At 38.2% G+C, this 57,671-nt stretch carries 48 protein-coding genes and 2 pseudogenes (1 of these 50 running past the window's edge); 19 read left to right on the top strand and 31 right to left on the bottom strand.

Features of this window, described 5'->3' with window-relative positions:
- The 6 genes and pseudogenes from I6F53_RS08120 to I6F53_RS20840 form a co-directional block, all read left to right on the top strand.
- Positions 1 to 750 carry the 3' end of an electron transfer flavoprotein-ubiquinone oxidoreductase gene (locus tag I6F53_RS08120; RefSeq protein ID WP_197239121.1) on the top strand. Its footprint begins 897 nt before the window's first position, so 750 of the gene's 1,647 nt are visible here — the last part of the coding sequence; its start codon lies off the left edge, out of view; its stop codon occupies positions 748 to 750.
- 133 nt (positions 751 to 883) lie between these two features.
- Positions 884 to 1,348 (top strand): acyl-CoA thioesterase, encoded by a 465-nt coding sequence (locus I6F53_RS08115; RefSeq protein WP_058550106.1) that lies wholly within the window; start codon positions 884 to 886, stop codon positions 1,346 to 1,348.
- 267 nt (positions 1,349 to 1,615) lie between these two features.
- Positions 1,616 to 2,185, top strand: coding sequence for an outer membrane beta-barrel protein (locus tag I6F53_RS08110; RefSeq protein ID WP_166419611.1), 570 nt, complete (start codon positions 1,616 to 1,618; stop codon positions 2,183 to 2,185).
- A gap of 203 nt (positions 2,186 to 2,388) precedes the next feature.
- Complete coding sequence (gene tsaA, locus I6F53_RS08105; protein WP_165728686.1) at positions 2,389 to 3,093, top strand: tRNA (N6-threonylcarbamoyladenosine(37)-N6)-methyltransferase TrmO; 705 nt, start codon at positions 2,389 to 2,391, stop codon at positions 3,091 to 3,093.
- 89 nt (positions 3,094 to 3,182) lie between these two features.
- On the top strand, positions 3,183 to 4,907 hold the full coding sequence (locus I6F53_RS08100) for a proline--tRNA ligase (protein WP_166419612.1): 1,725 nt from the start codon (positions 3,183 to 3,185) through the stop codon (positions 4,905 to 4,907).
- A gap of 162 nt (positions 4,908 to 5,069) precedes the next feature.
- Positions 5,070 to 6,063: pseudogene (locus I6F53_RS20840) on the top strand (UDP-2,3-diacylglucosamine diphosphatase); the annotation flags it as partial.
- A 45-nt stretch (positions 6,064 to 6,108) separates the two neighbouring features.
- Here I6F53_RS20840 and I6F53_RS08085 read toward each other — a convergent pair.
- From I6F53_RS08085 to I6F53_RS08070, 4 genes are all read right to left on the bottom strand, one after another.
- Positions 6,109 to 9,120 carry an ATP-binding protein gene (locus I6F53_RS08085; RefSeq protein WP_442960583.1) on the bottom strand — a complete coding sequence of 1,004 codons (3,012 nt, stop codon included), beginning with the start codon at positions 9,118 to 9,120 and terminating at the stop codon, positions 6,109 to 6,111.
- 322 nt (positions 9,121 to 9,442) lie between these two features.
- Complete coding sequence (locus I6F53_RS08080) at positions 9,443 to 10,651, bottom strand: ABC transporter permease (RefSeq protein WP_165727903.1); 1,209 nt, start codon at positions 10,649 to 10,651, stop codon at positions 9,443 to 9,445.
- A complete protein-coding gene (locus I6F53_RS08075) occupies positions 10,644 to 11,432 on the bottom strand; it encodes an ABC transporter ATP-binding protein (RefSeq protein WP_166419614.1) in 789 nt (262 codons plus the stop codon). Before I6F53_RS08075 ends, I6F53_RS08080 begins: the two co-directional genes overlap by 8 nt.
- Positions 11,429 to 12,241, bottom strand: coding sequence for a DUF3025 domain-containing protein (locus I6F53_RS08070; RefSeq protein WP_197239119.1), 813 nt, complete (start codon positions 12,239 to 12,241; stop codon positions 11,429 to 11,431). The genes I6F53_RS08075 and I6F53_RS08070 overlap by 4 nt, the downstream gene beginning before the upstream one ends.
- A 113-nt stretch (positions 12,242 to 12,354) precedes the next feature.
- On the opposite strand from I6F53_RS08070, the gene I6F53_RS08065 reads away from it, so the two are divergent.
- Together I6F53_RS08065 and I6F53_RS08060 are read left to right on the top strand one after the other, a co-directional pair.
- Complete coding sequence (locus I6F53_RS08065) at positions 12,355 to 13,980, top strand: M28 family metallopeptidase (RefSeq protein ID WP_197239118.1); 1,626 nt, start codon at positions 12,355 to 12,357, stop codon at positions 13,978 to 13,980.
- Positions 13,981 to 14,140: 160 nt separating this feature from the next.
- Positions 14,141 to 15,316, top strand: coding sequence for a putative manganese transporter (locus tag I6F53_RS08060; protein WP_166419617.1), 1,176 nt, complete (start codon positions 14,141 to 14,143; stop codon positions 15,314 to 15,316).
- 70 nt (positions 15,317 to 15,386) lie between these two features.
- Here the strand turns inward: I6F53_RS08060 and I6F53_RS08055 are convergent, their stop codons facing one another.
- From I6F53_RS08055 to seqA, 7 genes are all read right to left on the bottom strand, one after another.
- Entirely contained in the window at positions 15,387 to 15,755 is a 369-nt protein-coding gene (locus I6F53_RS08055; RefSeq protein ID WP_166419618.1) for a DUF805 domain-containing protein, read from the bottom strand.
- 149 nt (positions 15,756 to 15,904) lie between these two features.
- Complete coding sequence (locus I6F53_RS08050; protein WP_197239117.1) at positions 15,905 to 17,488, bottom strand: dihydrolipoyllysine-residue acetyltransferase; 1,584 nt, start codon at positions 17,486 to 17,488, stop codon at positions 15,905 to 15,907.
- A gap of 8 nt (positions 17,489 to 17,496) precedes the next feature.
- Entirely contained in the window at positions 17,497 to 18,474 is a 978-nt protein-coding gene (locus I6F53_RS08045; RefSeq protein WP_197239116.1) for an alpha-ketoacid dehydrogenase subunit beta, read from the bottom strand.
- Positions 18,474 to 19,688 carry a thiamine pyrophosphate-dependent dehydrogenase E1 component subunit alpha gene (locus tag I6F53_RS08040; RefSeq protein WP_166419621.1) on the bottom strand — a complete coding sequence of 405 codons (1,215 nt, stop codon included), beginning with the start codon at positions 19,686 to 19,688 and terminating at the stop codon, positions 18,474 to 18,476. Before I6F53_RS08040 ends, I6F53_RS08045 begins: the two co-directional genes overlap by 1 nt.
- A 264-nt stretch (positions 19,689 to 19,952) precedes the next feature.
- Positions 19,953 to 21,005, bottom strand: coding sequence for a succinylglutamate desuccinylase (gene astE, locus I6F53_RS08035; RefSeq protein WP_197239115.1), 1,053 nt, complete (start codon positions 21,003 to 21,005; stop codon positions 19,953 to 19,955).
- A 122-nt stretch (positions 21,006 to 21,127) separates the two neighbouring features.
- Positions 21,128 to 22,765, bottom strand: a complete 1,638-nt coding sequence (gene pgm / locus I6F53_RS08030) for a phosphoglucomutase (alpha-D-glucose-1,6-bisphosphate-dependent) (protein WP_197239114.1) — start codon at positions 22,763 to 22,765, stop codon at positions 21,128 to 21,130.
- Between the two features lie 9 nt (positions 22,766 to 22,774).
- Positions 22,775 to 23,371, bottom strand: coding sequence for a replication initiation negative regulator SeqA (seqA, locus tag I6F53_RS08025; RefSeq protein WP_197239113.1), 597 nt, complete (start codon positions 23,369 to 23,371; stop codon positions 22,775 to 22,777).
- Between the two features lie 219 nt (positions 23,372 to 23,590).
- On the opposite strand from seqA, the gene I6F53_RS08020 reads away from it, so the two are divergent.
- The 5 genes from I6F53_RS08020 to fur all read left to right on the top strand — a co-directional run bounded on the left by I6F53_RS08020 (position 23,591) and on the right by fur (position 26,128).
- Positions 23,591 to 24,358 carry an alpha/beta fold hydrolase gene (locus tag I6F53_RS08020; protein ID WP_197239112.1) on the top strand — a complete coding sequence of 256 codons (768 nt, stop codon included), beginning with the start codon at positions 23,591 to 23,593 and terminating at the stop codon, positions 24,356 to 24,358.
- Positions 24,359 to 24,453: 95 nt separating this feature from the next.
- On the top strand, positions 24,454 to 24,675 hold the full coding sequence (locus I6F53_RS08015) for a DUF2788 domain-containing protein (RefSeq protein ID WP_002962930.1): 222 nt from the start codon (positions 24,454 to 24,456) through the stop codon (positions 24,673 to 24,675).
- 2 nt (positions 24,676 to 24,677) lie between these two features.
- The gene (gene ybfE, locus I6F53_RS08010) at positions 24,678 to 24,956 is read left to right on the top strand and encodes a LexA regulated protein (protein WP_002962928.1); all 279 of its coding nucleotides are present in this window, start codon (positions 24,678 to 24,680) and stop codon (positions 24,954 to 24,956) included.
- A gap of 14 nt (positions 24,957 to 24,970) precedes the next feature.
- A complete protein-coding gene (gene fldA, locus I6F53_RS08005; protein ID WP_007586856.1) occupies positions 24,971 to 25,498 on the top strand; it encodes a flavodoxin FldA in 528 nt (175 codons plus the stop codon).
- Positions 25,499 to 25,684: 186 nt separating this feature from the next.
- Positions 25,685 to 26,128: a ferric iron uptake transcriptional regulator gene (fur, locus tag I6F53_RS08000; protein WP_166419623.1), complete on the top strand. Its 444-nt coding sequence runs from the start codon at positions 25,685 to 25,687 to the stop codon at positions 26,126 to 26,128.
- A 109-nt stretch (positions 26,129 to 26,237) separates the two neighbouring features.
- On the opposite strand, the gene glnS is transcribed toward fur, so the two are convergent.
- A complete protein-coding gene (glnS, locus tag I6F53_RS07995; protein WP_197178152.1) occupies positions 26,238 to 27,896 on the bottom strand; it encodes a glutamine--tRNA ligase in 1,659 nt (552 codons plus the stop codon).
- Between the two features lie 218 nt (positions 27,897 to 28,114).
- Here glnS and I6F53_RS07990 point away from each other — a divergent pair, with 218 nt between their 5' ends.
- Positions 28,115 to 29,185: a DUF3083 family protein gene (locus I6F53_RS07990; protein WP_197239111.1), complete on the top strand. Its 1,071-nt coding sequence runs from the start codon at positions 28,115 to 28,117 to the stop codon at positions 29,183 to 29,185.
- Between the two features lie 61 nt (positions 29,186 to 29,246).
- On the opposite strand, the gene sucD is transcribed toward I6F53_RS07990, so the two are convergent.
- From sucD to sdhC, 8 genes are all read right to left on the bottom strand, one after another.
- The gene (gene sucD / locus I6F53_RS07985; protein WP_007586864.1) at positions 29,247 to 30,119 is read right to left on the bottom strand and encodes a succinate--CoA ligase subunit alpha; all 873 of its coding nucleotides are present in this window, start codon (positions 30,117 to 30,119) and stop codon (positions 29,247 to 29,249) included.
- Complete coding sequence (gene sucC / locus I6F53_RS07980; protein ID WP_007586870.1) at positions 30,119 to 31,285, bottom strand: ADP-forming succinate--CoA ligase subunit beta; 1,167 nt, start codon at positions 31,283 to 31,285, stop codon at positions 30,119 to 30,121. Before sucC ends, sucD begins: the two co-directional genes overlap by 1 nt.
- Before the next feature lie 177 nt (positions 31,286 to 31,462).
- Positions 31,463 to 32,980 carry a 2-oxoglutarate dehydrogenase complex dihydrolipoyllysine-residue succinyltransferase gene (gene odhB / locus I6F53_RS07975; RefSeq protein WP_165727884.1) on the bottom strand — a complete coding sequence of 506 codons (1,518 nt, stop codon included), beginning with the start codon at positions 32,978 to 32,980 and terminating at the stop codon, positions 31,463 to 31,465.
- A 3-nt stretch (positions 32,981 to 32,983) separates the two neighbouring features.
- Positions 32,984 to 35,803: a 2-oxoglutarate dehydrogenase E1 component gene (sucA, locus tag I6F53_RS07970; RefSeq protein ID WP_197239110.1), complete on the bottom strand. Its 2,820-nt coding sequence runs from the start codon at positions 35,801 to 35,803 to the stop codon at positions 32,984 to 32,986.
- 91 nt (positions 35,804 to 35,894) lie between these two features.
- The gene (locus I6F53_RS07965; RefSeq protein ID WP_002961804.1) at positions 35,895 to 36,611 is read right to left on the bottom strand and encodes a succinate dehydrogenase iron-sulfur subunit; all 717 of its coding nucleotides are present in this window, start codon (positions 36,609 to 36,611) and stop codon (positions 35,895 to 35,897) included.
- Between the two features lie 10 nt (positions 36,612 to 36,621).
- Positions 36,622 to 38,394, bottom strand: coding sequence for a succinate dehydrogenase flavoprotein subunit (sdhA, locus tag I6F53_RS07960; protein ID WP_166419628.1), 1,773 nt, complete (start codon positions 38,392 to 38,394; stop codon positions 36,622 to 36,624).
- The gene (sdhD, locus tag I6F53_RS07955; protein WP_197239109.1) at positions 38,395 to 38,742 is read right to left on the bottom strand and encodes a succinate dehydrogenase, hydrophobic membrane anchor protein; all 348 of its coding nucleotides are present in this window, start codon (positions 38,740 to 38,742) and stop codon (positions 38,395 to 38,397) included.
- Positions 38,733 to 39,110 carry a succinate dehydrogenase, cytochrome b556 subunit gene (gene sdhC / locus I6F53_RS07950; protein WP_166419657.1) on the bottom strand — a complete coding sequence of 126 codons (378 nt, stop codon included), beginning with the start codon at positions 39,108 to 39,110 and terminating at the stop codon, positions 38,733 to 38,735. Before sdhC ends, sdhD begins: the two co-directional genes overlap by 10 nt.
- A gap of 420 nt (positions 39,111 to 39,530) precedes the next feature.
- Between sdhC and I6F53_RS07945 the strand changes: the two genes are divergently transcribed.
- The 3 genes from I6F53_RS07945 (at position 39,531) to I6F53_RS07935 (ending at position 42,609) form a co-directional block, all read left to right on the top strand.
- The gene (locus tag I6F53_RS07945) at positions 39,531 to 40,817 is read left to right on the top strand and encodes a citrate synthase (RefSeq protein WP_166419630.1); all 1,287 of its coding nucleotides are present in this window, start codon (positions 39,531 to 39,533) and stop codon (positions 40,815 to 40,817) included.
- Positions 40,818 to 40,932: 115 nt separating this feature from the next.
- A complete protein-coding gene (locus I6F53_RS07940; RefSeq protein WP_197178149.1) occupies positions 40,933 to 42,159 on the top strand; it encodes an aminotransferase class V-fold PLP-dependent enzyme in 1,227 nt (408 codons plus the stop codon).
- Positions 42,160 to 42,192: 33 nt separating this feature from the next.
- Positions 42,193 to 42,609 (top strand): SufE family protein, encoded by a 417-nt coding sequence (locus I6F53_RS07935; protein ID WP_197178148.1) that lies wholly within the window; start codon positions 42,193 to 42,195, stop codon positions 42,607 to 42,609.
- A gap of 193 nt (positions 42,610 to 42,802) precedes the next feature.
- Here I6F53_RS07935 and tcdA read toward each other — a convergent pair whose 3' ends face one another.
- The 7 genes from tcdA to I6F53_RS07900 are packed head-to-tail and all read right to left on the bottom strand — an operon-like array spanning position 42,803 to position 50,264.
- Positions 42,803 to 43,600, bottom strand: coding sequence for a tRNA cyclic N6-threonylcarbamoyladenosine(37) synthase TcdA (gene tcdA / locus I6F53_RS07930; protein WP_197178147.1), 798 nt, complete (start codon positions 43,598 to 43,600; stop codon positions 42,803 to 42,805).
- Positions 43,601 to 44,281, bottom strand: coding sequence for a TIGR01621 family pseudouridine synthase (locus I6F53_RS07925; protein ID WP_197178146.1), 681 nt, complete (start codon positions 44,279 to 44,281; stop codon positions 43,601 to 43,603). It lies immediately after the preceding gene.
- Entirely contained in the window at positions 44,278 to 45,039 is a 762-nt protein-coding gene (kdsB, locus tag I6F53_RS07920; RefSeq protein ID WP_166419635.1) for a 3-deoxy-manno-octulosonate cytidylyltransferase, read from the bottom strand. Before kdsB ends, I6F53_RS07925 begins: the two co-directional genes overlap by 4 nt.
- Entirely contained in the window at positions 45,027 to 45,224 is a 198-nt protein-coding gene (locus I6F53_RS07915; RefSeq protein ID WP_024599582.1) for a Trm112 family protein, read from the bottom strand. The genes kdsB and I6F53_RS07915 overlap by 13 nt, the downstream gene beginning before the upstream one ends.
- The gene (gene lpxK / locus I6F53_RS07910; RefSeq protein ID WP_197178145.1) at positions 45,214 to 46,194 is read right to left on the bottom strand and encodes a tetraacyldisaccharide 4'-kinase; all 981 of its coding nucleotides are present in this window, start codon (positions 46,192 to 46,194) and stop codon (positions 45,214 to 45,216) included. The genes I6F53_RS07915 and lpxK overlap by 11 nt, the downstream gene beginning before the upstream one ends.
- Positions 46,191 to 47,936: a lipid A export permease/ATP-binding protein MsbA gene (gene msbA / locus I6F53_RS07905; RefSeq protein ID WP_197178144.1), complete on the bottom strand. Its 1,746-nt coding sequence runs from the start codon at positions 47,934 to 47,936 to the stop codon at positions 46,191 to 46,193. The genes lpxK and msbA overlap by 4 nt, the downstream gene beginning before the upstream one ends.
- 60 nt (positions 47,937 to 47,996) lie before the next feature.
- Positions 47,997 to 50,264 (bottom strand): DNA internalization-related competence protein ComEC/Rec2, encoded by a 2,268-nt coding sequence (locus I6F53_RS07900; RefSeq protein WP_197239108.1) that lies wholly within the window; start codon positions 50,262 to 50,264, stop codon positions 47,997 to 47,999.
- Between I6F53_RS07900 and I6F53_RS07895 the strand changes: the two genes are divergently transcribed.
- Entirely contained in the window at positions 50,244 to 50,750 is a 507-nt protein-coding gene (locus I6F53_RS07895) for a DUF2062 domain-containing protein (protein WP_166376839.1), read from the top strand. The genes I6F53_RS07900 and I6F53_RS07895 overlap by 21 nt on opposite strands.
- A 120-nt stretch (positions 50,751 to 50,870) precedes the next feature.
- Here the strand turns inward: I6F53_RS07895 and I6F53_RS07890 are convergent, their stop codons facing one another.
- Genes I6F53_RS07890 through rlmKL form a run of 4 tightly spaced genes read right to left on the bottom strand, consistent with a single transcriptional unit; the run spans position 50,871 to position 56,906 of the window.
- Positions 50,871 to 52,616: a DUF3466 family protein gene (locus tag I6F53_RS07890; protein WP_197239107.1), complete on the bottom strand. Its 1,746-nt coding sequence runs from the start codon at positions 52,614 to 52,616 to the stop codon at positions 50,871 to 50,873.
- Between the two features lie 11 nt (positions 52,617 to 52,627).
- Positions 52,628 to 54,541 (bottom strand): ATP-binding cassette ATPase Uup, encoded by a 1,914-nt coding sequence (uup, locus tag I6F53_RS07885; protein ID WP_197239106.1) that lies wholly within the window; start codon positions 54,539 to 54,541, stop codon positions 52,628 to 52,630.
- Positions 54,542 to 54,556: 15 nt separating this feature from the next.
- Entirely contained in the window at positions 54,557 to 54,796 is a 240-nt protein-coding gene (locus I6F53_RS07880) for a glutaredoxin family protein (protein WP_166419642.1), read from the bottom strand.
- Positions 54,789 to 56,906, bottom strand: a complete 2,118-nt coding sequence (gene rlmKL, locus I6F53_RS07875; RefSeq protein WP_197239105.1) for a bifunctional 23S rRNA (guanine(2069)-N(7))-methyltransferase RlmK/23S rRNA (guanine(2445)-N(2))-methyltransferase RlmL — start codon at positions 56,904 to 56,906, stop codon at positions 54,789 to 54,791. Before rlmKL ends, I6F53_RS07880 begins: the two co-directional genes overlap by 8 nt.
- Before the next feature lie 368 nt (positions 56,907 to 57,274).
- Between rlmKL and I6F53_RS07870 the strand changes: the two are divergent.
- Positions 57,275 to 57,671 (top strand): annotated as a pseudogene (locus tag I6F53_RS07870) (IS4 family transposase); the annotation flags it as partial.

The following is a 57,671-nucleotide window of genomic DNA, read 5'->3' as shown; positions in this document are numbered from 1 at the left end:
TACGGTGCACGTGCAATAGCCAAAGGCGGCTTACATTCATTACCAAAAATGCATTTTGCTGGTGGCTTAATAGTGGGTTGTGATGCAGGCACACTTAATTTTGCAAAAATTAAAGGTAATCATACCGCAATGAAATCGGGAATGATTGCCGCTGACGTTATTTTTGAAGCGCTGCAAAGTGAGTTAGCAAATACCGATTTAGCTAATTACCAAAAAGCCTTTGAGCAATCGTGGGCATATAAAGAGTTATATCAATCTCGTAACTTTGGCCCTGCAATGCACAAGCTGGGTAAGTTTGTAGGCGGAGCATACAACACGCTAGATCAAAACATTTTTAATGGCGGTTTACCGTTTACATTTAAAGATAATACGCCCGATCACTCTACCCTTGTTGATGCTAACGCCGCTGACAAAATAACGTACCCAAAGCCAGATGGACAATTAAGCTTTGATAAACTCTCGAGCGTGTTTTTATCAAATACAAATCACGAAGAATCACAGCCGTGCCATTTAAAGCTTAAAGATGCGTCGATACCTATCAACGTAAACTTAGTAAAATTTGATGAGCCTGCACAGCGCTACTGCCCAGCAGGTGTATACGAAGTGCAAGAAGTAGCAGGCAGTAAAGAGTTTGTTATAAACGCTCAAAACTGTGTGCACTGTAAAACCTGCGATATTAAAGACCCTAGTCAAAACATTACATGGGTAACGCCAGAAGGCGCTGGCGGGCCAAACTACCCTAATATGTAGCTAAATTATGCGCAGAGTGGCTAACTAAGCACATTTTTTAAATACAAATTATAAACATATCCTAAATTGCAGGGGCTTCGGCCCCTTTTTTACGTTATGCTTATGATAGTTTTAATAAATGTGAGTGTTAACTATGCCGTCGTCAAAAGTTGTTTTTCGTTTTTTAGCCGAGCCTACCGATGTAAATTTTGGTGGTAAAGTTCATGGTGGAGCCGTCATGAAATGGATTGACCAAGCTGGTTATGCATGTGCTGCTGGTTGGAGTGGTCATTATTGTGTAACGGTTTCGGTAGCGGGTGTTAAATTTAGACGCCCTATTCTCGTAGGTCAAATTGTAGAAGTAGAAGCTAAAATTGCCCATACGGGTAGAAGTAGCATGCAAATATTTATTCAAGTTAGATGTGGCGATCCTAAAACACAAAATATGGTTGAAACAAATCATTGTGTTATTAGTTTTATTGCAATGGATGAAACGGGCTACCCTATAGAAGTGCCTTCGTTTAAAGCTGTAACAGAAGAAGATATTAAATTAGAAAACTACGCTATAAAAATGAAAGAAATAGCAATTGAAACAGAAAACTTGCTTCATAAAGTTTAAATTCCAATTAACACTTTAGAAATGTACCTAATAGGTATGTAAAATACTCATAATGTTTTGTAAAACATGCAACTTTTCTTTGAAAGCAAAATCATCGAAAAGTTCATTTTGTTTGTAAAACAACCTAAATGTCATAATAACTAATACAAAAGTAGCTATTATGGCGTTTTAATACCCTCTTTTCAAATTGGCATGTTCGCTGCAACTAGTTAATTGTCGTTTGATAAATTTAATCAAACATTTAAATTATTTTAAAGGAGCTATTCAATGATTAAAACACTTTCTCTTTCTGCACTTGCTTTAGCAACAATGGGTTTTAACTCTGCAGCACACGCTGACATTTCTGATTTCGATTCTCCACGTATTTATACAGGTATTGGTTACGGTCAATATTCTTTTGAGTTTGAAGATAGCGACAACGACACTGACTTTGACGACGATGCACAAATGCTTAAAGGCTATGTTGGGGCACAATTTAACGAGTACTTGAGCTTAGAGCTTGCTTATCAAGATTTTGATGAAGTAAGTGATATTAGCAGTAAAGCTGAAGTTGATGGCGTATCGCTTGCCGCACGTTTAGGGTACCCAATAACAGAGAGCTTTTCAGTATATGCAAAAGGTGGTTGGCTTGAGTGGGATGCAGATTACACACAAGACTTACCAGTAGGTAGTGTATCAGCCTCTACAGATGGTGGTGATGCTTTTTACGGCGCAGGTATTGAATACGCACTTACAACAAATGTTCAATTTCGTTTAGAGTACGAACGTTATAAACTTGATGACGATATTGACCCAGATATGGATGTAGCATCTGTGTCAGTTCAGTACATGTTTTAATTAATATTCAACGTGTATATAAAAGGTAAGCTTAGGCTTACCTTTTTTGTTTTAGGCTCTTTTTAAATACATCAATATAAATCAATCAGTCTAATAAATAACTTTAAACCGTATGGTCTATAAGCAATAAACTTACTTACATTAATGCCATAAACGCTAAATACGGGTAGAATAGCGCTCTATTTTATTTGTACCCGAGTACTATGAGCGATTACACCATTTCGGCTATTGGCCACATTGAATCTCCTTATAAACAAAAGTTTGCTATACCTAGGCAACCTCGTTTAGTGCCACAAGCTAAAGCTAAGCTTATATTTGCCCCCGATTTTAATCGCGAAGAATTTGTACGCGGGCTCGATGAGTTTACTCATATATGGTTACTATTTCGTTTCCACGAAACAGCAGATAAAGGCTATTCAGCGATGGTACGCCCTCCTCGCTTAGGTGGTAATGAGCGAAAAGGCGTATTTGCAACGCGCGCTACATTTAGACCCAACGCCATTGGTATGAGCGCTGTAAAGCTTGAAGGTATTGAGTATAAAAATGGCCAGCTTAGTTTATTACTCGCTGGTATTGATTTACTTGATGGCACACCGATTATTGATATAAAACCGTATTTGCCGTACTCAGACTCTATGCCTGATGCCAGCGCTGGTTTTGCCGATACTCGTCCAGAAACCGAGATGACGGTTGAATTTAGCCCTCAAGCAATCGAGTTTATTAATGCACAAACCCAGTACCCAGACTTACAAGATTTTATAGCCAATGTATTAAAGCAAGATCCTCGCCCCGCATACAAAAAACAAAAAGAAGGTGAGCAAAGCTATGGGATGACTTTGTACAACTTTAATATTCGTTGGCAGGTTAATGACTCGCATAACGTAGTAACAAACATAGAAAAAAACTAAATAACTCACTTAGCGCTTTAGTGTAAAAGCATCCGCTGGTAAACTTAAGCTCTATTAAAAGAATATAATTACTCTATTTCGGAAAAAAAATGCGTACAAGCCAATATATACTCGCAACACTTAAAGAAACGCCATCAGATGCTGAAATCGTATCGCATCAGTTAATGCTTAGAGCCGGTATGATCCGTCGCGTCGCTTCGGGTTTATACACTTGGTTACCCTCTGGTTTACGCGTGCTACGTAAAGTAGAAAACATTGTACGTGAAGAAATGGACAAAGCTGGCGCCATTGAAATGCTAATGCCTGTAATTCAACCTGCTGATTTGTGGGAAGAGTCTGGCCGTTGGAATGAATTTGGTCCTGAGCTTATGCGCTTTACAGACCGCCATAACCGTACGTTTGCACTTGGCCCAACACACGAAGAAGTAATAACTGATTTCGTACGTAAAGAAATAAGCAGCTACAAGCAGCTACCCGTTACTTTATACCAAGTACAAACTAAAGTACGCGACGAACGTCGCCCTCGCTTTGGTGTTATGCGCGCCCGTGAATTTACAATGAAAGATGCCTACTCTTTTCACTTGAGTGAAGAATGTTTAGATGCAACTTATCAAGCAATGCACAAAGCATACTGTAATATTTTTGAGCGCTTAGGCCTTGATTACCGCCCTGTACTTGCAGATACAGGCTCTATTGGTGGTAGCTTGTCTCATGAGTTTCATGTACTTGCTGAATCGGGCGAAGATGCCATTGCATTTAGTGATGGCAGCGATTACGCCGCTAATATTGAAAAAGCAGAAGCGCTGGCACCAAGCGAGCCGCGCCCTGAAGCATCAAAAGAGCTTAAAGCGTTTCCTACTCCTGACGCTAAAACTATTAACGAACTTAAAAAACACTATGGTGTTAAACCACATCGCGGAGTTAAAACGTTAATTGTTTATGGTACGCCTGATGAAAACGAAGTACGTGGTTTAGTAGCCTTAGTACTGCGTGGCGATCACGAATTAAACGAGTTAAAAGCTGAAAAGCACCCATTAGTAGACTCTCCGCTTGAAATGGCAACAGAGGCAGATATTGTTGCTGCTATTGGTGCAAAACCAGGCTCATTAGGACCTGTTGGTCTTTCAATGCCTATTATTGTTGATAGAACAGCTAACATACTTGCTGATTTTGTTGCCGGTGCTAATAAAGACGACGAGCATTACAGCGGTATTAACTGGGATCGTGACGTAACTGATTACGACGTTGCTGATATTCGTAATATTGTTGAAGGCGATATGAGCCCATGTGGCCAAGGCGTTTTGCAAATTAAACGCGGTATTGAAGTGGGTCATATTTTTCAACTTGGCACTAAATACTCAGAAGCCATGAAAGCGGGTGTATTAAACGAAGGTGGTAAAAACCAAACCATGACGATGGGTTGTTACGGTATTGGTGTTTCACGTATTGTTGCTGCTGCTATTGAGCAGAACAACGATCAATACGGGATCATTTGGCCGAAATCAATCGCGCCATTCGACTTAGCAATTGTTCCTATGAACATGCACAAATCACATCGTATTCCTGATATTGCAAATAACCTTTACCAAGGTTTAAAAGACGCAGGTCTTGATGTGTTATTTGATGATCGTAAAGAGCGCCCTGGTGTTATGTTTAACGACATGGAGCTAATTGGTGTGCCATTTACACTGGTAATTGGTGAGCGTAACCTTGACGAAAACAAAGTTGAGCTTAAAAACCGCCGTACAGGTGAAAAGCTAATGATTGATATCGATACAGCAATTGATGCAATTAAAGCAGCTGTTAAAGGTTAAGCTAAAAATACTTATAAGTAATTTTAAAACCGCTTTTTAAAGGCGGTTTTTTTATATCTAAATTTTACATGTGTCATTTAGCTTTAGTATTACTGTCGTATGATTGTCATTTTCATTCCCTAAAGTATCTAATTATTACACTCGATAGTTTAGGGAATGAGAATGAGTAATGGCGCAAATACTGAGGAGCAACACTACCCTACTATTTGGATATCGGATGTTCATTTAGGTTACAAAGACTGTAAAGCCGATTACTTACTCGATTTTTTAAACTCAGTAGAATCTGACACTCTTTATTTAGTGGGTGACATTATTGATTTATGGTCAATGAAACGACAGTTTTATTGACCCCCTTCGCATTATCAAGTATTAAACTCTATACAAAAAAAAGCAGCTAACGGGACACGCGTTATTTATATTCCCGGTAATCATGACGAAACATTTAGAAACTATATAATACCAACCTGCATAAATCTCTGATCAATTTAACGAATTAAATTGCACTTATAACGTCGTTAAAAATTTTTTATTCAGAACAACTAGATACAAAAATTTTTGCCTAGTTTTAGCGTAATTTTCTTAACGTTAAATAGACCTCATATATAAGCAGATTGGTATAAATCAAACATTATTTGGTATTGAAATCCACCAGCAGTTTATTCACACCACTAAAGCTAATAAACGTTTTTTACTCGTACATGGCGATGACTTTGATTCTGCAACGCGCTACAACAAATTGATTAGTATAGCGGGTGATGCAGGGTACGACTTACTCTTGTTTTTAAATCGCTGGACCAATCATATACGTAAAATGTTTGGAGGTAATTACTACTCGCTCGCATCATTGATAAAAGCTCGCGTACACAAAGCACGTGAAGCGATTAAAGCTTTCGAAGATGCCGCAATTCATGAAGCTAAAAAACAAAACGTAGACGGTATTATTTGTGGACACATTCATCATCCCAAAATAAAAGTAGATGACGGAATTATGTATTGTAACGATGGGGACTGGATTGAGAGCTGTACGGCGCTGGTAGAGCAGCAAGATGGAAAAATTGAATTACTGCACTGCTCAGATACACAAACCGTACTCGATAGCGCCGACATAACAAAGTTAAATATATCAACTGATACTAAACCAAAAAAATCAGCTACATAAGCAGCTGATTCTCATTTTATGGTGTTTAACTTTGCCAAGTGATTAACTTAGCCAGGTGATTAACTTATCTTTTAGCGTTACTGGCTTGATTGGTTTAGTAATATAGTCGTTCATGCCTGCAGTTAAACAGCGCTCTCTATCACCTTCCATCGCACTTGCTGTCATCGCAATAATAGGTATGTAAGTGTAGTCTACCCCGGCCTTAGCATTTCTTATTTCACTTGTTGTATCGTAGCCATTTAAATTAGGCATTTGGCAATCCATTAAAATAACATCAAAAGCTTGCTCTGTGTTTTCTCTCAGTGCTTCTAATGCTTCTACACCGTCTGATGCACAGGTGATTTTTACTTTAGTGCGTTTTAAAATTGCCTTAGCTACTTCAATGTTTATCATATTATCGTCTACTAGTAATATATGATAAGCAGATAAATCAGGCTCTACTTGCTCTTCTGTTATGCCTTTAGGTGGCGCTATAATGCAGTCATTACTAGCACCAAATAAGCTGGCTAATTTATAGCTAAATTGATCTTGGGTAAGCGGTTTATTTAAAATATGACTACCTTCCGGTAACACCATTTTTGTTGGTTTGTCGGTCACCATGTCGCGTAAAATTAAGACGTACTTTTTATTAAACTGTTTACAGTGATCAATTAACGCATCAATTTGAGGGTGCTCATCATCAATTAACAATAAGTCAGCTTCAAACTCTTTATGCTCACTAAAGTAATCAAGCCTAACTATATTCTCAGCATTTACTTTACAGGTAAGTAGTAATAAATCGCATACGTTTTTATAAACGTTATCGCGCGCTATTAACGCCGCTACGTTAATGCTAGTAGCAAGCTCAATACCAGTATTTAGTTTTTTCTCTTGTGCTACGTGTAGCTCAACCGTTGCGGTAAACGTACTACCAGCGCCCTTTTCACTTATAACAGTAATATTACCACCCATTAGCTGAGCAAGTTTTTTACATATAGATAAGCCCAAGCCCGTACCACCAAAGTGGCGGGTTGTACTTGAGTCTTCTTGTGTAAACACTTCAAATAGTTTGTCTATGTTCTCTGGCGCTATACCAATACCCGTATCTTTTATTGTAAAGCTCATTAGTAGCTTTGAGTCGGTAATGTACTTAGAGCCAACAGTTAAACTCACTTCACCTCGGTGGGTAAATTTAAATGCATTATTAACTAAATTAATTAAAATTTGTTTAAGGCGATGGCTATCACCAATAACCATTCTGTCTATTACATCCTTAGTATCTAAAAATACTTCAAGACCTTTGCGCTGGCCCTGTAACGCTAAAGAGCTAATCATATCGCTACATACTGTAACAACATCAAATGTATGATTATCAATATCGAGCTTACCCGCTTCTATTTTAGAAAAATCGAGAATATCGTTAATCAGATTCATCAATGAGTTAGCACTGCTGTTGGCTAGCTTTAAGTAATGATATTGTTGTTCACTTAAACCATCTTCTTTGAGCATTTCAAGCATACCCAAAACGCCATTCATCGGTGTGCGTATTTCGTGAGATATATTTGCTACAAAATCACTTTTTGCTTGGCTAGCTGCTAATGCTTGGTCAATTGCGCGCTCTAACTCAATAGTCCTTTGTGATACTTTTAGCTCTAAAGTGCTATTTAATCCTTCAAGCTCTGATTGAGTATTTTTTAATGAGCTAATATTTCTCAAAATGGCCGCAACTTGGTAACGGTTATTGTAAACATCAAAAATACTGCTTAGCGTAATTGAAAAATATTGTTTGTTGCCATAACCATCTGTGTAGATAGCTTCAAATGGCATTTTTGATCCGTTTGAAATAGTCTCTTCAATACAATTATTGTCAGCGTCATTTAAATTAAACAACGAAACAAAATCAGGACTATTACCAGTAATTGAAGTACTAAAAATCTCTTTAGCTGTATTATTAAAGTGTACAACCTGACCGTTTTGCTCAATTGTAAAAATAGCATCGAGCGAATTTTCAATTACTTTGCTATTTTGCTCTTTTAAAGAATGTATTAGCAATTTACGATTTATAAAGCGTTGGTATAAAAAGGCGATAACTAAAAATATACCAAAAAACATGACCAGCATAACAATAAAGTTTTGACGTCTTTCATTCACTTTTTCAAACAATGTTTCTGAATTGACACTTACAGCAAGATCTAAAGGTAACATGGCAATATCACTATCAAACGAAATACGCTTTTTTAATGTATAAGCAATTGGATAATTACTTACCGGTAAAGTACCTTGCTCTGCCATTGTAGTGTCAGTTGTAAACTCTTCAGCCCACGTTTTAGCTTTATTAAATTCAAAACCAAAGCGTAGTTGAGGGTTTGGATGATATAAAAATTCACCTTCATTGTTCATAAGGTAGATTTGTATTCCTTGAGGAGATTCTACCGTTAAGCTTTTTATTAATTTATCTGCAAAGTAGTTAGTGACTAATATTGCAAATATTTTATTTTTTTCATCAAAAACTGGCTTAGCTACACGAAAAGTACTGATGTAAGGTTCTTGTATTTGTCCATTTTCACGATTGTAGTTAATTGGTGAAATATAAACACTTTTCTTATCAAGCATACTCGCTTTGATTATGTAGTCGCGTTGGCCTTTCTGTTGTAATTGCAGGCCTTGTAAGCGATTAATCTCTCCGAGTTGATTTCTATCAACCCTGACAACCTCTTGACCACCATCTTCGAGCGTAATATAGCGGGCTTGCAATATACTGTCATCAGTTTGCATAAAGCCTGTAAATATACTTGCTAAGCGCTCTTGCCAAATATCAATAGGTGTTCCAAGAATTGGATCAATGAGTTTATTTTCTTTTGCGCGAGTAATACCTTGAATAGGAGGCGTTGCATCTAAAAAGCGGATTGCGGTAACACTATCTTTAAGGTGTTTTTTTAGTGAAAGGCTTTTTGTTTCAAGCTCACGCTTTAACTCTATTTGAGCTGAATGGTAAACATCACTTCTTACTTTTTGATCGAACAGGTATAGAGAAGGCAAAGCTATAAGAACAAATATTATTGTTGCAACTAGCATTAGTCTATTATTTTTTGTCACATTCAAAAAATTATTCCTTTTTAACATTTACCTTCACCATAAATTTTTATTGTTATTAGTATAGAGCATTAAAGTAAAAAATGGACCCTCTAACTAATTAGTTATCGTTATAATTTTTATAATAAAAAGACTAAATCATTAGTTTTTTTAAAGCGAACTTCTTATATGAATTATAAATGAATAAGAGCGATAATATTGCTAGATATAATTTATAAAAGAACTGGTTTCATGATTGATCGGTTTAAAATATAAAAGGTAGCAATTGCTACCTTTTATGAGTTTTTAGGTCACTAAGTATATATTATCTAAATAATACATCTTCTCGATTAAACCATTTAACGCAAAATGCCAGTAGCCCAGCTGCAATGATTGCTGTTGCTAAAAATATTAAGCCTACAAAGGTGTAATCAACTGTCCCTTTTACTATTTCTTTAATTGCTAATGCTACGTTTGTAACAGGAATGAATGCTGTTTTAGCAGTAAGCTCCATATTTGGCATTATTGAAATAATAATAGGGAAAAACACGCCCATGCTAAGTGGGGCCATATAATTTTGTGCTTCTTTAAACGTACGTGCGTAGATAGATATAGCCAAGGCTAAAGCCGAAAATATAGCTGCAACAGGTAATAGCAGTACAAATATCATCAGTAAATCGGTTACCGCTAATGTACTAAATGCCGCTTTAATAAAATCAAGATCAGCAAATGCTAATGCCAGTGCTATCCAACAGCCCATACTTAAGACCGTTATGGTTGTGGAGGCAATGGATGTAGTTAACAAGGTTATAAACTTACCAAGCACGAGCTCTGTACGCGTAATAGGTGTAAGCAGAAGTGTTTCTAGTGTGCCACGTTCTTTTTCGCCTGCGCCTAAATCAATAGCCGGATAAGTTGCTCCCATTAATACCAGTGGAATTAGTAAGTAAGGTAGGAAGCCGCCAATTTTTTCGCCTAGATTTTCACGTTTATCGGCTGTATCTACTTTTATTACTTCAATTGGGTTAAGAATAGATTTTTGAACAGACTCTTCAATACCAAAACTGATTAGCTTTTGAGTTTGCAGCACGTCACTGTATTCTTTTGCGAGCTCTTTAACGCGTTCGAATAAAAAGTTGATAGATTTTGAATCGTTAAACACAACCTGCCACTGGCTTTGTTCACCGCTATCTAAAGTTTGCTCAGCATGGCTTGGTAAATAAATACCCATATCAATATCGCCAGCTATAACGCCTGCTTTAAGCTCTTCAATGTTATTAAAGGTTTTAGCACCTTTATAAAGCTCAAAACTTTTGTGATAAAACACTTTGTCAGTAAATTCTTGTGCGTATTCACCGTTAATAATAGCGTATGTATTTACTTTTTGTTCTGCGTCCATTGCTGCTTGTGAGCTTATAAATGCCATTACGGCAAACAATAATGGAAATATAGCAACAGGTAGCGCTACAACAAACAGTAGCGTTTTTTTATCGCGAAGGAGTTCTCTTAATTCCTTTTTAAATACTTCAAACATCATGTTTCTCCGTTAATATATTCATAAAGGCTTGGTTTAGCTCTTCGCTATTACCTGCTTGTTTAAATTCTTCTACTGTCCCGTCAAAGCAGCTAACGCCTTCGTTAATTACAGCAACTCGGTCACATAAAAGTGCAACTTCATCTAAATGATGGGTAGAAAAAATAACAGGTGTACCTTGCGCCTTTAAGCCTTTAATAAATTGAATAACGGTTTGAGTTGTCATTATATCGAGCCCAGTTGTTGGCTCATCGAGCACCACTACTGCTGGGCGATGTACAACAGCACGCGCTATATTAGCTTTTTGCTTCATACCAGTTGATAGGTTTTCAGCACGTTTATCAATAAACTTATGCATATCAAGCAATGTGAATAGCTCATCACAACGCGATGCAATATCGTTTTTGCTCATACCGTGAAGCTTTGCAAAATATTCTATGTTTTCTTTTACCGTTAAGCGACCATACAAACCGGTTGAACCTGATAAAAAACCGATAGACTTACGCCCTAATAACGGTTTTTTTACAATGTCGTTTCCAGCAATTGTTATTGAACCTTCATCTGGCTTTAATGCGGTTGAAATCATTCTAAGTGTTGTTGTTTTACCTGCGCCATTGGGTCCTAGTAATCCAAGTACCTCACCCTTCGCGCAGCTAAAGCTGACGTCTCTTACTGAGTGAAAATAGTCTTTATCTTCACGAGGATCGATGTCATCTATTTTATTTTTTTTGTGATCTTTAGTTAGCTTAAATTTCTTTTTAAGCCCAGCAACTTCTATCATATTCGTATCCTTCGTTTCGCTCTAAAATAATCTGTATTGTTATAAAAAGAGTCGTCTTTGTTTTCATCATGCCAGCCAGGCACGCCTAATAAAGGCAGTGGTGAAAGCTGTTTGTTATCGGCTAAGCAGTTATCTATTTTAATCATCTCATAAAGGGCTTGGTCTAGGTACTGATATTGCGTTACTAAATCTTTACAAAATATTTCATCTGGTACACAAACAAACAATGCTTTACCCGTTAAACCTATATACGGTTTGGTGAGCATTTCATAATTAGCATGGCCAAACATAAACGCTTTAATGCTTTTTCCCCATTCGCTTTTATGCTCAACAAATGCTGTTTTCCATTGGTGATCGCGAAGCAACTCTTGCCATTTAGTATCGCTTATAGCCAGTACAACACCACACTCATCAAAGAGCGTTAATGCATTACGATGTTTGGTACGCTTTTGCAAACCATGCTCAGCTATATCTTGTACATGTCGCTGGTTTATAAGGGCTTTAGTTTTAGGAAATAAACACCAAATAAAGCCACCAAACAAGTCATGCCAATTTTTGCTTCGTGTAGGTACAACGCCGGTTTCAAAAATAACTTGTTCATAATAACGATCGCCAAAATCTACCTTTGCATCATCTTCAAAAGTAATAGGAATATTATTCGCATTAATAGCGTTTAAAAATGGAGTAAACCACTGCGGCGCAGGCCAATCTGTTAGTTCGTTAACTTTAAACAGCTCACGTAAGTGCGAAAATGCACCGGTTTCTAAACTGCTGATTTGCCACTGCTCGGGGGGAGTAAAACGCTTCATTTAAACCTTTAACAATTTATGCCTATAATTTACGAGAAGTTTACCGCAAAAACTGGTTCTACTTAATAGAAGTTAATATACTAATCACAACTTAAAACAAGAAAAGAGCTGACATGAAACATTATTTCTCTCTCACACTCCTTGCCACTGCTGTTTTAGCAGGCTGTGCAACAACAAGTATTACGCCTACTGATGTAACCAATGGTTATAACAGTATTCAAGCTGATGAACTGGCTAAACATGTAAAAGTACTCGCTTCTGACGAATTTGGTGGCCGTGCTCCTTCATCGCCTGGCGAAAAGCTAACGCTTGATTATTTAACTGCGCAGTTTAAAGCTTTAGGTTTGGCTCCTGGTAATGGCGACAGTTACTTACAAGAAGTGCCATTGGTTTCACTTGAAGCAGATTCGAACATGGTGCTTAGTATTGGTGGTAAAGACTATCAATATAAAAAAGATATGGTTATGGGCAGTAGCCGCATAAGCGCACAAGAAGGCATAGAAAACTCTGAACTTGTATTTGTGGGTTATGGCGTTAATGCACCTGAATACAACTGGAATGACTACGAAGGCTTAGACGTTAAAGGAAAAACAGTGGTAATGCTAGTTAACGATCCGGGCTTTGCAACAAAAGATCCCGCTTTATTTACTGGCGATGCGATGACCTATTATGGTCGTTGGACATACAAATACGAAGAAGCGAGTCGCCAAGGTGCCGCTGGTGCAATTATTATTCATGAAACAGCACCTGCATCTTACCCGTGGTCGGTTGTTGAAAACTCTTGGAGCGGCGAGCAGTTTGGTTTTCAAAAAGAAAACAACAATATGGACCGTGTTGCAGTTGAAGGCTGGGTTACAACTGACGTAGCAAATGAACTTTTTGCTAAAGCCGGTTTAGATTTTGATACTGTGAAAGTAAACGCAGCTAAAGGTGCTTATCACGTTGATATGGGTGACTTAACTGCGTCTGTTAGTATTAAAAACACGATTAAAAAATCAGTGTCGTACAACTTTATTGCTACTTTACCAGGAAGTGAGCAACCAGATGAGCATGTTATTTACTCAGCTCACTGGGATCACTTAGGTACAGATAAAACGCGTAAAGGCGATCAAATTTATAACGGTGCTCACGACAACGCAACTGGCACAGCCGGGCTAATTGAAGTAGCCGAAGCTTTTACTAAATTACCTAAGCATCCTAACCGCTCAATGACCTTTTTAGCGGTAACTGCTGAAGAGCAAGGTTTATTAGGCTCTAAGTACTATGCAGCTAATCCAGTCATTGCAGCTAATAAAACAGTGGCTAACATAAACATGGATAGCTTAAATTTATTAGGCAAAGTAAAAGACATGAATGTGGTTGGTATTGGTAAATCACAAATGGATGAGTTTTTAGAAACTGCGGCTAAAGAGCAAGGCAGAACAATATCTGGCGATCCTAAACCGTCATCTGGTGGCTATTACCGCTCTGATCACTTTGCATTTGCTAACATGGGTATTCCAGCCATGTACGCAGGTGGCGGTACTGTTGCTGCTGATGAAGAAACAGCTAACTACCGTAAACGTATGAGCTTAGTACTTCGCGGTTGTTACCATCAACCATGTGACCGTTACCGCGATGAATGGGATTTATCTGGTGCGGTTCAAGACTTGCAGTTATTTTATAAAGTAGGTTTTGATATTTCTGAGCAAGAGCAATGGCCAACATGGAATGCAAATTCAGAATTTCAACGCAAGTAGCCCTATTTAATCACAGTCTTAAATTCAAGTTTAAAGCGACTTGAGTTTAGCTATCGAAAAACTCAAACAGAGTAATCGATTTAAATAGATGCAAATGATATTGATTATCATTCAATTAAAATATACAGTGTGACCTAGTTAATTTATTAGGTCGCATTGTATGATTTCACTCCCTCACATTGGTTTTATTACTCCTGCCTCAAAACGATTTTTGAGCCAAAATAAACGCTTACTGCTGCCTTTATTTATTTTAACTTGCCTTGCAATACCGCAATTACGCGAAATAACAATGACCGCACTGAGAGATGCCTTTTTTCAGGTGAGTGTATTTGTTGCTGCAACCCTTTTAATTTATTACTACGCTATAGAACACTTACCTCAATTAGAGCTTAGTTATTTAAGCGCAAAATCACCGGTTCTAGAAATAAGCTTTGCCGCTATTTTAGGGGCATTACCAGGCTGTGGTGGTGCAATTATTGTGGTAACTCAATTTACAAAAGGCCAAGCAAGCTTTGGTGCTATTGTTGCCGTATTAACAGCCACAATGGGCGATGCTGCATTTTTATTACTTGCTACGCGCCCTACTGAAGGCTTGTTAATTATGGGAATAGGGTTAGCTGTTGGTACATTTAGTGGTTTACTGCTTAATGCAATTCACAAAAGTGATTTTTTACGCCCTACAGCGCAAGAACAAAAGCACCAAATCAAAATACTCTCAACTAATATTATTAAAATCAGTAAACCTGTGTGGATGATAGCAATTATCCCAAGCCTTATTATTGCCTTTTTAATCGCCTTTAATATTGATTTTAGTCAGTTTGGTAAGTACACAAATACAACTATTAGTATTTTTGGCGCTGTTATGGCTTTATTTATTGTTAGTATTTGGGCACTTTCGTCAAGAGGTGAAAGCTATCAAGAAGTAACGTCAGAAGACGATGCATGTAACCCCACCTCTAAAATAATAAAAGTATTACAAGATACCCATTTTGTAACGGCATGGGTTGTAGCCTCTTTTATGCTATTTGAGATTTTGGTTAACATTGCAGGACTTGATTTAAAAACGTGGTTTGTACATTACGCCTATTTAGCCCCATTAATTGCAGTGCTTATTGGATTTTTACCCGGCTGTGGCCCGCAAATAATTGTTACAACGCTTTATATTCAAGGCATTATTCCCTTTAGTGCTTTAGCAGGAAACGCAATTTCTAACGATGGTGATGCGTTATTTCCAGCAATAGCAATGGCGCCCAAAGCTGCAGTTATAGCTACACTTTATACGTCTATTCCCGCATTAATAGTTGGTTATGGGTTGTATTTTTTTGCTGAAATTTAAAAGAATGAGAAATAAAAAAACAAAAAAGCTCAGCAATTGCTGAGCTTTTAACATGTTAAGTTATTCTTACTTATACAGTAGTTGGTTCTACTGCTAATTCTTTTGGATTTGGACCAAAATCGTTTTCACCCTGATGTGAATCCAATACGTAGAAAACCAGTAATACAATAGCACCAATTAAAGGGATCAATGCTATTAACTGCCACCAGCCTGAACGACCTGTGTCGTGTAAACGTCTAGCTGCGATACTTATCGATGGTATTAACATAGCTAAACTAAATAAAGTAGTAACTATAGGAGCTGTACCTATAACACCATCAACAACTGCGCATACAACGTAAAATATTGCATAAAAAAGTATGAACATCCAAAAGTCTTTACGACGTGTACGACCACTAAAATCTGTATAACGACGCATTGCTTCCATAAAGTATTCCATAAAATTTCCTTAGTGTTATTTTTTATATTCCCTAACGGGGTTAGTCTAATTACTTTTTAGTAACATTTGTATCTTAATTAAAAACAGCGCACATTAAAACAAAAAACCAGCTAAAAGCTGGTTTTTATCACATATTAGCAATTTAGCTATTAACTCATAGCCATCATCATTGCAGATGGGTTTTCTAGATACGATTTCCATAGGTTATTAAAGCGAGCAATAGTGCCGCCATCAATAACGCGATGATCGCCAGACCAACTCACTTGCATAATAGCTTTACTCACAACCTGCCCACTTTCGTCAAAACGCGGTAAATGCTGCAGTTTACCTAGCGCAACAATCGCCACTTCAGGCTTATTAATAATAGGGCTCGCAATAGTGCCACCAATAGCACCAATGTTAGAGATGCTAATTGTCCCACCTTTTAAATCATCGGGTGCAACACGGCCTTCTCGCGCTGAATGAGTTAAGCGGGTTAAATCATTTGCCACATCAACAATGCTTTTACTCTGGCACGATTTAATATTAGGCACTAACAAGCCAATTTTTGAATCAACCGCTATACCGATATTATGATCGTTATAATAGGTAAGCTCTGAGCATTCATCGTTCACTTTAGAATTAAGTACAGGGTACTCTTTCATTGCTAGCGAGAGTGCTTTTACAAAAAATGGCATCATGGTGAGCTTAACGCCTTGTGCTTTGTACTGCTCTTTTAAAGCGCTACGCAAAGCTATAAGCTGTGTTAAGTCTATTTCATCACTAAACGTAAAGTGCGGAATAGTTGAAACCGAAGCTACCATTTGCTTGGCCATGGCCGCTTTAATGCCTTTAATTTGCTCTACTCGTACGCCACCGCTTTGATTCTGTGTTTGGTTTTGTACTGCACTTTGAGAAGCATCGCTATTAAGCGGTGAAGTATCAATAGTATTTGGCACTTCGCCTTTTACAAACTCTTCAATATCTTGCTTGTAAATACGTCCATTTTTACCACTACCTGGTACGCACGTTAAATCAACATCTAGCTCACGTGCTTTACGACGAACCGCAGGTGATGCAACCGCTTTTTGATTGATAACTTTAGCAGCTTGCTGCGTTTTAACAGGGGCAACTTTTTCCGCGACAGCATTAGTTTGAGCCTTTACGACCGCTTGGTTTATATCAACATTTGGTTTTGCTGCACTGCCTGCAATTGTCATTTGAAACAACGGGCTATGTACTTTTGCTATTTCACCTTTCTGGTAATATAATTTTTTTACTGTGCCTGTATATTTTGCCGGAATTTGTACTAATGCTTTGTCGGTCATTACGTCACAAACCGCTTGGTCTTCTTCTATTTCGTCGCCTTCAGCAACTAACCAATCAACAATCTCACACTCAACAATACCTTCACCAATATCCGGTAATATAAAGTCCTCAACTACATCAGCTGCATCATGAGTTTTATTTTCAGCTTGTACTGGCTCTTGCACTACTTCATTGTTAGTGTTTTCACCTGCTACATCCATAGCGAATAAAGGGGCATGTACTTTAGCAATCTCACCTTTTAGATAATATAGCTTTGAAATAACGCCATCATGCACTGCCGGAATTTGTACTAATGCTTTGTCTGTCATAACATCGCAAATTGGCTGATCCTCAGATACGGTATCGCCTTCTTGTACTAGCCATTCAACTACTTCGCATTCAACAATGCCTTCACCAATATCGGGTAATATAAAATCTTTAGCCATGGTAACCCCTAAAAATCCATTGATTGTTTAATTGCAGCCAACACTTTTAGTGCATCTGGCACATATTCTTTTTCAAGTGCTAACGGGTATGGCGTATCTAAGCCACATACACGTAAAATTGGCGACTCTAGATGCAGGAAACACTCTTGTTGTATTGTCGCTGCTATTTCAGCACCAAAGCCGTTAGTTATAGGCGCTTCATGACTCACGATTAAACGGCCGGTTTTAATAACCGATTTAGCAATCGTGTCTACATCCCATGGTAAAATACTACGAAGGTCAATAACTTCACAGCTTATGCCTTGCTCGCTTGCTTGCTTAGCTGCATCTTCAATAATCTCCATTTGAGCACCCCACGCTAAAAGCGTAATATCAGTACCCTCTTGAACTACTTCAGCCGTGCCTAATTCAATGCTGTAATCTTCTTCTGGCACTTCGCCAGTTGATGCGCGATATAATCGCTTAGGCTCAAAAAATATGACCGGATTATCATCTTTAATCGCAGCGCGTAATAACCCTTTTGCTTGATAAGGATTACGCGGTACAACTACTTTCAAACCTGGAGTATGTGCAAAATACGCTTCTGGTGATTGTGAATGGTATAAACCACCGGCAATACCACCGCCATAAGGTGTACGAATAGTTAAGTTACCCACGTTAAACTCATTACCACTGCGATAACGAAATTTAGCGGCTTCATTTACTATTTGATCAAACGCCGGGAAAATATAATCAGCAAATTGAATTTCTGCCAATGCAGGTGCACCAAAAGCAGCTAGGCCATTAGCAAAACCTAAAATACCTTGCTCGGTTAAAGGCGTATTAAAAACACGATGTTTACCGTACTTTTCTTGCAAGCCCGATGTTGCTCTAAACACACCGCCAAAGTAACCAACATCTTCACCAAAAATACAGGCTTGAGGGTGTTCGTTCATTGTAATGTCGAGCGCAGAGTTAATTGCGTGGAGCATGTTCATTTTAGCCATTACTTAATTCTCCCTGCTGTTATTGGGTAGGCATCTGGATGCTGTTTTATATGTTCTTTTAGTTGCTCGTACTGGCGTTGCAATAATGGAATAGGTGTATCGTAAACGTCAGATACCAATTCTTCTAAAGCGGGCTTTGCAACAACTTCAGCACGCTTAAGCGCGGCTAAAATTTCTTCACGAATCGACTCTTTTGCTTTTATATCGTCATCTTCATTTAGCCAGTCTTGCTTAACAAGCCATTTTCTAAACTTATCTATAGGGCAAGTTTGATGATTCGCTTCTTCATCTTTAGAACGATAACCACTTGGATCGTCTGATGTAGAGTGCGCGCCTAAACGATACGCAATCGACTCAATTAATACTGGTTCACCTTGTGTAGAGGCTATTTCGCGTGCTTTTTTAGTAGCAGCATATACAGCAAGTGCATCTGTACCATCAACACGAATTGTTTTAATTCCATAGCCCACGCCACGAGATGCAATACCGTCACCTTTAAATTGCTCATCAGCAGGGGTTGATATTGCATAGCCGTTATTACGTGCAAAAAATATAACCGGCGCTCTGTGAACTGCTGCCATATTTAAACCAGCATGAAAGTCACCTTCAGATGCAGCGCCTTCACCAAAATAACAAATAGTCACGTTATCAATTGTGCTGGCAAGCTCACCTGTTTTAGCGTCGATGTGTTTGATTTTTTGACCATATGCATAACCTGTTGCCTGTGGTATTTGTGTACCTAACGGCGACGAAATAGTCATATAATTTAATGCTTTAGAACCATAGTGAATTGGCATTTGACGACCTTTGCCTAAATCCAATTCGTTTGAAAACATTTGGTTCATAAATTGATCGAGGGTAAAACCACGATAATGAAGAGCGGCTTGTTCGCGATATTGCGCCATAATCATATCGTCTTGATCAAGCGCCGCAGCAGAGGCTGTAACGGCCGCTTCTTCGCCTAAACACTGCATATAAAAACTTACGCGGCCCTGGCGCTGTGCGCCTTGCATACGTTCATCAAGTAAGCGAATAAAACGCATGGTTTCGTATAATTTAAGTGCGGTATGTTTTGAAATATCAGGTGCGTTTGCACTAGGATGAATGTCGCCGTCCTCAGTTAAAATACTAAGGGTTGGAATATTAAGCGCATTACCATCTATAAATTCTAGATCATGATTAATATTCAGCGATACGTTATTGGGATTACTCATAACCTACCTTCTTTTGTTGTCGGAAAAACAGCGCCCCTGTGGATTATTATTATGGGTGATGGTTGCGAATAAACTTTGCAACATCTGCACTGTCTTTAATTAAAGCTGCCAACACTTTACGTTAACGTAAAGTGTTATTCAACAGATCTGTGACGAAAGAAAAGTAAATACTGATTAAAAAACTGGCAAGTTAACGATACGCTTACTTTAATTAATAGTAATCATATAGTTAACTTAAGGTTACCAGTGGTCTGATGAGTGCTATTAGACGAAATTGCTATCTATTTGCATTGGTATAACAGTCAGTAATGCACGTTGCCCTAAAGCGACTTGCGCATTTGGAAAAATAATAGCTTCTCCTTCAACGTCAGCGTAAATCGCTGTATCACCGTCGGTTGCAAGTAGCTCACCCTTCGCAAAGCCCGTAAAGTTCTCGGCATCGTCTGAAAATGGGAAGCTGAAATCGTTCTGCGTTCTGTTAATTGTGCGATGGACAGCAAACAATTCAAAATCGTTTGAATTGAATTTTTGATATTCAACTTCATTTTGACTAATTAATGCAGTTAAGGTTTGCTTTGTTTTTTCAAAGCGAGCCATGTCGTTTTCACCAAATGGCTTAACTTGGCCCAGCTCTACAGTAAACGAATCAGCACCATGTACAAATGATGAGTAATAGCTAAATGTTGTTGCTGGAGATTTCATCATTAATACGGTATTTACACCACAGCTCAATAAAAATTGTAACTGCGATTTTTTCCAAGGCTTACCATGCAAATAGGGATATACAGCAAATTTTTCGTTTTTAGACCCTCTAATTGCAGTATGTAAATCATAATGGCATCGGCTGCTGCCCTGCTCACCACGTTCATAAAAGTCGCTTACATATTGTTCAAGCTTTGCAGCACGGGTACGCTCATTATTCATTGGTACACCTTCAACTGTATGGTGACCGTTAAATAATCTATTTAGGTTTTCTTCTACAAAACGCAGGCCAATATTAATTGATTGTGGATTGCCGTAAATAAACAAAGCGCGCTGTTTAAGTATTAGCTCACCTTTTATAATTTGTTTAATGAGTGAGTCACAAATTTCAATTGGCGCAGTTTCGTTACCGTGTACAGCACTTGAATACACTACGTCTTTTGTTGTTGTAACGGCCGGTTGAAATTCAATAACGCCAGTATCGTGAATAGTAACTCGGGTGCCATTATTTAAAGTAAATTCACCAGCATCTAAATGCCATTCGTTATTACGACTAAGCGTTAAAAAATCGCCAGTTTGTTTTAATTCATTTAAGTAAGATGGATTGGCTGACATACAATAAGCCCTTTAAAAAATAATGTGAGAGTAGACTCTTATGCATATATTTTATAAATACATAAGGTATAAAAACAAAAACGGCTGAATAAATCAGCCGTTTTAAAAATCATTAGATTGAGTTAGCTAATAACTGAATCTACAAGCTTTTTAGCTTCTTTTTCAAGTAGCGCTAAATGCTCTTCACCTTTAAATGATTCAAGGTATATTTTATAAATATCTTCGGTACCTGATGGACGCGCTGCAAACCAGCCATTTTCGGTGACCACTTTTAAACCACCAATAGCGGCATCGTTACCTGGTGCATGAGTCAATTTTTGCAAAATAGGCTCGCCAGCAAGTGTATCTGCTTTAACATCAGAAGCACTCAATGCTTTTAAACGTGATTTTTGACCGCTTGTGGCTGGTGCATCTAGGCGTTTATAAATTGGAGAGCCAAACTCTTGTTCTAATTCTTTATAAAGCGTTGATGGTGTTTTACCTGTTACTGCTAATATTTCTGCAGCGAGTAAACCCATAATAAAGCCATCTTTGTCTGTACACCATACAGAGCCATCAAAACGCAAGAATGCAGCACCTGCGCTTTCTTCGCCACCAAAGGCAAGCTTACCTTTGCTTAAACCTTCAACAAACCATTTAAAGCCTACTGGTACTTCTTTAACTTTACGGTTGTTACGAGCAGCTACTTTATCGATCATTGAGCTAGAAACGAGTGTTTTACCAATTTCTACGCTTGAGTTCCAATCACGATGTTTAAGTAAGTAATCGATTGCCACTGCTAAAAAGTGGTTTGGATTCATTAAACCATCTGGCGTTACAATACCGTGACGATCGTAGTCAGGGTCGTTACCAATAGACACATCAAAATCATCTTTTAGTGCAATAAGGTTCGCCATTGAATAAGGCGATGAACAATCCATACGAATTTTGCCATCTTTATCAAGTGGCATAAAAGCAAAACGAGGATCGACCGCATCATTAACAACGGTTAAATCTAAATTATATTTTTTTGCAATAACTGGCCAAAAATTGATGCCTGAACCACCTAATGGATCAATACCAATTTTAATGCCTGCATCACTAATTGCTTTTAAATTAACGATATTAGCTAAATCATCAATGTATGGCGTCATTAAATCTTCGTAGCGGATAAAACCAGAACGCGATGCTTTAGCAAATGGGAACAACTCAACTTCAACTAAATCTTCTAATAAAAGTTGATTAGCTCTGTCTTCAATCCATTTCGTTACGTCTGTATCAGCAGGTCCGCCATTAGGTGGGTTGTATTTAAAGCCACCATCTTCAGGAGGGTTATGCGAAGGCGTAACAACAATCCCGTCTGCTAATTCATTTGGGTGTAGCTTATTGTGGCTCACTATGGCATGGCTGATAACTGGCGTTGGCGTAAAATCACCGTCTTCTTGCGTTATCACTTGTACTTCGTTAGCAACTAATACTTCAATAGCCGAGTTAAATGCAGCTTCACTCAAAGCGTGTGTGTCTTTACCTAAAAATAACGGACCAAAAATATCATTTTGTTTTCTGTAATCACAAATAGCTTGAGTAATGGCTAAAATATGAGACTCGTTAAATTTAACATCGTAAGAACAACCACGGTGGCCTGATGTACCAAAGGCAACACAATGCTCTGGATTTTGTTCAAGATCAGGTTCGTTTAAGTAATACGCAGATACTAATTTAGGTACGTTAACCAGTGCCGATTGTGGAGCAGTTTTGCCTGCGCCTGAATGAATAGCCATTATATTTCCTTACAGGTAATCGCGAATTTTTTCAGCTTGCTCTGCACTATAACCAAGGCAAAGAGCCACTTCATGAAGCATCATTTTTTTACGTGTAGTATTAGAATTCGTCATAACCCAGTATTCGCTATCAGTTATGTTTTTAGGATTCATGCTACTGCCGCTATTGACCAAGTCTTCTTTACTGGTAGCAAAGTAAACACGATCACGGCCTTTTATGTCTAATACAGCCGAAAAATCAGTTTTATGTGTGCGGTAAAATGCACTTAAAATAAACAAAAAACGTCCAACAACGCCCTTTTGCACTGCCAGCTCTTCTTTATTTAATACATTAAAAACATTATCGCTTTTTTGCTTCACTGGTGCGTGAGCTAAAGGCGTTTGTTTTTTTGAAGTCTCAGCAGCAGATGGCTCTGAGCTTTTTAATGTGGCGGTAGACGTAGTCGCAGTTTGATTGTTTTGAGTTAGTTCTACGTTTGCGGTTTGAATTTTTTCGCCGCTCAGATTTAATAAACGACGTAAAATAGTGGATGCACTTTCACCAATACTTTGAGTATTGCTTGCAATATATTGATATAACTCGTCGTCTATGTCGATTTGTTTCATGTTCTTCCTGTCATTACGGGTCACATTTTTTTCTCCCGTGTGATTATACCCAAACCAATCAAAAATGCGAGTTACAACAAGCACTCCCATAAACATATTAATATTTACCTAATTGTTGTTGATTTAACGCCCAAAAGCCCAATTTAACAAATAGTGACTGTATTTTTTGCTTTTTAGCGCAATGCTCGGCAAACTATGCGAAATTTTTAGGAGGCGGGTATGCAGTTAAATTACAAGCAACAAGGGCAAGGTCCTAATGTTGTTTTGATCCATGGGCTTTTTGGCTCCTTAGAAAACCTAAATGTAATCGCAAAACCACTAAGTGAAAACTTTAATGTGATTAATGTCGATCTGCGCAACCACGGACTTTCACCTCATAGTGATGAAATGAATTACCCGGCAATGGCACAAGACATTGTTGAGTTATTAGCGCATTTAAACATAGATAAAGCACATTTAGTCGGGCATTCAATGGGCGGTAAAGTGGCAATGGAATTAGCACTTACGCATCCTGAACTTGTAAATAAACTTGTTGTACTTGATATTGCACCTGTTAGTTACCCTGCTAGGCACACAAAAATATTACAGGCTCTAAAAGCGGTTTCAGCGCAGTCAATAGATGATAGAAAACAAGCTGATTTAATAATGCAGCCTTATATAGAAGAGCTGGGAGTTCGACAGTTTTTACTTAAGAGCCTTGCTAAAAATGATGAAGGTCATTTTGCATGGCGATTTAACTTAAATGTGCTTGACGAAAAATATTCTACAATCACATCCAATGTTAATGAAAATAATTCTTGTTTGTGCGATACTCTTTTCATTAAAGGTAATGATTCTGACTATATTTTACCTGAGCATCGTATTGCAATTACAGCACGCTTTAAAAACACTAAGGCTAAAATTATACATGGCGCAGGCCATTGGCTTCACGCTCAAAAGCCCCTTGCTGTTAATAAAGCGATAAATGACTTTTTAACTGCGGTTTAAAGCAATTTTAATCGCGTGTTTTTGATTCTGCGCACTAAATATATGTATATTTATATGCTATAGTACGCGCCGTTTAATTTAAAGGTTATACGTTGATGGTCAGTCAGTTAATTAACGAATTTGATACCCTAGGGTTATATTTTGGCTTAGCCGGTATTTTCATATTCATCGGCATGGCAATTAAAGACGTACTAAAAAGTGGTAATGTGCCAAAGTTCGGACAATACATTGTCTGGGGCGTACTCTTTTTAGGTTGTTCGGGCTTTATTGCTAAAGGGCTTATTCAAGTATTTTGGCAAGGCGCAGGTGTAGGTTAGGCATGGCGAAGTCAGAAACAGATAGAACTACACTCGATTTATTTGAATACGAAAAACGCCCAGGCAGACCTAAAACCAATCCCCTTTCACGGGATATGCAGTTAAAGGTAAATAAACGTAATCAAATAAAAAGAGATAAAGCACGTGGTTTAAAACGTGTTGAATTTAAAGTTTCATCGCAGTTATATCAAGCATTAAGTGATATGGCAGATGCACAAAATATTAGCCGCAGTGCGCTGATTGAAACGATTTTACAAGAAAGATTGGCTATTGATACATAAAAGGTTTTAAATCCATGGCAAGTGTAGGCATTTTTTTCGGAAGTGACACAGGTAACACAGAACACGTAGCAAAAATGATCCAAAAAGAATTGGGTAAAAAGCTAGTGGCTGTTCATGATATTGCAAAAAGCTCTAAAGAAGAGATTGCTGAATTTGATTTGATCTTATTCGGTATCCCTACTTGGTACTACGGCGAAGCACAATGTGACTGGGATGACTTTTTTCCAGAACTTGAAGAAGTAGACTTTGAAGGTAAGCTTGTTGCTATTTTTGGTTGTGGAGACCAAGAAGATTACGCTGAGTACTTTTTAGATGCGATGGGCATGATCAACGATATTGTCACTGAACGTGGCGCTATTGTTGTTGGTCATTGGCCGAGCGAAAGCTATGACTTTGAAGCATCTAAAGGCATGGCTGACGATAAGCATTTTGTAGGTTTAGGCATCGACGAAGACCGTCAACCAGAACTAACAGAACAACGCGTTAAAGCATGGTCTGCTCAAGTATATGAAGAGATGTGTTTAAGTGAATTAGCTGACTAATTTACTGCATATATCGCTAGCTGTTTAAATAATTATCAAACAGTTAGCGTTTTAAGCTTTAGTGGCAATATAAATCAATTGTTCTTTGCACTTAAGGCTTAGGCACGTTATCCTGTTTGTTGCTAATGTGTCGTGTACATCTTTGCAAGATGTCTAGTATAACCAAATAAAATTGAGACAGATTTAATGACTGATCATAACTTGGAACTTAAAAAAGCCGGTTTAAAAGTAACTTTACCGCGAATTAAAATATTAGAGATTTTACAATCTCCAGATAACCAACACATCAGCGCTGAAGATGTTTACAAAATTCTTTTGGACCTAGGTGAAGAAATTGGTCTTGCAACGGTATATCGTGTACTTAACCAATTTGATGATGCAGGTATTGTAAGCCGTCATCACTTTGAAGGTGGAAAGTCTGTATTTGAACTTTCTGGAAGCACTCACCACGATCATTTAGTATGTTTGAAATGTGGTAAAGTTGTAGAATTTGAAGATGAAATGATTGAACGCCGTCAATTAGAAATTTCTGAAGCAAATGGTATAACACTGACAAACCATTCTTTATATTTATACGGTGAGTGTAACGATAAAGCAGCGTGTAAAGAATTTAGCGACGCAAACAGCTAATACCGCTTTTAAAAGCAATAAAAAACCTGCTAAGTGCAGGTTTTTTTGTGTCTAAATTACGATAGTATATAGTGAGCCGGTATAAATACAGGCTCATTATTAAACGTAGCTACTGTGTTTTAGACCATGAATCGCGAAGACCCACTGTTTGGTTAAATACAACGTTCTCTGATTTAGAATCACGAGAGAAATAACCTGTACGCTCAAACTGGAAGCCCTGCTCTGCTTGTGAATTAGCAAGCGATGGCTCTAATTTAGCGTTTGATAAAACAACCAGTGACTCAGGATTTAATGTTGTTTCAAACTCATCAGCGGCTGCTGGGTTTGGCACACTAAACAAACGGTCGTATAAACGAACTTCTGCTGTAATAGACTCTGGCGCTGAAACCCAGTGAATTACACCTTTTACTTTACGTCCGTCACTTGGGTTTTTACCGAGTGTTTCTGTATCGTAAGTACAAAAGATAGTTGTTATTTCACCATTTTCATCTTTTTCAACACGCTGTGCTTTAATAACATAAGCACCACGTAAGCGTACTTCTTTATCAAGCACTAAACGTTTAAACTTGTTATTCGCTTCTTCTTTAAAGTCTTCTCGTTCAATGTAAATTTCGCGAGTAAATGGTACATCACGACGACCCATTTCTTCTTTATTTGGGTGGTTAGCCACAGATAAAACCTCAACCTTGTCTGCATCGTAGTTTTCAATAACAACTTTAACAGGATCGAGCACAGCCATTGCGCGTGGTGCATTTTCGTTTAGATCTTCACGGATACACGCTTCTAGCATGCCCATTTCGACCATATTTTCTTGCTTTGTCACACCAATACGTAAGCAAAACTCACGGATTGAGCCCGGTGTATAACCACGACGACGTAGACCTGCAATTGTAGGCATACGTGGGTCATCCCACCCCTCTACATGGTTGTTTACCACTAAGTCGCTTAGCTTGCGCTTAGACATAATTGTGTATTCAAGATTTAAGCGTGAAAACTCAATTTGTTGCGGATGACATTCTAAGCTGATGTTATCAAGTACCCAGTCGTACAAACGGCGATTATCTTGAAACTCAAGTGTACATAATGAGTGCGTAATACCTTCTAGCGCATCAGAAATACAGTGTGTAAAGTCGTACATTGGGTAAATGCACCACTTGTCAGCTGTTTGGTGATGATGGGCAAAACGTACGCGATAAATAATTGGATCGCGAAGCACCATAAATGAGCTTGCCATATCAATTTTAGCACGCAGAACACATTCACCTTCTTTGAATTCACCAGCACGCATTTTTTCAAATAACGCTAGGTTTTCTTCAACTGATGTATCTCTGTAAGGGCTGTTTTTACCTGGCTCTTTTAATGTGCCACGATATTCACGTGCTTGATCGGCTGTTAAAAAACAAACGTACGCTAAGCCTTTTTCAATTAACTCAACAGCGTAGCCATATAAAGTATCAAAATAATTAGAAGAGTACTTTATATCGCCATCCCAGTTAAAACCTAACCACTGTACGTCTTCTTTTATAGAATTAACGTAGTTAATATCTTCTTTTTCTGGGTTTGTATCGTCGAAACGTAGGTTACATAAACCATTGTAATCTTTTGCAATACCAAAATTTAAACAAATTGATTTGGCATGACCAATATGCAAAAAGCCATTTGGTTCAGGTGGGAAACGTGTATGCGTAGTGGCATGTTTTCCACTTGATAAGTCTTCATCAATTCGGGTTCTAATAAAGTTACTTGGGCGATTCTCAGTTTCCGCCATAGGAGTGCAGTCCTCTAAATATTACGTAATAACAAAACTAATGCATTATTACAAAAACATACACTAACATACAGCAATAGATTAAGGTTTATTTTAGATATTGGTTAACTTTAATTCACCTGAACGCTTGTTTATGAATAAAATTTGTTTTAACGCAATATTTAAGTCATCAAAGCCAATTATAGTGGCCTAATAACCTACTTTATAAGGATTAGAAGATGGCTACACTTAATCAACATCGTGTATATATTCCAACCAATGCGCGCGCCAATCACTACTTACTAGCCGAAATAACGCCTGATGAGGCATTTTTTAATAGCTTTAGTAATATTAACTGCTGTTATAAGCGCATTGCTCGTCAGTTATTTGCATATTGCGATGAATATGAACTTTATAATGTGCATTTACTAGCGAACGATAAACTACCCGTTGTGCGTTTTCATGATGAGTCATACCAGCTAGAAACCGATAAGCAAATGCTGTTTTTTTATAATCCTCGTTATCACGAAGCACATAAACTACATTACACACCAGACAAAAAAAGTAAAAAAATACGTTTGTTGTTTTTAGCCACGGGTGACGATTTACGTGCAAATTCGGCCTTGTTCCACAATAAAGTACAAAAAGTATTAAACCTGCTACAAGAACAGTTATTTTTAAATCAACCTCAATTTAAACTTAGAGATCACCAGCATTTAACTTACGATTTATTTGCTAAACATAAAGGTAATAAAGAGAGCTACGGATATAAACTAAGAAGCCTCTACCCTCGTTACCAGTCAAGGCACTGCAATATACCGGGTGACTATGCTGAAATGACTTATGCAACATTTACTATCCCGGTCTCTCGTGCAATCAAAACACAATTTCAAACATTAATGAACAATAACGATTTTGATAAGTTTTATGATTATTTTGCTTATGCATTTATTCGTGCGTGTCAAAATAACAAACTAAACCATGGTGCGATGGTAGCTAATGGTGCTACGCCTATTGTTCGAAATAGTAAAATAGATAAAAGCGAAAGTAATACAGAGTTACAAAAGCTTAGCTTTGATATCGAATCAAAAGATAATCAAATCAAATATTTTTATGAAGCCGATAAATTAGTAGAAACACTTCACTTTGTTATTGTTGCGACGAGCCAGGATAAGCATGAAATGGGGTATGGTCGGTTTATGAACCAAGTAGAAAAAACTATTCACGCATTATCCGATGAGCTTACTATAAATAAACAGCGCCAAGATTTGTCAGTGCGCTTTTTTCAGCATATTAGTTATCCATTCTAAATATTTTTCGCCGATAACAAAAAGGCCCGCATAAGCGGGCCTTTTTAAAAGAAACAAGCGATTACCAGCCTGTTTTCTCTTTAAGTGCTTTACCAATATCAGCAAGTGAACGTACAGTTTTTACGCCCGCAGCTTCTAATGCAGCAAATTTTTCATCAGCAGTACCTTTACCGCCTGCGATGATTGCGCCAGCGTGACCCATACGCTTACCTTCTGGTGCAGTAACACCAGCAATGTAAGATACTACAGGTTTAGTTACGTTAGCTTTGATGTACTCTGCAGCTTCTTCTTCTGCAGTACCACCAATTTCACCAATCATTACGATTGCTTCAGTTTGTGGATCTTTTTCGAACATTTCTAAAACGTCGATAAAGTTAGTACCTGGAATTGGATCACCACCAATACCAACACACGTAGACTGACCAAAACCAGCATCAGTAGTTTGCTTAACTGCTTCGTACGTTAAAGTACCAGAGCGAGAAACAATACCTACTTTACCAGGTTTGTGAATATGACCAGGCATGATACCAATCTTAGTTTGACCAGGAGTAATAACACCTGGGCAGTTAGGACCGATCATACGAGTACCTGTTTGATCTAGTTTGATTTTAACATCAACCATATCAAGTGTAGGGATACCTTCAGTGATACAAACTATTAGCTCGATGCCAGCATCGATAGCTTCTAAGATTGCATCTTTACAGAAAGGAGCTGGTACGTAGATAACTGAAGCAGTTGCGCCAGTTTCTTTTACAGCATCACGAACTGTGTTGAATACAGGAAGACCAAGGTGCGTTTGACCGCCTTTACCTGGGCTAACACCACCAACCATTTGTGTACCATACTCAAGCGCTTGCTCTGAGTGGAAAGTACCTTGGCCACCAGTGAAACCTTGACAGATAACTTTTGTATCTTTATTGATTAATACAGACATTATTTGCCCTCCGCAGCAGCAACAACTTTTTCAGCAGCGTCTGTTAGTGATTCAGCAGCAATGATATCTAGACCAGAGTTCTTAAGAACTTCACGACCTAATTCAGCATTAGTACCTTCTAAACGTACAACTACTGGTACGGTTACGCCAACTTCTTTAACTGCGCCAATGATGCCTTCAGCAATCATGTCACAACGTACGATACCGCCAAAGATGTTTACTAAAACAGCTTTAACATTGTCGTCAGAAAGAATGATTTTGAATGCTTCAGAAACACGTTCTTTAGTCGCGCCGCCACCAACATCCAAGAAGTTAGCCGGTTTGCCGCCGTGTAGGTTTACGATGTCCATAGTACCCATTGCTAGGCCTGCACCGTTAACCATACAACCAACATTACCGTCTAGAGCAACGTAGTTAAGCTCGAAGCTTGCTGCGTGTGCTTCACGAGCATCTTCTTGAGATGGATCGTGGAATTCACGGATTTTAGGTTGACGGTAAAGTGCATTACCATCAATACCGATTTTTCCGTCAAGACAGTGAAGGTTGCCTTCGTCTGTAATTACTAACGGGTTGATTTCAAGTAGTGCGAAATCAAAATCAGTGAACATTTTACCAAGACCCATAAAGATCTTAACAAACTGTTTCATTTGTACTGGGTTAAGACCCAATTTGAAACCTAGTTCACGTGCTTGGTAAGCTTGAGGACCTACTAACGGGTCGATCTCTGCTTTGTGGATAAGCTCTGGTGTTTCTTCAGCAACAGTTTCAATTTCAACGCCGCCTTCAGTAGACGCCATGAAAACTACTTTACGAGATGCACGGTCAACTACTGCACCTAGGTACAATTCGTTAGCAATGTCAGTACAGCTTTCTACTAAAATTTTAGCTACTGGCTGGCCTTTCTCGTCTGTTTGGTAAGTAACTAGGTTTTTACCTAACCAGTTAGCTGCAAACGCTTTTACTTCTTCGATAGTTTTAACTAGCTTTACACCGCCAGCTTTACCACGTCCACCTGCGTGAACCTGAGTTTTAACAACCCACATATCGCCGCCAATTTTTTCAGCAGCTGCAGCAGCTTCTTCAGGTGTATCGCAAGCGTAACCTGTAGAAACTGGTAAACCATATTCGGCAAAAAGTTGTTTTGCCTGATACTCATGCAAATTCATGATGCTTTATCCAATTTTTTATACTAAAAGAGCTGAATATTTTTTCAAATAAACAACTATCCCAAATTGCGCACCTAGTATAGATCCCAAGGCTTAACATGAAAACCCCAGTAAGACCAAAGGCGCAAAAAAAAAGCTGTGAATGTTCATTCACAGCTTACATTTCATACAACTAGATTAAACATCTAGCAATAAGCGAGTTGGATCTTCAAGTAACTCTTTAATAGTCACTAAGAAACCAACAGATTCTTTACCATCAATGATGCGGTGGTCATAAGAAAGTGCTAAATACATCATAGGAAGTATTTCAACTTTACCATTTACTGCCATAGGACGGTCTTGGATTTTATGCATACCCAAAATCGAAGATTGTGGCAAGTTAATGATAGGTGTAGATAGTAATGAACCAAATACACCACCATTAGTAATAGTGAAGTTACCACCCGTCATATCAGCAAGCGTTAGCTTACCATCACGACCTTTAAGTGCTAGTTCACGAATACCTTTTTCGATTTCAGCAACAGATAGCTTGTCACAATCTTTAAGTACTGGAGTAACTAGACCACGTGGAGTAGATACTGCAATGCTGATATCAAAATAGTTGTGGTAAACAATATCGTCACCATCAATTGATGCGTTAACATCTGGGAAACGCTTAAGTGCTTCAGTTACCGCTTTCACGTAGAAAGACATGAAACCTAAACGAATACCATGACGCTTTTCAAACGTTTCTTGATACTGCTTACGAAGGCTCATGATTGGTCCCATGTTCACTTCGTTGAATGTTGTTAACATTGCAGTTGAGTTTTTAGCTTCAAGAAGACGTGTCGCAATCGTTTTACGTAAACGAGTCATAGGAACACGTTTTTGAGTACGATCGCCCATCGGTGCTGCTGGAGCAGAAGCTTCTGCTTTTTTAGCCGCTGGCGCTGGTGCTTTTAAGAAAGTATCAACGTCTTCTTTAGTTACACGACCATTTTTACCCGTGCCTTTAATTTTAGAAGCGTCTAAGCCTTTCTCAGCGATTAAACGACGAACTGATGGAGTTAACACATCTGAACTTTCGCTTGAATCCGCTGCTGGCGCTGCGTCTGCTTTTGCAGCTGGAGCCGCTGGTGCACCGCCTGCTTTAACCGAACCAATTACTTGCTCGCCTAATACAGTATCGCCTTCGCCGTGAATGATATCACCCATGATTCCATCTTCTTGAGCTACTACTTCAAGAACAACTTTATCTGTTTCAATATCTACCAAGTTTTGGTCGCGTGTTACAGCGTCACCTGGTTGTACATGCCATGTAGCAATTGTTGCGTCTGCAACTGATTCTGGAAGTACAGGTACTTTAATATCCACTTCTTTACCTTCTGATGCTGGTGCTGATTGCGCCGCTGGCGCGTCTTCTGATTTAGCGGGTGCTGATTCTTCTTTAGTTGAACCTTCACTTGCTGGCGCTGCATCAGCATCACCAAGTAAACCCATAACTTGATCGCCAAGTACGGTTGCACCTTCTTCTTGTGATATCTCTGTAATTACACCGTCGTGCTGTGCAACAACTTCTAGAACCACTTTATCTGTTTCAATGTCTACTAAGTTTTGATCACGAGTTACTTTGTCGCCAACACTTACATGCCATGTAGCAACGGTAGCATCTGCAACCGACTCAGGAAGAACAGGAACTTTAATTTCTGTGCTCATTGCTTATCCTTTATTTTCTATAGTAAGCGCGTCGGCAACGAGCGCTTGTTGTTCTTTAGTATGTACTGACATGTAACCACACGCTGGTGATGCAGATGCTTTACGTCCTGCATACTTTAATTTAGCACCTTGTGGGATTGCATCAATAAAGTGATGTTGTGAACAGTACCATGCACCTTGGTTTTGTGGCTCTTCTTGACACCATACAAAATCAGTTACATGTTGGTAGCGTTTCATAATTGTTTGCATTTCGTCGTGTGGGAACGGATATAGCTGTTCAACACGTACAATTGCAACATTATCTTGCTCAAGCTTACGACGTTCTTGTAATAGTTCGTAGTAAACTTTACCACTACAAAATACAACACGTTCTACTTTCTCCGGGTTAATATCATCAATTTCATCGATCATATTATGGAAAACACCGTGTGAAAGCTCTTCAAGTGATGAGGTAGCAAGAGGGTGACGAAGTAACGACTTAGGTGTCATTACAATCAGAGGACGACGAAGTGGTCGAACTGATTGACGACGAAGCATAGCGTAAACTTGTGCCGGAGTAGACGGAACACACACTTGCATGTTGTGATCAGCACATAGTTGTAAGAAACGCTCTAAACGCGCTGAACTATGTTCTGGGCCTTGACCTTCGTAGCCGTGCGGTAACAAAATTGTAAGACCACATAAACGGCCCCATTTTTGCTCACCAGAACTTAAGAATTGGTCAAATACAACCTGTGCACCATTGGCAAAATCACCGAACTGCGCTTCCCAAAGTATTAGTGATGTAGGCTCTGCTGTTGCATAACCATACTCAAAAGCAACAACGGCTTCTTCAGATAAAACTGAATCAAATACTTGGAAAGTACCTTGATCTTTACTTAAGTGCTCTAAAGGTGTGTATGTTGCACCATCAGTTTGACTATGAACAACAGCATGGCGATGGAAGAATGTACCACGACCAGAATCTTGTCCAGTTAAACGAATGTCAGTGCCTTCTGTCGCAATTGTTGCATAAGCAAGTGTTTCTGCCATACCCCAATCAAGCGCTTTTTCGCCACTTGCCATTAACTTACGATCATCGTAAATCTTTTTAACACGAGATTGAGCAACATATTGCTCTGGGTAAGTTGCAATTTTTTCACCCAGTTCTTTTAGTCTTTCAACAGAAACACTCGCGTCGTAATCAACATTCCACTCGTGGCCAACATATTTAGCCCAATCTGAAGAATGCGAAGTCTCTGGCTGTATTTCTGAAACAACACAGTTGCCTTCATCTAATGCATTACGGTAATCATCTGCTAGAGCTTTAACTTCTTGTTCAGAAAAAGATCCTTCTGCAATCAGTTGATCAGCGTAAATTAAACGTGGAACTGGGTGTTTTTTAATTTTTTGGTACATTAAAGGCTGTGTAGCATTAGGCTCATCAGCTTCATTGTGACCATGGCGACGGTAACACACTAAATCGATAACTACGTCGCGCTTAAACTGGTTTCTGAAATCAAGTGCAAGTTGTGTAACAAATGCAACCGCTTCAGGATCATCAGAATTAACATGAAATATTGGTGACTGAACCATTTTGGCTATGTCAGTACAATATACAGTTGAGCGAACATCATCTTGTTTAGACGTTGTAAAACCTACTTGGTTATTTACAACAATGCGTATACTACCACCACAGCTAAAGCCATTAGTTTGTGACAAGTTAAATGTTTCTTGTACAACACCTTGGCCAGTAACTGCAGAGTCACCATGAATTGTAATTGGTAGAGCTTTAATACCAGAGCTGTCACCTAAGCGATCTAGGCGAGCACGAACTGAGCCCATAACTACCGGATTTACAATTTCAAGATGAGATGGGTTGAACGCAAGCGCCATATGTACGTTGCCACCTTTAGTAGCAAAGTCAGATGAGTAACCCATGTGATATTTAACATCGCCAGAACTTAATGTCTCTTTGTGTTTACCGGCAAACTCATCAAATAATTCTGATGGGTTTTTACCTAGTACATTCACAAGAACATTCAAACGACCACGGTGAGCCATACCAATAACAGCTTCTTGTTGGCCGCTTTCACCAGCGCGGTGAATAAGCTCTTTTAGCATTGGAACTAACGCATCGCCACCTTCAAGTGAGAAACGCTTAGCACCTGGGAACTTAGCCCCTAAATATTTTTCAAGACCATCAGCAGCCGTAAGACCTTTTAGGATACGTAGCTTTTCATCTTTTGAGAATTTTGGCCTAGACTGAACAGATTCTAAACGCTGTTGTAACCAACGCTTTTCCTCTGTTGATGTGATGTGCATATACTCAGCGCCAATTGAACCACAATATGTAGTTTTTAGTGCTTGGTATAGTTCACCTAAAGGCATAGTATCGCGCCCTACGGCAAACGACCCTACGTTAAACTCGCGGTCAAAATCACTTGAAGATAGGTCGTGGTACTCTAGCTCTAAATCTCGTACACGCTCTCGTTGCCAAATACCTAATGGATCTAGGTTTGCATTTTGGTGTCCACGAAAACGGAAAGCATTAATAAGTTGTAGAACTTTAACCTGTTTAAGGTCACCGCCACTACCCTCTGCTACCACTACTTCTCTATGCTTGTTTTTTGCAAGCTGTGCAAACTGCGCTCGAACTTCTGAATGTTTTATTTCAACATCCACACCATCAACTTTAGGTAATTGTTCGAACACTTCTCGCCATTCATCTGGCACAGAAGTCGCATCGTCTAAATACGCTTCATAAAGCTCTTCTACATAAGCAACGTTGCCGCCGTTTAAATGTGAAGATTCTAGCCATGCCTTCATCACACCTTCGTGCATTTATAAGCCCTTTTCTTTAGCGCAGAAATTAATAGTTATCATAACAAGATGGCTAATAATCTGTATTAGCCATCTTACGTTTACTAAGTAATCAAACCGCTCGGTTTAATAACATAGATTTGATTTGTCCAATTGCTTTGGTCGGATTAAGACCCTTAGGACAAACGCTAACACAGTTCATGATACTGTGGCAACGGAACACACTGAACGCATCGTCTAAATCCGCTAAACGTTCTTCAGTTGCTGTATCTCGGCTATCAGCCAAGAAACGGTAAGCGTGAAGAAGGCCTGCTGGACCAATGAACTTGTCTGGATTCCACCAGAACGAAGGACACGATGTTGAACAACATGCACACAAAATACACTCATATAGCCCATCTAATTTATCACGTTCTTCAATAGATTGAAGACGTTCGCCTGCTGCAGGCTGATCATTAATTAGATAAGGTTTAACTTTTTCGTACTGAGTGTAGAACTGACTCATGTCAATAACAAGGTCACGAACCACCGGTAAACCTGGTAATGGACGTACTACGATTTTACCTTTGCCATTTTTTTGCAGCGTAGATAAAGGAGTAATACATGCTAAACCATTTTTACCATTCATGTTAACACCATCAGATCCACACACACCTTCACGGCATGAACGACGGAAAGATAATGTTGGATCTTGTTCTTTTAAAAGAATAAGTGCATCCAATACCATCATGTCGTGACCTTCCTCTGTTTGCAAGGTGTATTCTTGCATACGAGGAGCGTTGTCAACATCTGGATTATAACGATAAACTGAAAATTGTACTTGTGCCATCGTCTATCTCCTAGTAAACACGTGCTTTAGGTGGGAAAGCTTCACGCGTTTTAGGCGCATAGTTTACATCACGCTTGCTCATTTCATCCGTTAATGGATTGAATACTGAGTGACATAACCAGTTTTCGTCATCACGATCTGGGAAGTCAAAGCGAGAATGTGCACCACGGCTTTCTGTACGGAAGTTTGCAGCTACTGCAGTTGAGTAAGCTGTTTCCATTAAGTTATCTAGTTCAAGACATTCGATACGCTGCGTGTTGAAGTCTGATGATTTATCATCAAGACGAGCATGTTGCAGACGTTCACGAATTTCTTTAAGTTCTTGAAGACCTGAAGCCATTGAATCACCTTCACGGAATACCGAGAAGTTAAGCTGCATACATTGCTGTAGGTCTTTTTTGATTTGAACTGGATCTTCACCTTGGCCAGCCGTTGAATTTTCCCAACGATTGTAACGTGCAAGAGACGCTTCTAAGTCTGATTCTGAAGCCGCTTTAGATATTTCAACGTCATTCAGGTACTTACCTAAGAAGTTACCCGCAGCACGACCAAACACAACTAAATCTAGTAATGAGTTACCACCTAAGCGGTTTGCACCGTGTACAGATACACAGGCAATCTCACCTACTGCAAATAAACCTTGAACTACTGTTTCGTTGCCTTGAGCATCGATTTGTAGCGCTTGTCCATTTACATTAGTAGGAACACCACCCATCATATAATGACAAGTTGGAATTACTGGAATTGGCTCTTTAGCAGGGTCAACGTGAGCAAATGTTTTAGCAAGGTCACATACGCCAGGAAGACGTAAGTTAAGCGTTTCTTCACCTAAATGGTCAAGTTTTAACTTAAGATGTGGACCCCAAGGACCATCACAACCACGGCCTTCACGGATTTCAGTCATCATTGAACGCGCAACAACGTCGCGAGACGCTAAGTCTTTTGCGTTTGGTGCGTAACGTTCCATGAAGCGCTCGCCATCTTTGTTTAAAAGATAACCGCCTTCACCACGACAACCTTCAGTTACTAGCGTACCAGCACCTGCAATACCCGTTGGGTGGAACTGCCACATTTCCATGTCTTGCATAGAAATACCAGCACGTGTTGCCATACCAACACCGTCACCAGTGTTAATGTGAGCATTAGTTGTTGATGCAAATATACGACCTGCACCACCAGTAGCTAATACAACTGCTTTAGATTTGAAGAAAGTGATTTCACCAGTTTCAATCTCAATTGCAGTACACCCTACTACATCACCATTATCGTTTTTAACTAAATCAAGTGCATACCATTCAGAGAATACATTTGTTTTGTTTTTAACGTTTTGTTGGTAAAGAAGGTGTAATAAAGCATGACCAGTACGGTCAGCAGCAGCTGCAGTACGTGCGGCTTGTTCACCACCAAAGTTTTTCGATTGACCACCGAAAGGACGTTGGTAAACACGGCCATTTTCAAAACGAGAAAATGGTAAACCCATGTTTTCTAATTCAGTAATAGCTTCTGGGCCAGTTTGACACATGTATTCGATAGCGTCTTGGTCACCGATAAAATCGGAACCTTTAACGGTATCGTACATATGCCATTCCCAGTTGTCTTCGTGTGAATTACCAAGCGCAACCGTAATACCGCCTTGAGCAGATACAGTGTGTGAACGCGTTGGAAATACTTTAGATATTAATGCACACGTTTTGCCAGATTCTGTAATTGCTAAAGCAGCGCGCATACCTGCACCACCTGCACCAATTACTACGGCATCAAATTCACGAACAGAATATTTCACTTAAACACCCCATAATACGATTAGACCAATAGCTACGTAAGCAAGTGACATTAGGCTCAATACAAAACCTAAAGCTGCACGAAGCTTAGCGCACTTAACATAGTCTGTAAGAACTTGCCAAAGGCCAATGTGGGTATGAACCATAATGCAAACAAGGGTAATTAAAGTAAACCCTTTAATTGCTAGGTTAGAGAAGAGGCCTGTCCAGGCTTCGAATGTGACTTCTGGCGTCGCTAGAAAATAGCCGATAATAAAAATCGCGTACGCGCTGATTATTAATGCCGTGGTACGTAAAGATACGAAATCTTGTACACCATCACGTTTTAGAGTTGCTTGATTTAAAACCATATCCACACCCCTGCCAATACGGCAAACACAACACCAAGAGCCATTGAAACTTTAGCGCTGAGGTTACCTGATTCGAGTTCTTCCCAATGTCCCATATCCATAATCATATGACGAATACCACCGATAAGGTGATAAACTAATACAGAAACAGTGCCCCAAGCTATAAATTTGGCAATGAATCCGTTAAACAGACCCTTGACGAATTCAAAACTTTCAGCTGAAGAGAGGGACTCAGACCAAGCCCAAATGACAAACGTTAAAGCAAAAAACAATGCAACACCGGTGACGCGGTGAAAAATTGAAGCTTTAGCCGTTGCCGGCATAGATATAGTTGTTAGATCTAGATTTACAGGTCTTTGCTTTTTCACAGTTACTTGCCCATCTTTGCTCACAGTGGAGCTCATCTACTTGTTTTTCTAAAAACCCACCAAATATTACTGATGGAACTATCAAAATAAACGTATCAAAACAATTAAAGTTCACAATCATGTAAATTTTAAGATGTTAAGAAAGTGTTTACCCAAATACAATACGGTTTAAAACCACCGTTAGTATATATACCCACAGGGCTTTTTACAATTCTTGTTTATTTAGAGATGTTTTCGAATTAGCCAATAGTATTATATTTAATTAATACCGAATATTTATTATACATATATGCATAATGTTTATAAAAATTGACTTTAACCCCCTCTTTCACGTTAAAATGCGAAGATGTGCTTAAAACAGATTTTAGAACTTTAAAATCTAAAAATCAGAATAGATATCTTAATAGGAGATACATAACGATGGCAGATAAGAAAGCCACAGTCCATATTGATGGGCTAGATCCAATCGAACTTCCAATTTATCAAGGCACTGCTGGCCAAGATGTAATCGACGTACGTACGTTAGGTTCATACGGTCACTTTACTTATGACCCAGGTTTCATGTCGACTGGTTCTTGTGAATCTGCAATCACCTACATTGATGGTGGTAAAGGTGTTCTACTTCACCGAGGTTATCCAATTGAGCAATTAGCTGAGGATTCAAACTACATTGAACTTTGCTATTTATTGCTTAACGGTGAATTACCAACAAAAGAGCAATACGAAGAGTTTGCTAAGCAAATAACTCGCAGCACTATGCTGGATGAGAAAATTGCTAACTTTTTCCAAGGTTTCCGTTTTGATGCTCACCCAATGGCTATGCTGTGTGGTGTAGTGGGCGCTTTATCATCTTTCTATCATGAAGACCTTGATATTACTGATGCTAGCCAACGTAAAACAAGCGCTGTTAAATTAGTTGCTAAATTGCCAACTATTGCTGCAATGGCTTATAAAACAAATATCGGCCAACCGTTCGTTTATCCACGTAATGATTTAAGCTATGCAGAAAACTTCTTACACATGATGTTCTCTGTACCTGCTGAAGAATACAAAGTTAACCCTATAACAGCTAAAGCAATGGATAAAATATTCATGCTTCATGCTGATCATGAACAAAATGCATCAACGTCTACAGTACGTCTTGCAGGTTCATCGGGTGCTAACCCGTATGCATGTATTGCTGCTGGTATTGCATCTTTATGGGGACCTGCTCACGGCGGCGCAAACGAAGCATGTTTAAACATGTTAGAAGAGATTGGTTCAGTTGATCGTATCGATGAATATGTAGCAAAAGCGAAAGATAAAGCAGACCCGTTCCGCCTTATGGGCTTTGGACACCGTGTTTACAAAAACTTTGACCCACGCGCTACAGTAATGCGTCAAACGTGTCATGAAGTTTTAGCTGAGCTTAATATCCAAGATCCATTGCTTGATATTGCAATGAAACTTGAGAAAATCGCGCTAGAAGACCCGTACTTTGTAGAGAAGAAACTATACCCTAATGTAGATTTCTACTCTGGTATTATCTTAAAAGCGATTGGTATTCCAACAAGCATGTTCACTGTAATCTTTGCAATGGCACGTACTGTTGGTTGGATCACTCACTGGGATGAGATGCTATCTCAACCTGGTCATAAGATCAGCCGTCCTCGCCAAATGTATACTGGTTACACTCAACGTGACTACGTATCAACTGACAAGCGTTAATTAACGCTGTTAGTTTGAAAAAGGCCGCTTTTGCGGCCTTTTTTATTAACCTGTACTTGAGAAATATCATAAACAGATTACAATTCCTGCCTTTAAATGAAGATGTAGATGAGCCATGCCTGCTTTAAAGTTTGATATAAATAAAATTAGAAACGATTTCCCAACATTAAATCAAACAATAAACGGCTGCCCGCTGGTTTATTTGGACTCTGCAGCAACCTCACAAAAGCCTCAATCAGTTATAGATACAATGACTGAATTCTATACGTTTCAAAACGCTAATGTACACCGTGGCCGCCATACACTTAGCGATCAAGCCACTCATTTATATGAACAAGTACGAGATAAAATAGCGCAGTATTTTAATGTGTTTAGTAAAGAAATTGTATGGACTAAAGGTGCTACAGAAGCCATTAACTTGGTCACCAATGGTTTAAGAAATCGATTAGACGAAAATGATACCATCGTCATATCTGTTCTCGAGCATCACGCCAATATTGTTCCTTGGCAGATACTTAGCCAACAAACAGGTGCTAAGTTGGTTACGCTTCCACTCAATCAAGATGGTACGCTTGAAACAGAACAATGCTGTGAATTTATAAAGCAAACAAAGCCTTCCCTATTAGCTATTACACAAGCGTCTAATACGCTTGGTAATATCACCAATTTAAAGCCATTGATAAAAGCTGCTAAAGATGAAGGTTCACTTGTTTTAGTTGATGGTGCACAAGGTGCCATGCATTTAAAACCCGATTTACGTGAATTAAACTGTGATTTTTATGTGTGTTCAAGCCACAAAATGCTCGGTCCAACAGGCTTAGGTGTGCTTTATGGTCGATATGAAGAACTAAACGCTTTAGATATATACCAATCAGGTGGAGAAATGATCGATAAAGTTTACTTAACTCACAGTACTTATCGTCCTGCGCCCGCAAAATTTGAAACTGGAACACCAAATATTTCGGGGGTTTTAGGCTTTGGTGCTGCATTAGATTATTTAAATAAATTAGATCACGCACAAATGCGACAATATGAACAAAAATTATTTAGCTACGCTGCCCAAGCACTAGTTAAGGTCGAGGGTATTACAATATACAGCAACCTATCTGACAATATTGGTACTCTCTGCTTTAACTTAAATGATGAACATCCTTATGATTTGGCAACTTTACTTGACGGATATGGGGTAGCAGTTAGAAGTGGACACCATTGCACGCAACCCCTAATGACACATTTAGGGGTTAATGGAACACTAAGAGCGAGCTTTTCTTTCTATAACACTTACAACGATGTAGATATATTTATTAATTCACTTAAAAAATGCATCGCTTTATTAGACTAAACGTCACTTTAATAGAATTAATTAGGATAACTCATGACAAATACGTTTAACAAAGTTACAGAATCTATAAAAAATGCCCCCGCTTGGCAGCAAAAATATCGTGAAATAATGCTTTTGGGCAAAACTTTACCTGTGTTACCCGATGTTCTAAAAACTGATGACGCACTTGTGCCTGGCTGTGAAAGCAAAGTATGGATGTTTGTTGAATTTGATTTAACAGAAAATACACTTGTTGTAATTGGTGACTCAGATACACGTATAGTAAAAGGATTATTAGCCGTTATTTTAGCGCTTTACAATGGGCTCACACCAGAGCAAGTGGTGAATAAAAATGCGTATGAAGAATTTGAAAAGCTCGGCCTTATAAGCCACTTAAGCGCATCACGTGGTAATGGTATTAAAGCCATGGTTGATAAAATACAAACCATGGCACAACACAAGCTTAGTTAACCTGAAGTCTGGATAATAATATATCTCTAGCTGCATTTTTAACGCTAACTGCTTTGAATTTACTTGCGATAGGTTAGCCTCGACGCGTAAATTCGCTTTATTTTCACTGAAAATCACTGGCTAGAGAGGAGTATTATTAAATACCTTTATTATTTAATAATGTTATTAAGCTCTTAACCAGAGTTCAGATTAACTAAGCTTGTGATCGTTGTTTTTTATCTAAGTATTTACGCACGGCTTTTGCCGCAACAAAAAAGCCGAAACTTCCTGTGATCATAGTCACAGAGCCAAAGCCATTATTACAGTCCATATTCATCGTGCCATCAGCACTTTGCTTTGCATGACATACACTGCCATCGCTTCCTGGGTAAACCAATTGCTCTGTAGAGTAAACACAGTCAATATTAAACTTACGCTTAGGGTTATTACTAAAATTATACTGCTTGCGTAAAATATAACGTACTTTTGCAAGTAATGGATCTTGCGTAGTTTTTGCTACATCACCAAAGGTTATTTGGCTAGGGTCAGTTTGCCCGCCAGCACCACCGGTTGTAATTATAGGCAGCTTATTACGTTTGCAATGCGCTATTAATGCCGCTTTTTCTTTAACTGCATCAATACAATCTATTACGTAATCAAAACCTTGAATATGTTCTTGAATATTATCAAGGGTAATAAAGTCATCTATTACATTAACTTGGCACTGTGGATTAATGAGCTCGCAGCGCACTTTCATTGCATCTACTTTAGCTTGGCCAATAGTGCCAGTTAACGCGTGAATTTGTCTATTTACGTTAGTGGCGCAAATATCATCCAAATCAATCAATGTTATTTTACCAACACCTGTCCGTGCAAGTGCTTCAGCAGTCCAGCTCCCTACACCACCGATACCTACAACACAAAAGTGTGCATCTTGAAGCCATTCAAATTGTTGATGACCATATAAACGTTTAATTCCGCCAAAACGTATATCTGTAACTTTTTCGCTCATTTACCAATCCAGTTGCCATGGCGACTGCCATGCTTGAAAATCTTGATGTTTAATTAACGCTAAATACTCATCACCACTATCAGGTAATAAACTAAGCTGTATTTGCTCACCTTGCCATAAAAAGCTCAAGGCATATGCATGTAAATAGGTACGATTTGAAGGCGTACCTGAATACATTGCATCGCCTAAAATAGCTGAGCCAACACTTTTTAGTGCCACTCTTAATTGATGCGTCTTTCCAGAGTAAGGTTTTAAAATATATCCTCTAAACCCAGGCTTGTAGCTTAAAGAATAGAACCGAGTAATTGCAGGATTAAGCTTGCTCGTTAGTAACTTAAATGAACCTCGGCGAGATTTAGCCATATCGCCCTTTATCCAACCTTGCTTTTTTTTAGGTTTAGCATCACTAATCGCTAAATAAAATTTATCAATTGCATGCTCTGTAAACATCACAGTAAAAGCAGCCGCGGCGGCTTTATTTCTGGCTAAAATAATAAGCCCTGATGTCACTTTATCTAATCGATGAACAGCATAAAGCTTTTGCGATAATTGTTTTTCGGCTAACACAACAAAGCCGGGTCCGTCTTCTGAATGAAAATTAAGACCCGCAGGTTTTTCTAAAATATAAAAATCGTTATGAGTGAATACGATTTTTAATATTTTATTTATTTGTTCACTCACGCGTTGGTACTTTTAATATGCGCTATCACTTTTGCTAAGTCATCGGCCGTATCAACCCCTGCATGAGGTGCTATTTGAGCTTGTTCTATTTTAATTTTATAACCATGATACAACACACGTAATTGCTCAAGCGATTCAAGTAACTCAAGTGGCGATACACTCAGCTCTATATATTGTTTAATAAAACCCGCTCTGTATGCATAAATACCTACATGACGCTGGAACGGTGCTAAATTAAGAGCACTGCTGTCATTCATCATTGTACTTCTATCAAATGGTATACTTGCACGAGAAAAGTACAGCGCATTTTTATTGATATCACTAACCACTTTAACGGCATTAGGATTAAATACTTCATCACGCTCTTCAATAGCAACACTTAACGTTGCCATTGGTGCTGTCGAATCACTTAATAGTGCAGCAACTTGAGATACATTTTCTGGTGCAAGTAATGGCTCATCGCCTTGTACGTTAACCACAATTGTATTGCTATCGAGATTAAGTAAATCAACCACTTCAGCTAAACGCTCAGTACCCGATTGGTGATCTTCACGAGTCATTACTACATCACTAGTAAATAAACTCACTGCATCGAATACTTTTTGATGATCGGTTGCTATAACAACTTTGCTAGCACCTGATAAACATGCTTTTTCGTAAACATGTTGAACCATTGGCTTACCGCAAATATCAGCAAGCGGCTTACCCGGTAGTCGAGTGGATGCAAAACGAGCTGGAATTACAACTACGAATTCCACTTTTCAACCTCTTCTAAAGACAACTCACGTGCTTCGTTTTCAAGCAATACCGGAATATCATCTTGAACGGGATAAGCTAGCTTAGCAGCAGTGCTAATTAATTCGTTGTTTTCTCTATCAAAGCGTAATTTGCCCTTACAAACTGGGCAGGCAATTATTTCGAGTAGTTTTGAATCAAAGGCCATTGAGTATTCCTTTTTCTTTTAATATTGAATTTAATGTGTTTATTACGTTATCGGTAGGTTGTGCATCTACAGGTAAATAATACCAATTAGGTTTTGCAAAGGAACTACATTTAACCGCGTCTTTTTCGGTCATTATAATGCAGTCATCACCAAACTGGGTAAAATCATCTGCGTTGTAAGCATAATGATCTCTAAAATGATGAGTCGATAGTAACGTAATGCCTTGTGCTTCTAATGAGTTTTCAAACCGTTTAGGGTTACCAATCGCACTTATTGCATGTGCATGGCTCACTGTAGGAATTACATCATCACTTGAATTAACTAAGCGAAGGTTACTTACTTGCAGCACGTAGCTATTATTAGCCTCACCGCCATTTTCAATTACTATATCAACGCTTTGTAAGCGTTTAGTGGTTTCGCGAAGTGGCCCTGCAGGCATAACAAAACCATTACCAAAGCGGCGTTCACTATCAACAATACAACACTCAATGCTGCGAGGCATTTTATAATGCTGCATTCCGTCATCAGAAATAATGACATCTAATGTATGGTTACTCTCTAATAAATCGATATTGTGTTGTCTATTAGGGCCAACCGCTATTGGGCACTTTAAACGGTGGTATAAAAGTACAGGCTCATCTCCAGCCTGCTGGGCATCAACAACTGAAGTGACTAATAATGGGTAATTATCTGATTGCCCACCATAACCTCGACTAATAATACCCACTGATAAGCCTTGCTCTGTCAAATATTCATAAAGCCACAAAACAAAAGGTGTTTTACCATTTCCGCCTACACTTATATTGCCGACTACAATAACAGGCGTTTTACACTCAAATGATTTAAGGATTTTAGTGCGGTACAAAAATTTACGAAATGACGATATAAGCCAAAACAAAGCACTTAAAGGCAATAACAACAAGGTAATTAAACCAAATGGTTTATACCAACTTTGTTCTATTTTGCTCACGCCTGATCACCAAACTGCATTTTGCAAAGCGCTGAATAAGTACCGTCATTTGCTAGTAAGCTATTATGATCGCCACTTTCTATTACACGACCATTATCAATAACATAAATTCGGTCGCTATTTTCGATAGTAGATAATCGATGCGCAATAACAATAGAGGTTTTATCTTTCATTAGCGTTTCTAATGCTTGCTGAATAAGCTTTTCAGACTCTGTATCAAGTGCTGAGGTTGCTTCATCTAAAATTAAAATAGGGGCATCTTTTAATATTGCACGCGCTATAGCAATTCGTTGGCGTTGGCCACCTGAGAGCATCACCCCATTTTCACCTACCATGGTATTTAATTTCTCAGGAAGGTCTTTAACAAATTCCCAAACATGGGCTTGTTTTGCAACTTGCTCTAACTCTTCAACAGACACATCGTGCTTTATGCCATAACAAATATTGTTGGCAATCGTATCGTTAAATAACACGACCTGCTGAGACACTAAAGCAAATTGGCGACGCAAATCTGTTAATTTATAGTCCTGTAGTGCTATGCCATCCAGTAATATTTCACTCGGTAGCTCTAAGTCATAATAGCGGGGTAACAAGTTAGAAATTGTTGACTTACCTGAGCCTGAGCGCCCTACTAAGGCAATACTTTCGCCCGCTTTAATCGTTAATGATAAATCGTTTAATACGGCTTCATCTTTCGTTGGATACTTGAAGGTTACGTTCTTAACTTCAATTAAACCTTTAACTTTATCAACTGAAACAGTGCCGGTATCTTTTTCCATTTCTTCGTCTAAAACTAAAAATATACTTTGCGCTGCAGAAATGCCTCGCTGCATATCGCTGTTTACATTGGCAAGTTGTTTTAGTGGGCGAAGTAACATCATCATAGAGGCAATTAATGCCATGAAGTCACCAGAGGTAATTGTATCAATCATTGATGGAAGAGACACCGCCCACAAAATAACAGCCATAGCGCTTGCCGCTAAAATTTGAATAATAGACACGCTAAGCGCTTTAGTAGCATCCATTTTAATACGTTGCTGACGGTTATGATTATTAATTTTTGAAAAGAGATTAATCTCTTGATCTTGACCACCAAAACCATGAATTACTTTATGCCCACTTAACATTTGCTCAGAACTGCGAGTCACTTGCCCCATAGCCGATTGAATATTTTTTGAAATATGGCGAAAGCGTTTAGATACTACGGCAACAATAATAGCCACTAATGGAATGATCACTAAAAATATCAGTGATAATTGCCAGCTGGTATAAAACATCACAGCCAGTAAAAATACAACAAACGCCCCTTCACGTACGACTATTAGTAATGCTTTAGTAATTGCTTGTTGAACTTGTTCTGTATCAAAGGTAATTTTTGAAATTAAATCACCCGTTGAGTTTTTGTCATGAAATGACACAGGTAAATGAAGTATGTGCTCAAATAACTCTTGGCGTAAAGAACGTACAACTTGGGAGCCTACATAACTTAAGCAGTAGGAAGACATAAAGTTGAACACTCCACGTCCGAGTACTAACGCGATAACGACAAAAGGAGCGTACTTTAAAACTTCTGTATTACGCTGGTTCAAACCTTGATCAATAAACGGCTTCATTAACTGAATAAATAAAGCATCCATTGCTGAATAACCTATCATCCCAATAATTGCGACGAAAGCCACGCTTTTGTAGGCGCCAACATATGAGACAAGACGTTTATAAATTTGTGTAGTACTTTGATCCATAACACTCTCTAAATACAGTAACAGTCTGTATTGTATCCTCCGATGAGATAAAACTAAACGTCAATCTTTGATAAACCAGTAACTTTCATGCGCTCTTGCTGTTTCTATAGCCAAATTCTTTGCATAAAATTTAATACTAATTTGTCCTTCAACACCTGTCGTAAATTGCTGAGCACTTATTTGTTTATAACGCTCAACTACAAGAGGCTTGGGGAATTCCCACTGCCCTTTATAGGCACTTGAATGAATCACCACTTCAGGCGCAACATTGTTAATGAAATTAACGCTTGAGGATGTATCGCTGCCATGATGTGGGCTTAACATTACGGTACTCTTTAACGATTTATTATCTGTTAATAGCGATGCTTCACGCGCTTTTGATATATCACCAGTAAGAAGTACGCTATAGGTATTATCTGACACTCTAACAACACAAGAGTCATCATTTTCATTACCAAACCCTTTTGTTCTAAAGCTTTCTACTTTTAACCCAGCAAAATTAAGACTTGTGACATCACATACATCTTGGGTGTTTTTAGGGTGGAAATGCTTTAATGTATGTTCTAATCCAGCATCAATAAAATGCTGTAATCCTCCAGCGTGATCATTATCTTCATGGCTTAAAATTGCTGTTTTTACTGTTAAATTATTTGCTTTTATATAAGGCAATAAAATACTTCGCGTGCGGCTAAAACGATTAAAGTAGCTAGGCCCAAAGTCATATATAAGTGCTTGATTATCCTTCTCGATTAACACCATGAGTCCATGACCTACGTCAAATACATGAACTTGCCACTTTGGCTTTTCTGTTAACCAATAATTTAATAAAAGCGTTATTGCTGGAATAAAAGCGAGCCATTTATAAGGAAGGAAATAAATCATCAACATAATAATATAAGTAAAAACGACAAATATTGGCTCAATCCTCCCTGTTGTTATCCACCTTAACGATTCAGGAATTTCGTTAAGCAACTGAAATAACTTATATAAACCAGTATCAAATAGATTTATTAAAATGCCTATATCTAAAAGCATACTCAGTAATGTAAAAACTATTAAAAATGGCAAAATAATGATTGAAAGCAGCGGTATAGCAATTAAGTTTATTATTAATCCCGCAATACTGACGCCATTAAAAAAATAGAGTGAAAGCGGTAATAAGCCAATAAATAACGCTATTTGAATAACAAACAGTGAAATAACTTTGCTTTTTATGCGAGTGTTTAATATTGGTAATTTATTAATAACTGTAAAAATGATAGCGACTGCTAAAAATGAAAAATAGAGTCCTGGGTTGAGTAAATTAAATGGGTTAACAATAAGAACAATAACTAAGGAAAATAAAATACTACGCCAACGCAATGGCTGCTTAGCTAAAAAGTACAGTAATAGATAACATCCGAGCATAATGAGCGCTCGCGTTGCCGATACTATAAATTCACTTAAGAATACATAAATAAAGGCAGCTAAAAAACCGAGTGAACTGTAATAAAGAGTAAGGTTAGATGATTGCCCAATTGATAAATTAACTCTTAAAAATATGAATCGAGTAAATAGATAACCAAAACTAAAAATCAAGCCAATATGTAGACCTGAAATAGCGAGTAAATGGCTTAATCCCAGAGACTGCATTAATTGCTTATCTGCATAGCTCATCAAAGACTTATCACCACTGAGCAATGCGTAATAAAGCCACTGTAGCTTTGTATCCGCATAGATGTTTTTAAGAAAGTGTTGGTAATCTAAAGTGATACTTTGGTCGTCGCCATTTATAATATCAAGGTTTTTATTAAGTACTTTGCCTTTAAATAATACCCTATTTATAAAAGCATAACGTTCATTATCAAATACATTAAAATTTTTATTACTACGAAAAGGTTTTAAATGAATTAACGCAGAAAACTCATCACCGACTATTAATGGCTGCACTGAATTAATGCTGAGCATTGCTTTAGGTGCTCTAAAGTTTGAAAAATGGCTCCCTTCTAATGCTACTATTTTAACTTTGATATATTGTGGTTTTTTATCAGAAATAACCTCTTCAATTACCAAAGTCGATTCTAGTGCATACTTTTCATCCGGTTTTGGTATTTCAAAACTATAAAAAACGTAAAAATGCAGTCCGACAAAGCAAATTGCGCAAATAAAGCCTAACAATACGTTTGAAAACGGCTTAAAATAAGCGCTCATTATTACAATGAAAATTGTGAATACTGTAAATTCGAGAGTTTGATAATAAAATACGGTTGCTATAGAGCCAATTACAAACCCAAGACTTATCCACACTGATGTAAATGGTTGCTTTAAATGGCTAAAAAAACGATCCAAAGATTTTTACCTGATCCAAATAAAATTAGACATCATAAATCACTAAGAATATTTGGGCGCCTTTTACAAGATGCAAATCTTTGGCATTTAAATAGACGTTCTGCTCGAGGTGCATTTGCAGTCGGGTTATTCTTTGCTTTCATCCCTGTTCCTTTTCAAATGGTTTTAGCCGCAGCAGGCGCTATTATTTTTAGAGTTAACTTACCTATTTCAGTTGCTTTAGTATGGCTTACAAATCCTTTAACTATGCCGCCTATTTTTTATGGCTCGTACTTAGTCGGTACGCTAATACTTAATCAACCCGAACAGCATTTTGTATTTGAAGCAAGTTGGTCTTGGTTTTTAGAAAGCATAGAAACTATTGGCCCTGCGTTTTTACTTGGCTCATTAGTGTGTGCTTCTATTGCATCTATTATCGGCTATTTTGGTATTGATATTATTTGGCGCCGCTCTGTTAAAAAAGCATGGTTAGCACGTAATAACTAGTAGCGTTAAAGCTAAATAATAACTATAAGATTCATGGCAATCCTGATCTTATAAAATATTATAGACGAAAAAAAACCAACTTTATTAAGTTGGTTTTTTTATAATCAATATTAATAAACTTTAAAAGCGAAATATACGTCTTAAGCCAACTAATGGTAATAACAATAGTGTATACCAAGGGAAGCTAGCAGAGTTACGCTCATAGACTTCTGCGTCTGGCGGAGCACAGTCATCTACTTCACCATTTGCGATTGGCGTTAGTTTAACTGCAACTGCAATACTCTCATATTCAATTTCACCATTAACATCAGTTACTACACCACCTAAAGAATCAAGCTTTTCAACTGTTTTAGTTGCAGTTCCAAATATTTCATTATTCTCGTTAATAGATGTGGCTTCGGCCATTGTATAAGCGTAATTAGTTTCGCCATCGGTATCAAAACAAGGCAGTAAATCGTTTAAATTAGTGATTTTATCTTCACCAATTTTATAAATAAATGCTTCTTTACGACGCGTATTATCAGAAACCCCCACTTCACCTTCACCAACAATATAGCCTTGATTATTTATATCGTTACCGTAAGAGCTTGAACTTGAAAAGTAATCAGTTGGGAAAACAGTATTACCGGTTGCTATATCATGATAGAAGAACTTGTTACGAAGCGTACCTTCAATACGCTTAGTTGCATAACCTGTAATTACATCATTATCATTTATAGCAATTGCTTTACCAGCCTGCCAGTCATCTTCTTGATCAATAAAATCAATAACTGCACCGTCTTTAAAGTACACTGGCATTGTAAGAATCGTATCGTCATTTTTGTAATAACGCGTATTCGATGAACCTACAATTATACCATTACTATTTACTGCTAAAGCAGTACTTGTAAAAGCGTCATCTTCAGTCTCACCTTCATCAGGTGTAAGCGCTAAACCAAGCTCTTTAACAGAAATAACATTCAGTGATTCGTCAAGTTCCCATTTAACAGCACGTTTATTAAATAAACCTCGTGAAATATTAGTATTTAATAAGTTGATACATACTGACGTTGGTTCGTCTTCATTATCACAGTTATCATCAATATTATCTTGTCTGTCATCTGGAATACTTGTAGACATATTACCTACAACAGTATATCCACTGTTGGTTTTAACAATATCGTTAGCACGACTTGTGCCGCCGTATTCATTAAACTCTGGTTCTAATGGAACATTGATCATGCCATCAGCGCTTATTACAATCCCACGTTCTATAAATTCATGAGTAAACCATGTTTCTGCTTCATCATCGCCATCGGGTGTAAAAGATACTTTATTGTAAGGAGCACTACCCCAACCAACCGTAACGCCATCTTCACTGACAGCATTAAAAATATTACTTGTTGAGCGAGTTAATCCATCATAATCAACCGATGCAACATCGAATAATGATTGCTCTGTTACTTGTGTATCGTTGTACTTTACACCAACTAACGAACTTAGTTTTTGATATTCAAAATTTGTAGAAATTGAAGATAAAAAACTAACCATAAAAGTATGTGCATCAGCATTAGTAAGTACTGCATCATTATTTTCAATATCGTCAAGTGTAAAGGTTATCTCTTTATCACTTAACTCAAATGCAGCCTTTGTATTATCGTAACTATTCTCGATAATATTCTCTGAAAAATCTATATAGCTGGTATCAATAGGTAAATTGTATAAACCATTTGCGAAACCAATAATATGCCCGCTTTCGCTTACATCTTTTACATAAGAATATTTAGCGTCTTCAAGAGTCCCTAATTCACTTAACTGGTACGTCGCACTTGTTGCTGAAGTGCTTAATATCGCTAAAATACTGGCAGCGAGTAATTTATATTTCATTTTAGTCCTTACTACTGATTCTGTAATTCTTCAAGTTCTTCCCAGCGCTCAAGCGCAGCTTCAAGGTCAGACTCAAGTTGTGCTAAATGGTTCAATGCTTTAGTTGTAACATCACTCTCTTGTTTAAAAAAATCTGAGTCACTAACTACAGCTTGTTGAGCTTCTATTTCAGCTTCTAGCTTTTCCATTTTATTCGGTAGTTGCTCTAATTCAAGTTTTAATTTGTAAGAGAGTTTATTAGTCTTAGCTGCAGGTTTAGCAACTGGAGCGACTACTTTTTCAACTTTTTTTACTGGTTGCTGCTGCGTTTTTTTTTCTTGTTCAGCTAAGTAGCTAACATAAGCTTCATAGTCGCTATAACCACCTACGATATCTGTAACTTTACCATTACCTTCAAACGCCCACACGCTTGAACATGTATTATCAATAAATTCTCGGTCATGGCTTACAATAAGCACTGTACCTTGATATTGATTAATGATGTCCTCTAGTAATTCTAAAGTTTCAATGTCCAAGTCATTTGTTGGCTCATCGAGAACAAGTATATTAGATGGTTTTAAAAACAGTTTAGCTAACAATAGTCTATTTTTTTCACCACCAGAGAGTGCTTTTACCGGTGTACGAGCTCGTGCAGGCGGGAATAAGAAGTCTTGCAAGTAACCAAGTACATGACGTGAACGGCCGCCCATCATCACTTCTTGTTTGCCTTCTGCTACGTTATCTTGAACAGTTGCTTCTTCATCAAGCTTTTCACGGTATTGGTCAAAATAAGCAAACTCTAAATTAACACCTTGTTTAGTCTCGCCGCTATCGGGGGCTAGATTACCAAACATTAATTTCAATAGTGTTGTTTTACCAATACCATTTGGACCTACTAGGCCGATTCTGTCACCACGCATTACCAGTGTTGAAAAGTCATCTGCAATTACTTTGTCTTTAAATGCATGAGAAAGGTGCTTAGCCTCAAACACCAATTTACCAGAGCGATCTGCTGTTTCAATATTAAAGTCAGTTTTACCTACTTGATCAACACGTTGCTTACGTTCGGTACGAAGCTGCTTTAACTCTCTAACACGTCCTTCGTTACGCGTTCTACGTGCTTTAACGCCTTGGCGGATCCACGTTTCTTCTTCAGCTAAACGCTTATCAAATAATGCATTTTGAGCTTCTTCAACTTTTAAGTCATGCGCTTTTTGTTCTAAATAAGTCGCATAATCACCAGGGTAGGATATTAGTTTACCGCGATCTAAATCTAAAATACGCGTTGCAACAGCGCGAATAAACGCACGGTCATGCGATATAAATACAATACCGCCTTTAAATTCTTTTAAAAACTGCTCAAGCCACATAACACTTGCCATGTCTAAATGGTTTGTTGGCTCATCAAGCAGTAATAAATCAGGCTCACTAACAAGTGCACGTGCAAGTGCCACTTTACGTAGCCAACCACCCGAAAGCGATTCAAGTTTAGCGTCTGGTGTTAGTTCTAATTGTGTTAAAACCAGTTGAATGCGGCTATCAAAACGCCAACCATCTACTGCTTCTAATTGAGTTGATAAACGCTCAAGTTTGTTTAATAGCTTATCAGTACATACTGTTTGCAACTCATTACTTACATGATGAAAATCAATTAGTAAGTTTGCAATCTCAGGCATACCCTGCGCAACATAATCAAATACAGTGCCATTTGCGCCTTTTGGTGGATCTTGTTCTAAACGAGAAATTCTAATCCCGCCTAGCTGATTTATTTCACCATCATCTAATACAACTTCGCCATCAAGCACTTTTAATAGAGTTGACTTACCCGCGCCATTTCGACCAACAACACACACCCTTTCGCCACTTTCTATAACGGCATCTGCTTTGTTAAGCAAAGCATGTGTACCAAAAGCAAGTTGTGCTTTTAAAATTCTAATTAAATCCATAGTTCTTATTTGCTCTTATTCTGCTTGTGCTAAAAATTCGCGCACAGTGTATAAAGTAAAAGGCCAAAATAATTGCTCGCCTTTTTCACTTTTTAATACAGGAATAGTAATTTGATACTCAGCTATAAGCCGCTCATCAGTCATAATATCGATTAGTAATAACTCACTAGTATCACTAAGTACCTCAGTGATAAGTTGCTCAGCGTGTTCGCACAAGTGGCAACCATCAGTGTGATATAAAACCCATTTAGCCATGCGTAATTAGCCAGCTATTATGGATTTTTTTATTACGTTTAAAGTCTGGTGATAATGTTTTATCTGAAATATTAACGGCTTTTAAACCTAAACCAATCAAGCCAACTTCATCCATCACAAAGCCACGTTTGTTATTAGAGAAAATCAGCGTACCTGAAGGGCTTAAAATCTTTTTAACCCAGGTTAATAATTTAATATGATCGCTCTGCACATCAAATGCATCTTTCATACGTTTTGAATTTGAAAACGTTGGAGGATCTAAAAATATCAAATCGTATTGCGCCGTTGCATGCTCTAACCATTTTAAACAATCCGCTTGTTCAAAGCGGTAACGTGTATTACTAATACCATTTAAGTCAAAATTATCTTGACCCCATTTTAAATAGGTCTTTGACAAATCGACTGTAGTAATGGCTTTAGCACCACCAAGTGCAGCGTGTACAGAGGCCGTACCTGTGTATGCGAATAAGTTTAAAAAACGTTTATCTTTAGCGTTTTCTTGAATGTAGCGGCGCATTAAACGGTGATCTAAAAACAAGCCCGTATCTAAGTAGTCAAATAAGTTAACTTTAAACTTAGCACCGAACTCTTCAACAACCATAGTCCGGTTTTGTTTGGCCATGGCTGTATATTGATCTTCGCCCTTCTGCTTTTTACGTACTTTTACAGCAATGTTTTCAGGTGAAATTTCAAGCTGTTGAGCTGTTAAACTGATTACGTCTTGCAGGCGTTTTTCTGATGTTTTTTCATCAATTTCTTTAGGCGCTGCGTATTCGAAAATAACCGCAGAATCACCATAAACATCTACAGCAACATTGTATTCAGGAATATCAGCCTCGTAAACACGATAAGCCGTAATTTCATTTTGCTTAAGCCAGTTTTTCAAACCTTGCTTATTCTTTTTTAAACGATTTGCAAATGACGTTGAGCCTTCAAAATTAAGCGCTTTTTTGTCATCTGTTGTCAGGCTTACTTGCTTATCATCTAATTGATATAAGTTAAGTTCTACATCAAGCGGGCCATTTTTAAATTTATAACGCTTAAGGCGCACAAGTTTTAAAAGTTTAAATAAGCTCTCGTCCATGCCAAGTAAGGCAAGTTTCCAGTGATTAAAGTGCTTTTTAAAGCCAACACCTAAATTACGATGTAAATCAACAAGTTCAGCCATAGAGCCAATACGCTCACCATACGGTAAGTTTGAAATTACAACACCCGGTAATTTAGCAACAGCGGTAAGTTTAGTTGCATCACTTTGCTTAAACTTAATTACATCATCAAGCTCAGCACGTTTGGCATTATCAATCGCTTTACTTAATACTTGCTCATCGTAATCGTGACCAATTAACCACAATTTAGGATCGGTAATGTTAGCAAGTAACTCTTCTTTAAGTTCTTTAAACTTTGCGGCTCTAAAACTTGGTAGGCGCTCAAAAGCAAAGCCTTCACGGAATAATCCCGGTGCTTCGTTTCGTGCCATACCGGCAGCTTCTATCAAAATAGTACCCGCACCACAACATGGATCGAATAAAGGCTGTTTAACATTATCAAGCCAGCCACTGCGCTTAATTAACGCGGCAGCTAAATGCTCTTTAATTGGCGCTTTACCTTGACCTTGGCGGTAACCACGTTCAGACAAACGAGGGCCTGAATAGTCAATATATATCGATACGCCATAACGGTTTAGTCGTGCTACAACGCGCACATTAGCGTCTTGTTTATCAACGTTAGGTCGTTGCTCGTATAAATCATTAAAATAATCAACAATCGCATCTTTTATTACAAGACCCGAAAATTGCGTGTTTTTTAACGAATCGTTAGTACCGTTGAAGTCGACAGCGAATGTTTGCGTAGGCCCAAACCATTCTTGCCAAGGTTGCGAACGCGCAAAATTGTACAGGCTATTCTTGTCATCTACGCCTTCTTTTTCTTCAATAAGCATAAGCACACGCGTTGCAAAACGACTTGATAAACAAACCTTTTGCGCCAGTAATGAGTCAGCCTCAAAACGAACAGAACCAACAGTTTGCTTGGACACGGTTGCGCCAAGTTCTGCTAGTTCATCAACCAATAAATTTTCGATTCCGATAGAAGTAAGTGCGATAAATTGCAAAGTAATAACCCTTAATAGCTAATTGCGCAGGATTATAACATAGGTTGAGTGACAAACACGCCATAAAGACACGCTTAAAACTTAAATTTGATGAGGGTCTGTTGAACTTTCAAGGTTGAATTTGCAGCAGTCTGTTTGGTATTTAGCCAAGGCAGAGCCTATGCAGTGTGGTTATTTCCCCATAAATGGGCGATAACGTAGCATTAATGCCAAACAGGCGCTGCCCAAAGGGTTCTTTCTAGGGGCTATTTACTCTTTGTTGCCTACATGGATGTCATAGGTAAGATCTTAAGAAATTGAGTTGAAGCTCAATTCATGATCAAATGGTTGTTACCACACAAGCCATAAAATCAAGAAAAGAGCTTCAAATGAATGCTAACATTTTTATTAATAAGTTAAAAAGTATCCTAAGTGAAAAAAAACTGAACCGACTTGGTAAACAAGTAGTCTTTACTAAAAGAGAAAGAAATATTACCGCATTTCATATGGTTGTTAGTCTTGTTGCTGCGCTTGGGGATAAAAAAACGACTTATTTATCTGAAATATTAAGAGTTTATAATCAGCTAACAGGGCAGTCTATTAAGTATAAGCCTTTTCATAATCAGTTAGTTAAACCTGAACTAGCTGAACTGATGCGAGAGGTAACAAATAGAGTTTTTAATTGTTGGATAAATGATGCGCTTAAGTACACGAAAAAAGATTTGTTCAAGTTTGATAATATTTTAATTCAGGACGGTAGCTCTATTATGCTTCATCGTTCTTTAA

This window comes from Pseudoalteromonas sp. SWN29 (assembly GCF_015864465.1).
Taxonomy (GTDB): domain Bacteria; phylum Pseudomonadota; class Gammaproteobacteria; order Enterobacterales; family Alteromonadaceae; genus Pseudoalteromonas.
The sequence above is the reverse complement of the archived record's forward strand: the minus strand, read 5'-3'. Positions and strand labels throughout refer to the sequence as shown.

Bases quoted from the DNA above. Each gene is read 5' to 3' on its own strand.
- I6F53_RS08115 (WP_058550106.1), top strand. From the start codon at position 884: ATGCCGTCGTCAAAAGTTGTTTTTCGTTTTTTAGCCGAGCCTACCGAT.
- I6F53_RS08110 (WP_166419611.1), top strand. From the start codon at position 1,616: ATGATTAAAACACTTTCTCTTTCTGCACTTGCTTTAGCAACAATGGGT.
- tsaA (WP_165728686.1), top strand. From the start codon at position 2,389: ATGAGCGATTACACCATTTCGGCTATTGGCCACATTGAATCTCCTTAT.
- I6F53_RS08100 (WP_166419612.1), top strand. From the start codon at position 3,183: ATGCGTACAAGCCAATATATACTCGCAACACTTAAAGAAACGCCATCA.
- I6F53_RS08085 (WP_442960583.1), bottom strand. From the start codon at position 9,120: ATGCTAGTTGCAACAATAATATTTGTTCTTATAGCTTTGCCTTCTCTA.
- I6F53_RS08080 (WP_165727903.1), bottom strand. From the start codon at position 10,651: ATGTTTGAAGTATTTAAAAAGGAATTAAGAGAACTCCTTCGCGATAAA.
- I6F53_RS08075 (WP_166419614.1), bottom strand. From the start codon at position 11,432: ATGATAGAAGTTGCTGGGCTTAAAAAGAAATTTAAGCTAACTAAAGAT.
- I6F53_RS08070 (WP_197239119.1), bottom strand. From the start codon at position 12,241: ATGAAGCGTTTTACTCCCCCCGAGCAGTGGCAAATCAGCAGTTTAGAA.
- I6F53_RS08065 (WP_197239118.1), top strand. From the start codon at position 12,355: ATGAAACATTATTTCTCTCTCACACTCCTTGCCACTGCTGTTTTAGCA.
- I6F53_RS08060 (WP_166419617.1), top strand. From the start codon at position 14,141: ATGATTTCACTCCCTCACATTGGTTTTATTACTCCTGCCTCAAAACGA.
- I6F53_RS08055 (WP_166419618.1), bottom strand. From the start codon at position 15,755: ATGGAATACTTTATGGAAGCAATGCGTCGTTATACAGATTTTAGTGGT.
- I6F53_RS08050 (WP_197239117.1), bottom strand. From the start codon at position 17,488: ATGGCTAAAGATTTTATATTACCCGATATTGGTGAAGGCATTGTTGAA.
- I6F53_RS08045 (WP_197239116.1), bottom strand. From the start codon at position 18,474: ATGGCTAAAATGAACATGCTCCACGCAATTAACTCTGCGCTCGACATT.
- I6F53_RS08040 (WP_166419621.1), bottom strand. From the start codon at position 19,688: ATGAGTAATCCCAATAACGTATCGCTGAATATTAATCATGATCTAGAA.
- astE (WP_197239115.1), bottom strand. From the start codon at position 21,005: ATGTCAGCCAATCCATCTTACTTAAATGAATTAAAACAAACTGGCGAT.
- pgm (WP_197239114.1), bottom strand. From the start codon at position 22,765: ATGGCTATTCATTCAGGCGCAGGCAAAACTGCTCCACAATCGGCACTG.
- seqA (WP_197239113.1), bottom strand. From the start codon at position 23,371: ATGAAACAAATCGACATAGACGACGAGTTATATCAATATATTGCAAGC.
- I6F53_RS08020 (WP_197239112.1), top strand. From the start codon at position 23,591: ATGCAGTTAAATTACAAGCAACAAGGGCAAGGTCCTAATGTTGTTTTG.
- I6F53_RS08015 (WP_002962930.1), top strand. From the start codon at position 24,454: ATGGTCAGTCAGTTAATTAACGAATTTGATACCCTAGGGTTATATTTT.
- ybfE (WP_002962928.1), top strand. From the start codon at position 24,678: ATGGCGAAGTCAGAAACAGATAGAACTACACTCGATTTATTTGAATAC.
- fldA (WP_007586856.1), top strand. From the start codon at position 24,971: ATGGCAAGTGTAGGCATTTTTTTCGGAAGTGACACAGGTAACACAGAA.
- fur (WP_166419623.1), top strand. From the start codon at position 25,685: ATGACTGATCATAACTTGGAACTTAAAAAAGCCGGTTTAAAAGTAACT.
- glnS (WP_197178152.1), bottom strand. From the start codon at position 27,896: ATGGCGGAAACTGAGAATCGCCCAAGTAACTTTATTAGAACCCGAATT.
- I6F53_RS07990 (WP_197239111.1), top strand. From the start codon at position 28,115: ATGGCTACACTTAATCAACATCGTGTATATATTCCAACCAATGCGCGC.
- sucD (WP_007586864.1), bottom strand. From the start codon at position 30,119: ATGTCTGTATTAATCAATAAAGATACAAAAGTTATCTGTCAAGGTTTC.
- sucC (WP_007586870.1), bottom strand. From the start codon at position 31,285: ATGAATTTGCATGAGTATCAGGCAAAACAACTTTTTGCCGAATATGGT.
- odhB (WP_165727884.1), bottom strand. From the start codon at position 32,980: ATGAGCACAGAAATTAAAGTTCCTGTTCTTCCTGAGTCGGTTGCAGAT.
- sucA (WP_197239110.1), bottom strand. From the start codon at position 35,803: ATGCACGAAGGTGTGATGAAGGCATGGCTAGAATCTTCACATTTAAAC.
- I6F53_RS07965 (WP_002961804.1), bottom strand. From the start codon at position 36,611: ATGGCACAAGTACAATTTTCAGTTTATCGTTATAATCCAGATGTTGAC.
- sdhD (WP_197239109.1), bottom strand. From the start codon at position 38,742: ATGGTTTTAAATCAAGCAACTCTAAAACGTGATGGTGTACAAGATTTC.
- I6F53_RS07945 (WP_166419630.1), top strand. From the start codon at position 39,531: ATGGCAGATAAGAAAGCCACAGTCCATATTGATGGGCTAGATCCAATC.
- I6F53_RS07940 (WP_197178149.1), top strand. From the start codon at position 40,933: ATGCCTGCTTTAAAGTTTGATATAAATAAAATTAGAAACGATTTCCCA.
- I6F53_RS07935 (WP_197178148.1), top strand. From the start codon at position 42,193: ATGACAAATACGTTTAACAAAGTTACAGAATCTATAAAAAATGCCCCC.
- tcdA (WP_197178147.1), bottom strand. From the start codon at position 43,600: ATGAGCGAAAAAGTTACAGATATACGTTTTGGCGGAATTAAACGTTTA.
- I6F53_RS07915 (WP_024599582.1), bottom strand. From the start codon at position 45,224: ATGGCCTTTGATTCAAAACTACTCGAAATAATTGCCTGCCCAGTTTGT.
- msbA (WP_197178144.1), bottom strand. From the start codon at position 47,936: ATGGATCAAAGTACTACACAAATTTATAAACGTCTTGTCTCATATGTT.
- I6F53_RS07895 (WP_166376839.1), top strand. From the start codon at position 50,244: ATGGCTAAAAAAACGATCCAAAGATTTTTACCTGATCCAAATAAAATT.
- I6F53_RS07890 (WP_197239107.1), bottom strand. From the start codon at position 52,616: ATGAAATATAAATTACTCGCTGCCAGTATTTTAGCGATATTAAGCACT.
- uup (WP_197239106.1), bottom strand. From the start codon at position 54,541: ATGGATTTAATTAGAATTTTAAAAGCACAACTTGCTTTTGGTACACAT.
- I6F53_RS07880 (WP_166419642.1), bottom strand. From the start codon at position 54,796: ATGGCTAAATGGGTTTTATATCACACTGATGGTTGCCACTTGTGCGAA.